The 57671-nt window shown below is 65.1% G+C and carries 43 protein-coding genes and 1 pseudogene (1 of these 44 only partly in view); 29 read left to right on the top strand and 15 right to left on the bottom strand.

The window, feature by feature from the left end; all coding sequences use genetic code 11:
• Positions 1-256 precede the first annotated feature (256 nt).
• The 7 genes from map to G9C89_RS10685 all read left to right on the top strand — a co-directional run bounded on the left by map (position 257) and on the right by G9C89_RS10685 (position 8191).
• A complete protein-coding gene (gene map / locus G9C89_RS10715) occupies positions 257-1039 on the top strand; it encodes a type I methionyl aminopeptidase (protein WP_172147858.1) in 783 nt (260 codons plus the stop codon).
• Positions 1040-1071: 32 nt separating this feature from the next.
• A complete protein-coding gene (locus G9C89_RS10710) occupies positions 1072-3774 on the top strand; it encodes a [protein-PII] uridylyltransferase (protein WP_172147857.1) in 2703 nt (900 codons plus the stop codon).
• A gap of 60 nt (positions 3775-3834) precedes the next feature.
• The gene (dapC, locus tag G9C89_RS10705) at positions 3835-5055 is read left to right on the top strand and encodes a succinyldiaminopimelate transaminase (RefSeq protein WP_172147856.1); all 1221 of its coding nucleotides are present in this window, start codon (positions 3835-3837) and stop codon (positions 5053-5055) included.
• Positions 5052-5399, top strand: a complete 348-nt coding sequence (locus G9C89_RS10700) for an ArsC family reductase (protein ID WP_172147855.1) — start codon at positions 5052-5054, stop codon at positions 5397-5399. Before dapC ends, G9C89_RS10700 begins: the two co-directional genes overlap by 4 nt.
• Before the next feature lie 36 nt (positions 5400-5435).
• The gene (dapD, locus tag G9C89_RS10695) at positions 5436-6470 is read left to right on the top strand and encodes a 2,3,4,5-tetrahydropyridine-2,6-dicarboxylate N-succinyltransferase (protein WP_172147854.1); all 1035 of its coding nucleotides are present in this window, start codon (positions 5436-5438) and stop codon (positions 6468-6470) included.
• Between the two features lie 99 nt (positions 6471-6569).
• Entirely contained in the window at positions 6570-7775 is a 1206-nt protein-coding gene (locus tag G9C89_RS10690) for an aminotransferase class V-fold PLP-dependent enzyme (protein ID WP_172147853.1), read from the top strand.
• Positions 7772-8191: a SufE family protein gene (locus G9C89_RS10685; protein WP_172147852.1), complete on the top strand. Its 420-nt coding sequence runs from the start codon at positions 7772-7774 to the stop codon at positions 8189-8191. Before G9C89_RS10690 ends, G9C89_RS10685 begins: the two co-directional genes overlap by 4 nt.
• 222 nt (positions 8192-8413) lie before the next feature.
• Here the strand turns inward: G9C89_RS10685 and tcdA are convergent, their stop codons facing one another.
• Complete coding sequence (tcdA, locus tag G9C89_RS10680; protein ID WP_172147851.1) at positions 8414-9217, bottom strand: tRNA cyclic N6-threonylcarbamoyladenosine(37) synthase TcdA; 804 nt, start codon at positions 9215-9217, stop codon at positions 8414-8416.
• 171 nt (positions 9218-9388) lie between these two features.
• Between tcdA and G9C89_RS10675 the strand changes: the two genes are divergently transcribed.
• The 4 genes from G9C89_RS10675 to G9C89_RS10660 all read left to right on the top strand — a co-directional run bounded on the left by G9C89_RS10675 (position 9389) and on the right by G9C89_RS10660 (position 12966).
• A complete protein-coding gene (locus G9C89_RS10675; RefSeq protein WP_172147850.1) occupies positions 9389-10540 on the top strand; it encodes an iron-containing alcohol dehydrogenase in 1152 nt (383 codons plus the stop codon).
• A gap of 75 nt (positions 10541-10615) precedes the next feature.
• Positions 10616-11770: a succinyl-diaminopimelate desuccinylase gene (gene dapE / locus G9C89_RS10670; RefSeq protein WP_172147849.1), complete on the top strand. Its 1155-nt coding sequence runs from the start codon at positions 10616-10618 to the stop codon at positions 11768-11770.
• A complete protein-coding gene (locus G9C89_RS10665; protein WP_172147848.1) occupies positions 11770-12573 on the top strand; it encodes a putative RNA methyltransferase in 804 nt (267 codons plus the stop codon). The genes dapE and G9C89_RS10665 overlap by 1 nt, the downstream gene beginning before the upstream one ends.
• A gap of 21 nt (positions 12574-12594) precedes the next feature.
• On the top strand, positions 12595-12966 hold the full coding sequence (locus G9C89_RS10660; RefSeq protein ID WP_172147847.1) for a hypothetical protein: 372 nt from the start codon (positions 12595-12597) through the stop codon (positions 12964-12966).
• Between the two features lie 285 nt (positions 12967-13251).
• On the opposite strand, the gene G9C89_RS10655 is transcribed toward G9C89_RS10660, so the two are convergent.
• Genes G9C89_RS10655 through G9C89_RS10645 form a run of 3 tightly spaced genes read right to left on the bottom strand, consistent with a single transcriptional unit; the run spans position 13252 to position 16750 of the window.
• A complete protein-coding gene (locus G9C89_RS10655; RefSeq protein ID WP_172147846.1) occupies positions 13252-15087 on the bottom strand; it encodes a GldG family protein in 1836 nt (611 codons plus the stop codon).
• Between the two features lie 8 nt (positions 15088-15095).
• A complete protein-coding gene (locus tag G9C89_RS10650; protein ID WP_172147845.1) occupies positions 15096-15830 on the bottom strand; it encodes an ABC transporter permease subunit in 735 nt (244 codons plus the stop codon).
• Positions 15827-16750, bottom strand: coding sequence for an ABC transporter ATP-binding protein (locus tag G9C89_RS10645; protein WP_172147844.1), 924 nt, complete (start codon positions 16748-16750; stop codon positions 15827-15829). The genes G9C89_RS10650 and G9C89_RS10645 overlap by 4 nt, the downstream gene beginning before the upstream one ends.
• Positions 16751-17014: 264 nt before the next feature.
• On the opposite strand from G9C89_RS10645, the gene plsB reads away from it, so the two are divergent.
• Positions 17015-19498 carry a glycerol-3-phosphate 1-O-acyltransferase PlsB gene (gene plsB / locus G9C89_RS10640; protein ID WP_172147843.1) on the top strand — a complete coding sequence of 828 codons (2484 nt, stop codon included), beginning with the start codon at positions 17015-17017 and terminating at the stop codon, positions 19496-19498.
• 378 nt (positions 19499-19876) lie between these two features.
• Here plsB and G9C89_RS10635 read toward each other — a convergent pair whose 3' ends face one another.
• Both G9C89_RS10635 and G9C89_RS10630 read right to left on the bottom strand, forming a co-directional pair.
• Positions 19877-22465 (bottom strand): bifunctional diguanylate cyclase/phosphodiesterase, encoded by a 2589-nt coding sequence (locus tag G9C89_RS10635; protein ID WP_172147842.1) that lies wholly within the window; start codon positions 22463-22465, stop codon positions 19877-19879.
• Between the two features lie 307 nt (positions 22466-22772).
• Positions 22773-23015 (bottom strand): hypothetical protein, encoded by a 243-nt coding sequence (locus G9C89_RS10630; RefSeq protein ID WP_172147906.1) that lies wholly within the window; start codon positions 23013-23015, stop codon positions 22773-22775.
• A 348-nt stretch (positions 23016-23363) separates the two neighbouring features.
• On the opposite strand from G9C89_RS10630, the gene stpA reads away from it, so the two are divergent.
• Positions 23364-24653, top strand: coding sequence for a glucosylglycerol 3-phosphatase (gene stpA, locus G9C89_RS10625; RefSeq protein ID WP_172147841.1), 1290 nt, complete (start codon positions 23364-23366; stop codon positions 24651-24653).
• A 16-nt stretch (positions 24654-24669) separates the two neighbouring features.
• Here the strand turns inward: stpA and G9C89_RS10620 are convergent, their stop codons facing one another.
• The 3 genes from G9C89_RS10620 to G9C89_RS10610 all read right to left on the bottom strand — a co-directional run bounded on the left by G9C89_RS10620 (position 24670) and on the right by G9C89_RS10610 (position 26732).
• A complete protein-coding gene (locus G9C89_RS10620; protein ID WP_172147840.1) occupies positions 24670-24921 on the bottom strand; it encodes a hypothetical protein in 252 nt (83 codons plus the stop codon).
• 123 nt (positions 24922-25044) lie between these two features.
• Entirely contained in the window at positions 25045-25806 is a 762-nt protein-coding gene (locus G9C89_RS10615) for an ABC transporter permease (protein WP_172147839.1), read from the bottom strand.
• Entirely contained in the window at positions 25803-26732 is a 930-nt protein-coding gene (locus G9C89_RS10610; RefSeq protein ID WP_172147838.1) for an ABC transporter ATP-binding protein, read from the bottom strand. Before G9C89_RS10610 ends, G9C89_RS10615 begins: the two co-directional genes overlap by 4 nt.
• Positions 26733-26863: 131 nt before the next feature.
• Between G9C89_RS10610 and G9C89_RS10605 the strand changes: the two genes are divergently transcribed.
• A complete protein-coding gene (locus tag G9C89_RS10605) occupies positions 26864-31573 on the top strand; it encodes a DEAD/DEAH box helicase (protein WP_256674163.1) in 4710 nt (1569 codons plus the stop codon).
• Here G9C89_RS10605 and G9C89_RS10600 read toward each other — a convergent pair.
• Both G9C89_RS10600 and G9C89_RS10595 read right to left on the bottom strand, forming a co-directional pair.
• The gene (locus G9C89_RS10600) at positions 31562-32275 is read right to left on the bottom strand and encodes a response regulator (protein ID WP_172147837.1); all 714 of its coding nucleotides are present in this window, start codon (positions 32273-32275) and stop codon (positions 31562-31564) included. The two genes, G9C89_RS10605 and G9C89_RS10600, sit on opposite strands and share 12 nt — an antisense overlap.
• Complete coding sequence (locus G9C89_RS10595; protein ID WP_172147836.1) at positions 32272-34926, bottom strand: sensor histidine kinase; 2655 nt, start codon at positions 34924-34926, stop codon at positions 32272-32274. Before G9C89_RS10595 ends, G9C89_RS10600 begins: the two co-directional genes overlap by 4 nt.
• A gap of 375 nt (positions 34927-35301) precedes the next feature.
• On the opposite strand from G9C89_RS10595, the gene G9C89_RS10590 reads away from it, so the two are divergent.
• The gene (locus tag G9C89_RS10590) at positions 35302-36630 is read left to right on the top strand and encodes a TrkH family potassium uptake protein (protein WP_172147835.1); all 1329 of its coding nucleotides are present in this window, start codon (positions 35302-35304) and stop codon (positions 36628-36630) included.
• The gene (locus G9C89_RS10585) at positions 36620-37315 is read left to right on the top strand and encodes a potassium channel family protein (protein WP_172147834.1); all 696 of its coding nucleotides are present in this window, start codon (positions 36620-36622) and stop codon (positions 37313-37315) included. The genes G9C89_RS10590 and G9C89_RS10585 overlap by 11 nt, the downstream gene beginning before the upstream one ends.
• 69 nt (positions 37316-37384) lie before the next feature.
• Here G9C89_RS10585 and G9C89_RS10580 read toward each other — a convergent pair whose 3' ends face one another.
• Complete coding sequence (locus tag G9C89_RS10580) at positions 37385-39868, bottom strand: arsenate reductase (azurin) large subunit (RefSeq protein ID WP_172147833.1); 2484 nt, start codon at positions 39866-39868, stop codon at positions 37385-37387.
• 13 nt (positions 39869-39881) lie between these two features.
• Positions 39882-40394: an arsenate reductase (azurin) small subunit gene (locus tag G9C89_RS10575; RefSeq protein ID WP_172147832.1), complete on the bottom strand. Its 513-nt coding sequence runs from the start codon at positions 40392-40394 to the stop codon at positions 39882-39884.
• 898 nt (positions 40395-41292) lie between these two features.
• Between G9C89_RS10575 and nirB the strand changes: the two genes are divergently transcribed.
• The 5 genes from nirB (at position 41293) to G9C89_RS10550 (ending at position 46649) form a co-directional block, all read left to right on the top strand.
• Positions 41293-43851 carry a nitrite reductase large subunit NirB gene (gene nirB / locus G9C89_RS10570; RefSeq protein WP_172147831.1) on the top strand — a complete coding sequence of 853 codons (2559 nt, stop codon included), beginning with the start codon at positions 41293-41295 and terminating at the stop codon, positions 43849-43851.
• Positions 43851-44243, top strand: coding sequence for a nitrite reductase small subunit NirD (nirD, locus tag G9C89_RS10565; protein ID WP_172147830.1), 393 nt, complete (start codon positions 43851-43853; stop codon positions 44241-44243). The genes nirB and nirD overlap by 1 nt, the downstream gene beginning before the upstream one ends.
• 72 nt (positions 44244-44315) lie before the next feature.
• On the top strand, positions 44316-44717 hold the full coding sequence (locus tag G9C89_RS10560) for a hypothetical protein (protein WP_172147829.1): 402 nt from the start codon (positions 44316-44318) through the stop codon (positions 44715-44717).
• Positions 44718-45084: 367 nt separating this feature from the next.
• On the top strand, positions 45085-45705 hold the full coding sequence (locus tag G9C89_RS10555) for a cell wall hydrolase (protein ID WP_172147828.1): 621 nt from the start codon (positions 45085-45087) through the stop codon (positions 45703-45705).
• A 236-nt stretch (positions 45706-45941) separates the two neighbouring features.
• Complete coding sequence (locus tag G9C89_RS10550; protein WP_172147827.1) at positions 45942-46649, top strand: succinate dehydrogenase iron-sulfur subunit; 708 nt, start codon at positions 45942-45944, stop codon at positions 46647-46649.
• Positions 46650-46701: 52 nt separating this feature from the next.
• On the opposite strand, the pseudogene G9C89_RS10545 reads toward G9C89_RS10550, so the two are convergent.
• Positions 46702-47210, bottom strand: a pseudogene (locus tag G9C89_RS10545) (IS5/IS1182 family transposase); the annotation flags it as partial.
• Positions 47211-47299: 89 nt separating this feature from the next.
• Here G9C89_RS10545 and adhP point away from each other — a divergent pair.
• From adhP to G9C89_RS10525, 4 genes are all read left to right on the top strand, one after another.
• On the top strand, positions 47300-48322 hold the full coding sequence (gene adhP, locus G9C89_RS10540) for an alcohol dehydrogenase AdhP (RefSeq protein ID WP_172147826.1): 1023 nt from the start codon (positions 47300-47302) through the stop codon (positions 48320-48322).
• A gap of 652 nt (positions 48323-48974) precedes the next feature.
• A complete protein-coding gene (locus tag G9C89_RS10535) occupies positions 48975-49442 on the top strand; it encodes a DUF2271 domain-containing protein (protein ID WP_172147825.1) in 468 nt (155 codons plus the stop codon).
• A gap of 14 nt (positions 49443-49456) precedes the next feature.
• Positions 49457-51670, top strand: a complete 2214-nt coding sequence (locus G9C89_RS10530; RefSeq protein ID WP_172147824.1) for a PepSY-associated TM helix domain-containing protein — start codon at positions 49457-49459, stop codon at positions 51668-51670.
• A complete protein-coding gene (locus tag G9C89_RS10525; protein ID WP_172147904.1) occupies positions 51660-52583 on the top strand; it encodes an FAD:protein FMN transferase in 924 nt (307 codons plus the stop codon). Before G9C89_RS10530 ends, G9C89_RS10525 begins: the two co-directional genes overlap by 11 nt.
• Before the next feature lie 273 nt (positions 52584-52856).
• Here the strand turns inward: G9C89_RS10525 and G9C89_RS10520 are convergent, their stop codons facing one another.
• Complete coding sequence (locus tag G9C89_RS10520; protein ID WP_172147823.1) at positions 52857-53261, bottom strand: RidA family protein; 405 nt, start codon at positions 53259-53261, stop codon at positions 52857-52859.
• Positions 53262-53468: 207 nt separating this feature from the next.
• On the opposite strand from G9C89_RS10520, the gene G9C89_RS10515 reads away from it, so the two are divergent.
• The 4 genes from G9C89_RS10515 to G9C89_RS10500 all read left to right on the top strand — a co-directional run.
• A complete protein-coding gene (locus G9C89_RS10515; RefSeq protein ID WP_172147822.1) occupies positions 53469-54365 on the top strand; it encodes a LysR family transcriptional regulator in 897 nt (298 codons plus the stop codon).
• A 346-nt stretch (positions 54366-54711) separates the two neighbouring features.
• Positions 54712-55461: a TIGR01458 family HAD-type hydrolase gene (locus G9C89_RS10510; protein WP_172147821.1), complete on the top strand. Its 750-nt coding sequence runs from the start codon at positions 54712-54714 to the stop codon at positions 55459-55461.
• Positions 55462-55582: 121 nt separating this feature from the next.
• On the top strand, positions 55583-56944 hold the full coding sequence (locus G9C89_RS10505; protein WP_172147820.1) for a UDP-glucose dehydrogenase family protein: 1362 nt from the start codon (positions 55583-55585) through the stop codon (positions 56942-56944).
• A 167-nt stretch (positions 56945-57111) separates the two neighbouring features.
• Positions 57112-57671 carry the beginning of a DNA polymerase II gene (locus tag G9C89_RS10500; protein WP_172147819.1) on the top strand. 1804 nt of this gene lie beyond the right edge of the window, so only the first 560 of its 2364 coding nucleotides appear in the window; it begins with the start codon at positions 57112-57114; its stop codon lies beyond the right edge, outside the window.

Below are 57671 nucleotides of genomic sequence, written 5' to 3'. Positions count from 1 at the left end.
GTCGGGTTAGGCCTCCACGCATCCCAATCTCCAACCCCTCGCACATGGCGAAAGGCACCCAGGAAATCGTGTCGATACGTGTGTGGATTAAAGCTTCCAGGCATACAGCCCGTAAAGCGGCGCGTTTTATACCATAAAAGACCGGCGCAAGCTACCAGCTTCAAAGCGCAAGCCAGGGCAGCGCGCGCGCAGCTTATGGCTTGCGGCCCGAAGCTGCTAACATAGCCCTCTTTTCAGTCTGTACCCGAGAGCCTATATGACCGTCACCATCAAGACGCCCGATGAAATCGAAAAAATGCGCGTAGCCGGCCGCCTGGCTGCCGACGTACTGGAAATGATCGGCGAACACGTCAAGCCCGGTGTCACCACTGAAGAGCTCGATCGCATCTGCCATGACTACATTGTCAATGTGCAGCAGGCCATCCCCGCGCCGCTCAACTACAAGGGCTTCCCCAAGTCGATCTGCACCTCGATCAACCACGTGGTCTGCCACGGCATCCCCAACGAGAAACCGCTGAAAGAAGGCGACGTGCTGAACATCGACATCACCGTGATCAAGGACGGCTACCACGGCGACACCAGCAAGATGTTCATGGTCGGCAAGGTCCCGGAGTGGGCCGAGCGCCTGACCAAGATCACCCAGGAGTGCATGTATAAAGGCATCCAGCTGGTGCGTCCCGGTGCCCGCCTCGGCGACATCGGTGAAGTGATCCAGAAGCACGCGGAGAAGAATGGCTTCTCGGTGGTGCGCGAGTACTGCGGCCACGGCATTGGCGCGGTGTTCCACGAGGAGCCGCAGGTGCTGCACTACGGCCGCGCCGGCACCGGCCTGGAACTCAAGGAAGGCATGACCTTCACCATCGAGCCGATGATCAACCAGGGCCGCGCGGAAACCCGCCTGCTCGGCGATGGCTGGACCGCGATCACCAAGGACCGCAAGCTCTCGGCGCAGTGGGAGCACACCATCCTGGTCACCGCCGATGGTTACGAGATCTTCACCCTGCGCAGCGACGACACCATCCCCCGCACGTCGGCCTGATGATCGCCGCCCCTATAAAGGAAGATCGCCGCATGCCGCAGGTAGACCCCGAGCTGTTCGACCGCGGGCAATTCCAGGCCGAACTGGCACTCAAGGCCAGCCCCATCGCGGCTTTCAAGAAAGCCATTCGTCGCGCCCACGAGGTGCTCGACGCGCGCTTCAGGGAGGGTCGCGAGGTACGCCGACTGGTCGAGGATCGCGCCTGGTTTACCGACCAGATCCTGCGTGAAGCCTGGGATCGCCTGGAGTGGAGCGAAGACGCCGACATCGCCCTGCTGGCGGTGGGCGGCTATGGCCGGGGCGAACTGCACCCTTACTCGGATATCGACCTGCTGATCCTGCTCGACAGCGCCGACCACGAAACCTTCCGCGAGCCGATCGAACGTTTCCTCACCCTGCTCTGGGACATCGGCCTGGAAGTCGGGCAAAGCGTACGCTCGGTCGCCGAGTGCGCCGAAGAGGCCCGTGCCGACCTGACGGTGGTCACCAACCTGATGGAAAGCCGCACCATCGCCGGCCCCGAGCGCCTGCGCCAGCGCATGCAGGATGTCACCAGCACCACGCAGATGTGGCCGAGCAAGCACTTCTACCTGGCCAAGCGCAAGGAACAGCGGGCCCGCCACGCCAAGTACAACGACACCGAATACAACCTCGAACCCAACGTCAAGGGCTCGCCGGGCGGCCTGCGCGACATCCAGACCATCCTCTGGGTCGCCCGCCGGCATTTCGGCACCTTGAATCTGCACGCCATGGTCGGCCAGGGCTTCCTGCTGGAAAGCGAATACGCCCTGCTGGTGTCCAGCCAGGAATTCCTCTGGAAGGTGCGCTACGCCCTGCACATGCTCGCCGGCCGTGCCGAAGACCGCCTGCTGTTCGATCACCAGCGCGAGATCGCCAGCCTGCTGGGCTATGAGGATGGCGACGCCAAGCTGGCGATCGAACGCTTCATGCAGAAGTACTACCGGGTGGTGATGGGCATCGCCGAGCTGAGCGACCTGATCAATCAGCACTTCGAGGAAGAAATCCTCCGCGCCGGCCAGAGCGGCCAGGCACAGCCGCTCAACAGCCGTTTCCAGCTGCGCGACGGCTATATCGAAGTCACCCACCCCAACGTCTTCAAGCGCACGCCCTTCGCCATTCTGGAAATCTTCGTGCTGATGGCCCAGCACCCCGAGATCAAAGGCGTGTGCGCCGACAGCATTCGCCTGCTGCGCGATCACCGCCACCTGATCGACGACGATTTTCGCAAGGACATCCGCAATACCAGCCTGTTCATCGAGCTGTTCAAGTCCCCGCAGGGCATCCACCGCAACCTGCGGCGGATGAACCGCTATGGCATTCTCGGGCGCTACCTGCCCGAGTTCGGCGATATCGTCGGGCAGATGCAGCACGACCTGTTCCACATCTATACGGTCGATGCGCACACCCTCAACCTGATCAAGTACCTGCGCAAATTCAAGTGGACGGAGCTGGCCGAGAAATTCCCCCTGGCCAGCAAGCTGATCGGCAAGCTGCCCAAGCCCGAGCTGATCTACCTGGCCGGGCTCTACCATGACATCGGCAAGGGCCGCGGCGGCGATCACTCCGAGCTGGGCGCGGCGGACGCCGAGGCCTTCTGCGTGCGTCATCAACTGCCCAGCTGGGACAGCAAACTGATCGTCTGGCTGGTGCAGAACCACCTGGTGATGTCGACCACCGCCCAGCGCAAGGACTTGTCCGACCCCCAGGTGATCTTCGATTTCGCCCGCCTGGTCGGCGACCAGACGCGCCTGGACTACCTCTACGTACTGACCGTAGCTGACATCAACGCCACCAACCCGAGCCTGTGGAACTCCTGGCGCGCCAGCCTGCTGCGCCAGCTCTACACCGAGACCAAGCGCGCCCTCAACCGCGGCCTGGAAAACCCGCTGGATCGTGAAGAGCAGATTCGCCTGACCCAGAGCGCCGCCCTGGACATTCTGGTGCGCGGCGGCACCGACCCGGACGAGGCCGAACAGTTGTGGTCGCAACTCGGCGACGACTACTTCCTGCGCCACACCGCCGGCGATGTGGCCTGGCATGCCGAGGCGATCCTGCAGCATGCCAACGACGGCAATCCGCTGGTGCTGATCAAGGAGACCACCCAGCGCGAATTCGAGGGCGGCACCCAGATCTTCATCTATGCCGCCGACCAGCACGACTTCTTCGCCGTGACCGTGGCCGCCATGGCCCAGCTCAACCTGAACATCCATGACGCGCGGATTCTCACCTCGACCAGCCAGTTCACCCTCGATACCTATATCGTATTGGAGGCCGAGGGCGGCTCGATTGGCGATAATCCGGCGCGGATCAAGCAGATCCGCCAGGGTCTGATCGACGCGCTGAAGAACCCCGACGAGTACCCGAACATCATCCAGCGCCGGGTACCGCGCCAGCTCAAGCATTTCGCCTTCGCCCCACGGGTGACTATCCACAACGACGCGCAGCGCCCGGTGACCATCCTCGAATTGACCGCACCCGATCGACCGGGCCTGCTGGCCAGGGTCGGACGGATCTTTCTCGACTTCGACCTGTCGCTGCAGAATGCCAAGATCGCCACCCTCGGCGAGCGGGTCGAGGACGTGTTCTTCGTCACCGACGCCAACAACCAGCCGCTGTCCGATCCCGAACTCTGTCGCCGGCTGCAGGAAACCATCATCGAGCAGCTCTCGGACGCCAACGGGCAATCCACAGAGCCAGGCCGGATAACCATTTGATCGAGACAGCGGCAAGCCAAATCCCATTCGGCTGCCGCTTGTAGTACCCAGGACAGAACAATGAACGACGCCTTGAACCAGCTGCAGCCCTACCCCTTCGAAAAGCTCCGCGCCCTGCTCGCCGGTGCCCGGCCGCCCAGCGACAAGCCGGCCATCGCCCTGTCGATCGGCGAGCCCAAGCATCGCTCGCCGGCGTTCGTCGCCGAGGCGCTCAGCGCCAACCTGGAGAAACTGGCGGTCTACCCCAGCACCCTGGGCATACCCGAACTGCGCGAGGCGATCGCCAGCTGGTGCAGCCGCCGCTTCAATCTGCCGGCCGGCATGCTCGACCCGGCGCGCCAGGTACTGCCGGTCAATGGCACGCGCGAAGCCCTGTTCGCCTTCACCCAGGCCGTGGTGCAGCGTGACGTCGGTGGCCTGGTGGTCAGCCCCAATCCGTTCTACCAGATCTACGAAGGCGCGGCCCTGCTCGCCGGTGCCCAGCCGCACTACCTGGCGTGCCTGGAGCAGCATGGCTTCAACCCGGATTTCGACGCGGTGCCAAGTGACGTCTGGCAGCGCTGCCAGATCCTCTTCCTCTGCTCGCCGGGCAACCCGACCGGCGCGCTGATTCCGCTGGCCACCCTGAAGAAGCTGATCCAGCTGGCCGACCAGTACGATTTCGTCATCGCCGCCGACGAGTGCTACAGCGAGCTGTATTTCGACGAGCTGAACCCGCCCGCCGGCCTGCTGACGGCCTGCGCCGAACTGGGCCGCAGCGACTGCAAACGCTGCGTGGTGTTCCACAGCCTGTCCAAGCGCTCCAACCTGCCGGGCCTGCGCTCGGGCTTTGTCGCCGGCGACGCCGACATTCTGCAATCTTTCCTGCTGTACCGTACCTATCACGGCTGCGCCATGCCGGTGCAAACCCAACTGGCCAGCATTGCCGCCTGGAACGACGAGCAGCACGTCAAAGCCAACCGCGCGCTGTACCGCGAGAAGTTCGACGCCGTGCTGGCGATTCTCGACGGCGTGCTCGATGTGCAGCGCCCGGATGGCGGCTTCTACCTGTGGGCAAAAACCCCGCTGGACGACGAAACCTTCACCCGTGAGCTGTTCGCCCGCGAGCACGTGACCGTGGTGCCCGGCTCCTACCTGTCGCGCAGTGTCGACGGGGTGAACCCGGGCGCCAATCGCGTGCGCATGGCCCTGGTCGCACCGCTGGCCGAGTGCGTGCAAGCCGCCGAACGTATCCGCGACTTTGTCAGCAACATGAATAGCGTGAAGAGCCTGCAAGCATGAGCACAACCCTCTACGGCATCAAAGCCTGCGACACCATGAAGAAAGCCCGTACCTGGCTCGACGAGCACGGGGTAAGCTACGTCTTTCATGATTACAAAGCCGTTGGCATCGACCGTGAGAACCTGGACAAGTGGTGCAACGAGCATGGCTGGGAAACCCTTCTCAACCGTGCCGGCACCACCTTCCGCAAGCTGGACGAGGCGCATAAAGCCGACCTCGACCAGCACAAGGCGATCGAGCTGATGCTCGCCCAGCCGTCGATGATCAAGCGCCCGGTGCTGGATCTCGGCAACAAGACCCTGGTTGGTTTCAAGCCCGAGCGCTATGCCGCTGAACTGGCTTGAACAACCCTCATTGGATTCGCGTTTAAGGAAAGCAACATGACCACGACCCTCTTCAGCCTGGCCTTCGGCGTCGGCACCCAGAACCGTCAAAGCAACTGGCTGGAAGTCTTCTATGCCCAGCCAATGCTCAAGCCAGCGGCCGAACTGGTGGCCAAGGCCGCAGAGAAACTCGGCTACAGCGGCGGCAATCAGGCGATCGGCTTCACCACCCAGCAAGCCGGCGACCTGGCCGAAGCGCTGAAGGGTATCGACGCCGTCCAGGCGGCCCTGCTCACCCGCCTGGCGGAAAGTCACCAGCCGCTGGTCGCCACCTTCATCAAAGAAGACCTGCCCCTGAGCAGCACGCCCGAGGCCTACCTCAAGCTGCACCTGCTGTCCCATCGTCTGGTCAAGCCGCACGGCCTGAACCTGACCGGCATCTTCCCGCTGCTGCCGAACGTGGCCTGGACCAGCCAGGGCGCCATCGACCTGGGCGAACTGGGCGAACGCCAACTGGAAGCACGTCTGCGCAGCGAACTGCTGGAAGTCTTCTCGGTGGACAAGTTCCCGAAAATGACCGACTACGTGGTGCCGAGCGGCGTGCGCATCGCCGACACCGCCCGCGTGCGCCTGGGCGCCTACATCGGTGAAGGCACCACGGTGATGCATGAAGGTTTCGTCAACTTCAATGCCGGCACCGAAGGCCCGGGCATGATCGAAGGCCGCGTTTCCGCCGGGGTATTCGTCGGCAAGGGCTCCGACCTGGGCGGCGGCTGCTCGACCATGGGTACCCTGTCCGGCGGCGGCAACCTGGTGATTTCCGTGGGTGAAGGCTGCCTGATCGGCGCCAACGCCGGCATCGGCATCCCCCTGGGCGACCGCAACACCGTGGAGTCCGGCCTGTACATCACCGCCGGCACCAAGGTGGCGCTGCTCGATGGCCAGAACCAGTTGGTCAAGGTGGTCAAGGCGCGCGAACTGGCCGGCCAGCCGGACCTGCTGTTCCGCCGCAACTCGCAAACCGGCAGCGTGGAATGTAAGACCCACAAGTCGGCGATCGAGCTCAACGAAGCCCTGCACGCCCACAACTGATTCGAGTAGGGTGCGCCGCGCACACCATTCGCACGTCGAGCAGCACTTGGTGCGCACGGCGCACCCTACGGACGATCCCCGCACCATCGGGTGAACCCCATGTCCCTGATTTCCCCTTGGCGCACCGACTTCCCCGGCATCCTGGCCCTCGACGCCGAGGGCCAGACCTACCTGGACAGCGCCGCCACCGCGCAAAAGCCGCAGGCCATGCTCGATGCCCTGCTCGGCTACTACGCCGGCGGCGCGGCCAATGTGCATCGTGCCCAGCATCTGCCGGGGGAGCGGGCGACCCGCGCCTTCGAAAGCAGCCGTGACAAGGTCGCGCGCTGGCTGAATGCCGCCGAGCCGAGCCAGATCGTGTTTACCCGCAGCGCCACCGAAGCCTTCAACCTGCTCGCTTATGGCCTGGAGCATGAGTTGCAGGCCGGCGAGCAGATCGTCATCAGCGCCCTGGAACACCATGCCAACCTGCTGCCCTGGCAACAGCTGGCCCAGCGCCGCCACCTCGAGCTGGTCGTTCTGCCGTTGGATGAGAGCGGCCTGATCGACCTCGAACAGGCGGCCGGCCTGATCGGCCCGCGCACCCGCGTGCTGGCGCTCAGCCAACTGTCCAATGTGCTCGGCTGCTGGCAGCCGCTGACCGAACTGCTGGCCCTGGGCAAGGCCCAGGGTGCGCTGACCGTGGTCGATGGCGCCCAGGGCGTGGTGCATGGCCGGCATGACGTCGAGACCCTGGGTTGCGACTTCTATGTCTGCTCCAGCCACAAGCTCTACGGGCCGGATGGCGTCGGCCTGCTCTATGGCCGCAAACCGGCGCTGCAGCGTCTCAGGCACTGGCAGTTCGGCGGGGAAATGGTGCGCGTGGCGGATTACCAGGGTGCCGAGTTTCGCGCTGCGCCGCTGGGTTTCGAGGCCGGTACCCCGCCGATTGCCGGGGTGATCGCCCTCGGCGCCAGCCTGGACTACCTGGCCGCCCTGGACGCCGCCGCCGTGGCCGCCCACGAAGCCGCGCTGCATGCCCAATTGCTGACCGGCCTCAGGGCGCGCACCGGCATCCGCCTGCTGGGCGCACCGACGGTGGCGCTGGCCAGCTTCGTGGTCGAGGGCGTGCATAACGCCGACCTTGCCCACCTGCTCACCGAGCAGGGCATCGCCGTGCGCGCCGGCCATCACTGCGCCATGCCGCTGCTGAAACGCCTCGGCCTGGCCGGCGCGATTCGCGTCTCCCTGGGCCTGTACAACGACGGCGCGGATCTCGAACGTTTCTTCGCCGCCCTGGATCAGGCCCTGGAGCTGCTGCGATGAACCTGCCCGCCGGCGCCGAGCAGGCCCTCGCCGCCTTCGGCCAATGCCTGGGCTGGGAACAGCGTGCGCGCCTGTTGATGCAGTGGGGCGAACGCCTGCCGGCACTGAGCGACGAGGAACGCTGCGAGGCCAACCGCGTGCACGGCTGCGAAAGCCAGGTCTGGCTGGTCGCCGAACACCGGGATCGGTGCTGGCAGTTTCGCGCCGGCAGCGATGCGCGCCTGCTGCGCGGGCTGCTGGCGCTGCTGCTGGCACGGGTTAACGGCCTGACCGGCGCGGAACTGGCCACAATCGACCTGGACGACTGGTTCGGCCAGCTCGGCCTGGCGCGCCAACTCTCGCCCTCGCGCAGCAATGGCCTGAATGCCGTGCTGCAGCGCATGCGCGAGCTGACCCGCGACGCTTGGATTCCGTAGCAGATCCCGCCTCGTCTACGACGCCGGGCTGTCGCACAACCAACTGGGCGCGCAAAGATCAAGACCGTAGATGGGTGAGGCCGCAGCAACAGCCATCTGCCTGCGGTGCGCACGGCGCACCCTACCCGAACCGGGCACGTGCCACGCCACCTGTGTTGTGGGCGGGCAATTCACCTTCTTCGCTGCCGCCGGAATTCACGGGCAAGGGATAGGGCATAGGGTCTATTTCGTCCGTTCGGCCGGCCGGCGCGCGCCGGCCACCAGCTTCTCCACGGTCTTGGCCACGGCCACCATGCCGAAGCTCGCGGTGACCATCATCGCCGCGCCGAAACCGCCGGCGCAGTCGAGCTTGACCCCTTCGCCGACGAAGCCCTTGTACTGGCACACGCTGCCATCCGGTTTCGGGTAGCGCAGCTGCTCGGTGGAAAACACGCAGGGCACGCTGTAGTTGCGCCCCGGCGTGCGCGAGAAGTTGTAGTCGCGGCGCAGGGTCGAGCGCACCTTGGAGGCCAGCGGATCGTTCCAGGTCTTGTTCAGGTCGCCGACCTGGATCTGCGTCGGGTCGATCTGCCCACCGGCGCCGCCGGTGGTGACCACCTGGATCTTGCGCCGCTTGCACCAGGAGATCAGCGCGGCCTTGGCGCTGACGCTGTCGATGCAGTCGATCACCGCGTCGAGTTGCCCGGTGATGTACTCGGCCATGCTCTCGCGGGTGACGAAGTCGGCTACCGCGTGCACCACGCAGGCAGGATTGATCGCCCGGATTCGCGCCGCCATCACCTCGACCTTGGCCTGGCCGACCGTGCTGTCCAGCGCCTGGATCTGCCGGTTGGTATTGCTGACGCAGACATCGTCGAGGTCGAACAGCGAGATCTCGCCGACTCCCGAGCGCGCCAGCGCCTCGGCCGCCCAGGAACCGACGCCGCCAATACCGACCACCGCAACATGCGCCGCGGCCAGGCGCTCGGCGCCCTCGCGACCGTACAGGCGGGCAATTCCAGCAAAGCGTTGTTGGTCGATCGTCATTTCATCACCTCAATCCCCATACCCCGGGCAGGCGCGCATTATAGGAAGCTCACCCAGCACACCCAAGTACCGATTCGACTCAAGCCGGTGAATGACCAGCTATACGGGTTTACTCGAGGCGGTGGCGCTATAGTCCGCCGACAACGAGAAGCCAGCCTGCCGGAGCCTGCCATGCGTAATTTCAGTTTTCATAATCCGACCAAGATCCATTTCGGCGAAGGCCAAATCGCCAAGCTCGGCAAGGAAATTCCCGCCGGCAGCCGCGTGCTGGTCACCCACGGTGGCGGCAGCATCTTCCAGAACGGCGTCTGGGCCCAGGTCGAGGAGGCATTGACGGGCTTCGCCATCAGCCGCTTCGCCGGCATCGAAGCCAATCCGCAGTTCGACACCCTGCTGCGCGCCGTGGCGCAGGCCAGGCGCGACCACTGCGATTTCATCCTGGCCATCGGCGGCGGCTCGGTGATCGACGGCAGCAAGTTCATCGCCGCGGCGCTGTGCCATGCCGGCGACCCGCTCGAGCTGCTCACCGGCACCCGCGCCAAAGCCGCGCTACCGCTGGGCTGCGTACTGACCTTGGGCGCCACCGGTTCGGAAAGCAACCAGCACGGCGTGGTCACCCATGCGGCGCGCCAGGAGAAGCTACCGTTCTCCAGCCCGCTGCTGTTCCCGCGCTTCGCCATCCTCGACCCCTGCACCACCTTCAGCCTGCCGCTGCGCCAGATCGGCAACGGCGTAGTCGATGCCTTCGTCCACACCATCGAGCAGTACCTGACCTACCCGGCCGACGCACCGCTGCAGGACCGCTATGCCGAAGGCCTGCTGCAGACCCTGATCGAGGAAGGTCCGAAAGCCCTGAGCAACCCCGAGGACTACAACGTCCGCGCCAACCTGATGTGGTGCGCCACCCAGGCGCTCAACGGCCTGATCGGCTGTGGCGTACCCCAGGACTGGGCCACCCACCTGATCGGCCACGAATTGACCGCGCTCTACCACATCGACCATGCGCAGACCCTCGCCGTGGTCCTGCCGGCGCTGCTCGCCGAACGCCGCGAGACCAAGCGCGCCAAGCTGCTGCAATACGCCGAACGGGTCTGGCAGCTGCACGAAGGCACCGAAGATGCGCGCATCGACGCGGCGATTACCGCCACCGAGGCCTTCTTCAAGCGCATGGGCGTGCCGACCCGCCTGTCCGAACACGGCCTGGACGCCGATGCGATCCCCCAGGTGCTGGCGCAACTGCAACGCCACCAGCTGATCGCCCTCGGCGAACACCGCGATATCGACCTGGAGGTCAGCGAGCGCATCCTGCTGCGCGCGTTGTAACTGCAGGCGCAGGCCCGGGCCGCCGTTTTGCTTTAATATGGCGGCCTTTCCGCTTGATGCCGCTCTGGAGCCGCAATGACTGCCCCCGCCCCGACCCTGACGCCCACCCTGGAACTCGCCTGCGAGCTGATTCGCCGCCCGTCCGTCACCCCGGTCGACGAAGGCTGCCAGGAGCTGATGATGCGCCGCCTGCAAGCGCTCGGCTTCCAGATCGAAGCCATGCGCATCGAGGAAGTGGAGAATTTCTGGGCCAGCCATGGCCAGCAGGACGGTCCGGTGCTGTGCTTCGCCGGGCATACCGACGTGGTGCCGACCGGCCCGCTGCAGGCCTGGCAGCACCAACCGTTCGATGCCCTGATCGACGAGCAGGGCATGCTCTGCGGGCGTGGCGCCGCCGACATGAAAGGCAGCCTGGCGTCGATGATCATCGCCGTCGAGCGCTTCGTCGCCGACCACCCGCAACATAAAGGCCGCATCGCCTTCCTGATCACCAGCGACGAGGAAGGCCCGGCCCAGCACGGCACCAAGGCCGTGGTCGAGCGCCTGGCCGCGCGCGGCGAACGCCTGGACTGGTGCATCGTCGGCGAGCCGTCGAGTACCTCGCTGGTCGGCGACGTGGTGAAGAACGGCCGCCGCGGCTCGCTCGGCGCCAAGCTGACGGTGCGCGGCATACAGGGCCACGTGGCCTACCCGCACCTGGCGAAGAACCCGATCCACCTGGCCGCCCCGGCGTTGGCAGAGCTGGCCGCCGAACACTGGGACGACGGCAACTCCTTCTTCCCGCCGACCAGCTTCCAGGTCTCCAACCTGAATGCCGGCACCGGCACCACCAACGTGATCCCCGGCGAACTGCAGGCGATCTTCAACTTCCGCTTCTCCACCGAGTCCACGGTCGAAGGCCTGCAGCACAGGGTCAACGCGATCCTCGCCAAGCACGGCCTGGACTACCACGTGGAATGGGCCCTGTCCGGCCTGCCGTTCCTCACCGAACCGGGCGCCCTGCTCGACGCCGTGGCCGCCAGCATCAAGCGCGTAACCGGCCGCGACACCCAGCCCTCGACCAGCGGCGGCACCTCCGATGGGCGCTTCATCGCCACCCTCGGCACCCAGGTGGTCGAACTCGGCCCGGTCAATGCCACCATCCACCAGATCAACGAGCGCGTGCTGGCCAGCGATCTGGAGGTGCTGACCGAGATCTACTATCAGACCCTCGTGAAATTGCTCTCGTAATGCTGACCTGCCCCCTCTGCCAAGGCGCCTTGAGCGCGCTCGACAACGGCGTGATCTGCCCCGCAGGGCATCGTTTCGACCGCGCGCGCCAGGGCTACCTGAACCTGCTGCCGGTGCAGCACAAGAACAGCCGCGACCCGGGCGACAACGCCGCCATGGTCGAGGCGCGCCGGCGCTTTCTCGACGGCGGCCACTATGCGCCGCTGGCCAGACGCCTGGCCGAACTGGCCGCGGGTTATGCGCCCGCGCGCTGGCTGGATATCGGCTGCGGCGAGGGTTATTACAGCGCACAGCTGGCCGACGCCCTGCCCGCTGCCGACGGTTATGCCCTGGATATCTCCCGCGAGGCGATCAAGCGTGGCTGCAAACGTTCGCCGCAGCTGACCTGGCTGGTGGCGAGCATGGCCCGGGTGCCGCTGGCCGACGCCAGTTGCCAACTGCTGGCCAGCGTCTTCAGCCCGCTCGACTGGCAAGAAGCCAAGCGCCTGCTCGCCCCTGGCGGCGGTCTGCTGCGCATGGGCCCGACCCGCGAACACCTGATGGAACTGCGCCAGCAGCTGTACGACGAAGTCCGCGACTACGACGACCAGAAGCACCTCGAACTGATTCCCGCGGGCATGCGCCTGGCTCACAGCGAAACCCTGAGCTTCACGCTGCACCTGACCAGCAGCGAGGCCCGCGCCGACCTGCTGGCGATGACCCCCCATGGCTGGCGCGCCAGCGCCGAACGGCGCGCCGCGGTGATCGCCGAACCCTTAGAGGTGACGGTTGCCATACGCTACGATTGGATCGAAAAAATCTAGGCTCCCCAGGAACAGATGACCATGCGCCAACCGGATATCGAGATTTACCTGAAAGATGCCGATCACCACGCCATCGCCGCCTGGTTGAGCGAAGCGCTCGGCCCCTGCACGCCCTGGCAGCAGAAAGGCCAGACCTTCAAGTGCCTGGCCGGCGAGGTGCCGGTGACCTGGCTGCCGAAAGCCGTCGGCAAATGGCACAGCCTCTACCTGGAAAGCGCCGCCACCCCCTGGGACGACGATTTGAGCTGCGCCCAGGCCGCCTTTGCCGCGCTCGGCGTCGAAGTGCGCTGCGCCCCGGGCAGCTGGCAGGAAGAGGAAAACGACGAACAGGCCGATCGCTGGATGCGCATCAGCGCCGACGGCGTCGAGGAAATCACCTGGCGCACCAGCTGAGGCTTTCCAGCCGTCAAGCGCCCGGGAATGGGCGACGTAGCAAGCAAAGGCACTTACCTAGTGTCGCGTCACAGATCAACCTGCGGTTAAACGGCCCCTCGTAGGGTGGGTTAGGCGCACGCTGCCGATAGCGATGAACCAGCAAGATCCGTTGCGCCGTAACCCACCATCGGCGCAACGCGGGAGATCGCTTGGTGGGTTACGCGGCGCGCCACGATAGCGATGCCTGATCGCTCGGAGGTTGGCGCCGCTAACCCACCCTACAATGGATCCGACATGTTGTGATCAACCGTGCTTGCGCCGCCGCCATAGCCACAACGCCAGCACGCCGAGGGTCAGCAACAGCGGCATCAGGGCGATATTGGCGAACTTCAGGGTGCGTCCCAGCGCCTCGATATCGGCGTTCAACTGGTAGCGCACCTCGCGCAGTTCCTTGCGGATCTTCAGCTTCTCCTGGAGGAACTGCTGCACCGTGGCCTGCTGCTCCGGGGTCAGTTCCAGCGCCTTGCTCGGGTCGTCGTTCTGCTGCAAGGCGGCGAGCTTCTGCTCGGTGTCCGCCAGGCGCGCCTGCAGGGCCTGTTCCTTCTCGCGAAAGCGCACTTCGGCCTCGCGCTGGATCGCCTCGACCGCCGCGAACGGACGGGTGAAGCGTCCGCGCGAACGCACACTGATCAGCGCCTCGGAGCCGGCCAGGTTATCCAGGGCGTTGATCGCGAAGCCGGCGTTGTCCGCCCACGGCTGCGGAATGCGCTGGCCGAAGAAGTCCTGCACCTGCACCCACATGCGGTCGGTGAGCAGGTCGGTATCGGCGACGACGATGACGTTGATGTTGTCCGCCTGCTGCAAGCCGTCCTTGCGCCCTTCGATGCCGTCCGGATAGGCCGACAGCGCCGGACCGTCGATGCGCGCGGCCAGGCTGTAGCGCTCGCCGGTCGGTTCGAGCTCGCGGATCAGCTCCTCCGGGTTCTGCAGCATGGCGAAGCGCTTCACGTCGAAGGGCATGGCGTACTGCGAGCTCTGGATCAGCGGGATGAAACGGGTCTTGGCGCCTTCCAGCGGCTCGAGTATGCCGGCGGCGGCCACGGTCAGGTTCTCCAGCGCGGCGGTGCTGATGTCGTCCTGATCCAGCGCCTTCTTCGGCAGGCTCAGCCAGGCGGCATGCCGCACCGGACGCCGATCCTGGCCCATGCTCACGGACATGGCGTAGGAGCCATCGCCGAGCACCTGGTCCGGCACCATGCGCAGGCCCCAGGCCTTGAACAGCGGCTCGAGATCGGAGGACTTGTCGATGGCCATCGCGCCGGGCATCTCGGCCTGGGTATCGGCCTCGCTGAACGGATCGACGAAGGCCAGCAGCTTGCCGCCGCGCAGGACGAACTGGTCGATGGCGTAGAGGGTCTGCTGCGGCAACTGTTTGGGGTGCACCAGCAGCAGCACCGAGACATGCTCGGGGATCAGGTCGACGTCGGCCTTCAGGCTCTCGATCTGGAACAGCTGGCGGATCTCCTCCATCACCATCCACGGCGGCGTCGGCTGGCGTGACGCCATGTCGAAACCGCCATTGATCTGCAACCCGGACAGCACGCCAACCACCGGCCGCTCGGGCTTGGCCAGGCTCAGCACTAGACGGCTGAGTTCGTATTCGAGGAACTCCTCCTGATCCAGGGCGAAGAACGGAATCACCTGGGTCGTACCCTCGGCATTCTTGCCGGCCAGGCCGAAGTACAGCGAATCGCCGCCCTGTTGCAGGGGAACGGCCTGCAGGCCGAACTCGGCCGCCCGGTCCTCGTCCTCGGAGAACGGCGCCGGGTCGATGACCTTCAGCTTGAGCTTGCCGCCCGCCTCGCGCTGGTAGGCCTTGAGCATTTCCTCGACGCGCTTGGCGTAGGTGCGCAGCGCCGGCAGGTTCTTGGAGGCGCTGTCGGAGTAGAAGAAGTTCAGCTCCACCGGCTGGTCCAGCTCGGCAAGAATCTGCCGGGTACCGGGGGAGATGGTGTAGAGCTTCTGCTCGGTCAGGTCCAGGCGTGCGCCGGTCAGGCTCAGACTGGAAAACAGGTTGAAGGCGAGAAACGCCAGGGCGATGAGGACGAGCCCGGCGCCGGAAACCATCAGCTTTTTCATGGGCACCCTCAGTCGGCTTTCTTAAGGTCGATGACCACCGCAGTCGCAGCCAACCAGGCGGCGATCAGGGTGAGGAAATACAGCAAATCGCGCAGGTCGATCACGCCCTTGCTGATGGCATCGAAACGGGTCAGGAAGCTCAGCGACGCCACCGCGTCGATCACCCACTGCGGCGCCCAGCCACTGAAGCCGTCGAGCACCATGGGAAAGCCGCTGACGATGAACAGGAAGCACACGCTGACCGCGAGGATAAAGGCGATTACCTGGTTCTTCGCCAGCGCCGACATGCACGAGCCGATGGCCAGGTAGGCACCGGCCAGCAGCCAACTGCCGATGTAGCCGGTAATGATCGCGCCGTTGTCCGGCTCGCCCAGGTAGTTGACGGTGATGATCATTGGAAAGGTCAGCAGCAACGCCAGGCCGGCGAAGGCCCAGGCCGCGAGGAACTTGCCGGTGACCGCCTCGAAACGGGTGACCGGCAGGGTCATCAGCAGCTCGATGGTGCCGGATTTGCGTTCCTCGGCCCACAGGCGCATGGCAATCGCCGGTACCAGAAACAGGTACAACCAGGGGTGGAAGGCGAAGAACGGCGCCAGATTGGCCTGGCCGCTCTCGAAGAAATTACCCAGATAGAAGGTGAACACCCCGGACAGGACCAGGAAGATCACGATAAATACATAGGCCAGCGGCGTGGTGAAGTAGCTCGCCAACTCGCGTTTGAACAGCACCGGCAACTGCCTCATACCATCTCCCCACGGGTCAGGCTGCGGAACACTTCGTCCAGCCGACCGCGTTCGACATTCAATTCCTTGACCCGCCAGCCGCGCTGAGCGATCAGCGCATTGACCTGCGGGAAGATCACCTGACCCGGCTTGGCCAGCACGCTCAGGCTGTGCTCGCGCTCGTTCTCTTCCACCCCGATGACGCCCGGCAAGGCCGCCAGCGCCACCACATCCAGCGGCTCTTCGGCCACCAGGGTGACGGCCTGGTGGTAGCGCGAACGGCTTTCCAGCTCCAGCGGCGTGCCATCGGCGAGCAGCTTGCCGTGGGCGATCACCACCGCACGGGTGCAGACCGCGCTGACTTCTTCGAGGATATGGGTGGAGATGATCACGATCTTGTCGTAGGACAGGCTCTGGATCAGTTTGCGCACCTGGTGCTTCTGGTTCGGATCGAGGCCATCGGTGGGCTCGTCGAGGATCAGCACCCGGGGATCATGCACGATGGCCTGGGCCAGACCGACCCGGCGCTTGAAGCCCTTGGACAGGGTCTCGATCGACTGCTCGAGGACATTTTCCAGCTCGACCTGGGCCACCGCCTTGGCCACCCGCTGCCGTTTTTCAGCCCCCCTGAAGCCGCGCACCTCGGTGATGAACTCGAGGAAACTGCGCACCGTCATGTCGCCGTAACAGGGCGCGCCTTCCGGCAAGTAGCCGATCTGCCGCTGGGCCTTGAGGCGGTCTTTCTGGATATCGAAACCGAGAATGCTCGCCGTGCCGGACGTCGGCGCCAGAAAGCCGGTGAGCATCTTCATGGTGGTGGACTTGCCGGCACCGTTCGGGCCGAGGAACCCCAATACTTCCCCCCGCTCGACGCGAAAGGACAGGTCATCCACCACTGTGTGCTGTGCGAAACGCTTGGTTAGCTTGCTTATCTCGATCATGGTCCCTCACCCGTGCGGTAACAGATCCTGCTCGCGGCCCGTAGAGCGGCGAAACGGGCTTTCAATGCCGGCAGGACTATAAGGAGTCCGGCGCCAACAGTGCAAGCCAAGAACCCGGAAGTCATAGCCCCCGCGCTAACCTGCACGCCCCACCCCCGGCGCTTCAACCAATCGGCTCATGACAAGCTTTTGCCGGCACGCCAGCGATCCGGCACACTAGCCGCCCCCGAGCAATCGCTCGTTTGCACAGCCAGCAGATTCCGTATGACCCGCTCCCCGTTACGCCGCCTCGTGTTCGGTACCCTGCGCCGCCTGCTGTACCTCTGGGTACGTTCGGAAACCATCAACCAGTCGGCCTTCAGCCTCAAGCTCGACCGCAGCAAACCGGTGTTCTATGTGCTGCAACTGCCATCCCTGAGCGATCTGGCGGTGGTCGATACGGAGTGCCGCAAGGCCGGCCTGCCGCGCCCGGTACTGCCGGTCGCGGTGGGCGAGTTGCTGGAGCCGGCGGCGTTCTTCTACCTGACCCCGGAGCCGGACTGGCTCGGCCGCCAGGACAAGCGCGGCATTTCGCCGACCCTGCAACGCCTGGTCAGCGCCCTCGCCCAGCACGCGGTGGACGATGCGCAGATCGTCCCGGTCAGCGTGTTCTGGGGCCAGTCGCCGGACCGCGAGACCAGCGCCTGGAAGCTGCTGTTCGCCGACAGCTGGGCAGTCACCGGGCGCCTGCGCCGCCTGGCCAGCATCCTGATCCTCGGGCGCAAGACCCGCGTGCAATTTTCCACCCCGATCCAGCTGCGTGAACTGGTCGCGCAGGACAAGGGCCACGAGCGCACCCTGCGCATGGTGCAGCGCATCCTGCGGGTGCACTTTCGCCAGCAGAAGGCCGCGGTCATCGGTCCCGACGTGTCGCACCGGCGCAACCTGGTCAAGGGCCTGGTACATGGCCCACAGGTACGCCAGGCGATCATCGAGCACGCCGAGCGCGAAAACATTCCCCTGAGGAAGGCCGAAGCCTTGGCCCTGCGCTACGGCAACGAGATCGCCTCGGACTACACCTACACGGTGATCCGCTTTCTCGAACTGCTGCTCAGCTGGTTCTGGAACAAGATCTACGACGGCATCAAGGTCAACCACATCGAGGGCGTGCAGGAGGTTGCCCAGGGCCACGAGGTGATCTATGTGCCCTGCCATCGCAGCCATATCGACTACCTGCTGCTGTCCTACCTGCTGTTCCGCAACGGCCTGACCCCGCCGCATATCGCCGCCGGGATCAACCTCAACATGCCGCTGATCGGTGGCCTGCTGCGGCGCGGCGGCGCCTTCTTCATGCGCCGCACCTTCAAGGGCAACCCGCTGTACAGCGCGGTGTTCAACGAATACCTGCATACCCTGTTCAGCAAGGGCTTCCCGGTCGAGTACTTCGTCGAGGGCGGGCGCTCGCGCACCGGGCGCATGCTCCAGCCGAAGACCGGCATGCTCGCCATCACCCTGCGCAGCTTCCTGCGCAGCCACCGCCTGCCGGTGGTGTTCGTGCCAGTGTATGTCGGCTACGAACGGGTGCTGGAGGGCCGCACCTACCTCGGCGAACTGCGCGGGGCGAGCAAGAAGAAGGAGTCGATCTTCGACCTGTTCAGGGTCGTCGGTGCGCTCAAGCAGCGCTTCGGCCAGGTCTGGGTCAACTTCGGCGAGCCGATCAAGCTGGCCGAATTCCTCGACCAGGAGCAACCCGGCTGGCGCCGCCAGGAACTCGCCCCGCTCTACCGTCCCAGCTGGCTGAACGAGGCCACCCACAGGCTCGGCCAGCGCGTGGCGCAACACCTCAACGAAGCGGCGGCGATCAACCCGGTCAACCTGGTGGCCCTGGCGCTGCTCTCCACCAGCAAGCTGGCCCTCGACGACCGCGCCCTGGCCCGCGTGCTCGATCTCTATCTGGCGCTGCTGCGCCGCGTGCCCTACTCGCCGCACACCACCCTGCCGGAAGGCGACGGCCAGGCGCTGATCGAATACGTGCAGGGCATGGATCTGCTCGCCGAACAGCGCGATGCGCTGGGCAAGATCCTCTATCTGGACGAACACAACGCCGTCCTGATGACCTACTACCGCAACAATGTGCTGCACATCTTCGCCCTGCCCGCGCTGCTGACCAGCTTCTTCCAGAGCAGCGCACGGATGAGCCGCGAACAGATCCTGCGCTACACCCGCGCGCTCTACCCCTACCTGCAAGCCGAGCTGTTCATCCGCTGGAACCTGGAGCAGCTGGATGCGGTGGTCGACCAGTGGCTGGCGGCCTTCGTCGAACAGGGCCTGCTCAGCTTCGAGGCCGACGTCTACGTGCGTCCGCTGCCCAGCTCGCGGCATTTCGTCCTGCTGACCCTGCTCTCGCGCACCATCGCCCAGACCCTGCAGCGCTTCTACATGGCCACCGCCCTGCTGCTCAACGCCGGCCAGCATGCGATCAGCGCCGAGGAACTTGAAGACCTGTGCAGCGTGATGGCCCAGCGCCTGTCGATCCTCCACGGCCTCAACGCCCCGGAATTCTTCGACAAGAGCCTGTTCCGCCACTTCATCCAGACCCTGCTCGACCAGGACGTGCTGCGCCGCGATGCGGCCGGCAAGCTCAGCCACCACCCGCTGCTTAGCGAACTCGCCGAAGGCGCCGCCAAGCGCGTGCTGCCGGCGGAGATCCGCCTGTCGATCCGCCAGGTGGCCATGGACAGCAGCGAGGATGTGCTGGAACCGGTTTAGCCGCCGCGCCTCACGAGAAGGCCCGCCCCAACAAGCCCTCATCAAACTAAAAATAACTCGTTGTTTTATAAATAGAAATTTAAAGTTTAACGAACTTGTGCAGGAACCAGTAATCGTAGGATGGTACGGGCCGCGTAGGATGAGCGCAGCGATACCCATCGGGCGGTTTATGCCTGTACCCGTTGGCGGGGCGGATATCGATGATGGGTTACGGCGCGCTTGTTCTGCTGGCAGCAAGTCGACTTGCGGGCGCCTAACCCATCCTACGGTCTTGGCCCTTGAGTACCCCAGCTTGCCGCGCGACAGCACGGCGCCGAAGGCGTGGCGGCCCCTCAGGCTACCAGGCTAGGCGACAACCGGGCCGCCAGACGGCCCTGCTCATGCCCCCTGCTCCTGACGCGCCAGCGCACTGCGTAGCAGGGCCGGCTGCAGCGGCCGATCGAGGAAGAAGCCCTGGGCTTCCTCACAGTCGTAGCGCTGCAGAATGTCGAGTTGCTCTTGCGACTCCACACCCTCGGCCGTCACGGTCAGGGAGAGCGCCCGGCCGAGACCGATGATCGCCTTGATGATGGCCTCGCTGCTCTCGCAACCGTCCAGGTCGGAGACGAAACTGCGATCGATCTTCAACCCATCGAAAGGGAATGTGCGCAGATAGCCGAGAGAGGAATAGCCGGTACCGAAGTCATCCATGGACAGCCTGACGCCCAGATCCTTGAGCGCCTGCATGATCACCAGCGCGCCCTCGGCATCCTCGAGCAGGACGCTCTCGGTGAGTTCCAGTTCCAATCTCGACGGCGGCAGGCCGGTTGCCTCGAGAACACGCTGTACCCGGGCCACCAAGTGCCCGCGCTGGAACTCCACCGACGAGAGATTTACCGAAACGATCAGATCCTCACTCCAGCTCATGGCTTCCGTGCAGGCGGCCTGCAACACCCAGGAACTCAGGGGCACGATCAGGCCGGTGCTCTCGGCGATTGAAATAAAGGTATCCGGGCTCAGCAGGCCGCGTTGCGGGTGCTGCCAGCGCACCAGCGCTTCGGCCGCGACCATGCGTTTGCTGCTGACGCTGTAACGGGGCTGCAGGAGCAGGCGCAGCTCGTCGTTTTTCAAGGCCTGGCGCAAGTCGCTCTCCAACTGGCGCTGTTCGACGGCCCGCTCGTTCATGTCGCTGGCATAAAAACGCCAGGTATTGCGCCCGGCCGCCTTGGCCTCGTACAGGGCGATATCCGCATAGCGGAGCAACTCGTCCGCCAAGGCGGCATCGGCGGGCGCCATGGCGATGCCGATGCTGGTGCCGATGAAAATACTGTGGTTGTCGATCTCGAATGGCTGTTCGATGCTGGCGATCAAGCGCTCGCACAGGTGCTCCACTTCCGCCTGAGCGGATATGCCGCTGATGATCAGGATGAACTCGTCACCGCCCATGCGGGCGACCAGATCGCCATCGCGCAGGCACAGGCGCAAGCGCCGGGAAACCTCGTAGAGCACCTGGTCACCGACTTCATGGCCGAAGGAATCGTTGACCTGCTTGAACCGGTCGAGATCGAGGCTCAGCATCAGCAGAGGCTTGTCCGCGCTGGGCGCCGCCTTGAGCTTGCCGTCGAGAAATTCCTGCATGCGGTTGCGGTTCGGCAAACCGGTCAGCGCGTCATGCAGCGACAGGTGCTCGATGCGCGCCCGCGCCTCGACCTCTTCGGTGATGTCGCTGACAGTACCGCGGTAACCGCCGCTGGCCTGAGCATCCGCAACGGTGCGCATGGAGAGTCGGCAGGTGCGCAGACGACCATCCCGGGCGCGGTAATGACATTGCCGGGTGCCATCGGATGCCCTGGTCTTGCGCTTGCTCAGCCAGAGGGACAGGCCACCGGGACACTCGATGAATTCATCGATCGGACGCCCCAGCCAGTCGCGCTCGGCATGCCCGGTCACCGCCTGAAAGCGCGCGGAAAGGTAGGTCAAGCGCAGCTCGGCATCGACTTCCCAGATCCAGTCCGAGGCGGCTTCGGCGACATCGCGAAAGCGCGCCTCACTGGCCGCCAGGGCCCGCTGGCTGGCGTACAGGGAGGCATAGTTGGCATCCATCTCACGCGCGGAAGCCATGGCCCGGCGCAGGGTCAACCAGGTGGCCAGCGCAAAAATGCTTCCGGCCAAGGCCAGCAGCGGCAGGATCAGGTACAGCAACTGATCGCCAGGCCGGGCCGGCTGCCAGCGCAGCAGCAGCGGCTCGCCACTGATGGTGGCCAGGCGCAACGAGGGCGCGCCGGGTGCATCGGCTGCCGCGTTGCTCACATGCAGCTTGTCGATGCCGAAATCCTCGCCAAGCGCCTGCAGCTTGTCCGGCCCGAGCAGATCGACGAAGAGCAGAACCGATGTCGGCCCCGGCACTTCGGCTACCAGTGGATCGCCTCCGGGGGTAAAGCCCGCAGCCGCAACCAGCGCCGGCTGACCGGCTATCTGCACAAAGCCCACGAGTGGCTCTTCATCCCCGGCCTGCTCGCGCGCCTGCGCGAGCAGGCCGGCTATATCCTGCCCGAGCCATTGCTCCACCGAGGTTGCCACGAGCTGGCCGTCGACCACCGCATAGGCGGTGGAGTCATTGGCCGCGACGACAAACACGCCCTCGAAGACGAAATCCTCGAACAGGCCGGGGCCCAGGTTCTGCCGCGTATAGGCCCACTCAAGATCGACCGTGGCATGCAGGTGTCGATAGGCCTCGCCCCAAAAGGCGTAGTCGCCGATAGTCGCCAGAATCGACTTCTGCCGGGCCTGGGTGGCCTTTTCCACATAGAACAGGCTCTGTTCGATCGCCCGCGTGTTCTGCTGCAGCGCAATCTGCAGCAACGCCACACTGGCCACGACGAACAGCACCAACAGCAAGGCCGAGATAAGCAGCAACGCCCGGCGTGTGGCACTCGAGTTGGCGACGCCGCTGGTCGGTTGACGGGGCAGTTCCGCTGTTGGCGACATGGCAAATCCTCGACCGGTTGGTGATACGGCGCACAGCAGGTGCAAACCAGGAAATACACAAAACTGAAGGCATTATGCCAGCAGCTCGCCATTCCCCGATAACACCAGCGCGCTCATTCAACTGCGCCATAGTGTCGCCAAAGGCATTGAGCAAATCGTGAACGAAGGTCATATCCGTTGAATAATTACGACTGCAGATCGCCCGGTCCGATCGGCCATGAACAGTCGATGGCGATTCAGGGCGCACATCCGGCCGGCTGTCGCTAGCGCTGAACGGATCGCTGCGCTGCATGACAGCGACCAGCCGCTACTCGGAAACCTGGCGGATATCCAGCAGCACCCACACCTCGTAACCCTTGGCGCGCGCGGCTTTTTCGGCCTCGAGCTGGGCGGCGAGCGTGCTGATCGAGCGGGAACGGTGTTCGAAGCGGAAAGGCGGGCCACCGTTCTTGCGCACGCTCAGTTCGACGAGCGTGTAACTGGACGGTGGCTTGGGCTGTGGCTGTGGTTGTTTCGGCGGAGCCGGGTCGAGGCCGAGGGCGCGGCGCATCTCGCCTTCTGAAAGGTTTTTTTCGGTCAAGCTAGAGCCCTAATGCATTAATTGAGTGTCATGGTTGAGCAGGACTTTGCAGGGAATTTCACGACAAAGTGCTGCGGGGCGGTGAGTCGTGTCAATGCAGCGCAAATCGAAGTGGATAGTGCCACGTCGACATAAAGAAGTGGATACGCAGCGCGTGATCCACCCCGACTTGCGGCTGGTAGCGCCAATCGAGCCGACCAACGGACTCTTGCCAGCGCATACCGCACCGCAGCCCCGGGCCATGCCCGCGAACCGTGGCAGGGCAATCTCACCGCCGCGCAGAGTTGGTCGACCCCGGCACTGTGGGTAAGATGGGGCATGACTATAAACAGCCCGCACTTTTCACTCGACCACCCCCGCCTGCTCGACGCCCTCGTCGCCACCGACAAACTGCTGATCATTCAGGACCTGGACGGCGTCTGCATGGGCCTGGTGCGCGACCCGCTGACCCGGACCATCGAGCGGCGCTATGTGCAGGCGGCCCGTCAGTTGGCGGGACACTTCTTCGTCCTGACCAACGGCGAACACATCGGCCGGCGCGGGGTGAACGGCATCGTCGACAACGCCCTCGCAGCCCCCGCCCAGGCCCGCGAGCAAGGCCTCTACCTGCCGGGGCTGGCTGCCGGCGGCGTGCAACTGCAGGACCGCCACGGCGAGGTCTGCCACCCGGGCGTGAGCGCGGCGGAGCTGGCCTTTCTGCAGACGATACCGGGCAAGGCCGAGCGCTTTCTCGGCGAACTGCTGGCCGCACCGCCCTATGCGCTCGCCGCCTCCGCGATCGCGCCCCTGGTCGGCGCCTGCGTACTGGACAACCTCGCCTCACCGACCCTCAACATCAACAGCCTCTACCAGCATTTCAGCGAGCAACCGGCGCTCTACCAGCAGTTGCAGCGGGCGCTCGAAGGCTTCATGGAGCAGCTGCTGGAGCAGGCCGCCGCCTGCCGGCTGGAAGAATCCTTCTTCGTCCACTACGCGCCCAATCTCGGCAGCGACGCCCTGGGCCGGGAAAGGCTCGGGTACAGCACGGGCGACAATGCCGGCACCACCGATTTCCAGTTCATGCTCAAGGGCGCCATCAAGGAAGTCGGCGTGCTGGTGATCCTCAATCACTACTATCACCAACACACCGGGCACTACCCGCTGGGCGCCGATTTCAACGCCCGCCAGGCCCCGCGCGAGCGCGCCGCCCTGCTGCAACTGGCGCGTGCGCACTTCGACCCAAGCCAGATGCCGCGCATCGTCGGCGTGGGCGACACGCTCACCTCGGCCAGCCGCACGCTGGATGGCCAGACCCGGCAACTGCGCGGCGGCAGCGACCGCGGCTTCCTGACCCTGGTGCAGGAACTGGGCAAAGCCTTCGACAGCGACAACTGCGTGATCTACATCGACAGCAGCGGCGGCGAAGTCGATCGCCCGGGCCTCGATGCCGCCCTCCTGCAGCGTCGGGCGACCGACCCGGGCCTGGAACCCTGGCCGGCAGCCGCGGGCATCAGCGACCCCGCCGACCCACTCGCGCTGGATGTGGTGTTCTGTGGTGGGCATGCACAATACGTGACCTTCTTCTGCACCCTGGCCGAGCGCTACGCGGGGCGCATCGACGCCGCCTAGCCGGACGCAGCAGTGGCTAGCGCGCCGCCAGCAACCGCCGCACCTCACGCTGCACCATGCTGGCGTATTCCGGCGGCGTCATCTGCGCCAGTTGCGCCCGCAGCCATTCGTCCCACTTGCCTTTGCGCTTGCTCTTTTCGCCGACCAGGCGCGCAGCATCGACCTTGGTGCGGTGCAGGTTCTGCTGCCAAAGCTCGAACAGCCGGGCCTTTTCCGCCTCCTCGACGTTGCGTTGTGCGCTGGGTTTGTTTGCCAAGTTGAAGCTCATCGAGCACTCCTGCCGCTGGAAAAAGGGCGCGAATTCTACGCATTTTCTCCATGTTGGCCAGGCTTGATTCACTGCGTTCAGGCGGCCGGGAACTCGCCCCGCGTGCGGCAGCAGGCGTCTGCCTCAACTCTTCAGCCGGTAACCGGTCTTGAAGATCCAGCCAACGGTGAGCACGCACAGCAGCAGAAAGGCGAAGATCATGCCCAGGCTGAGCGCCACGTTGACGTCGGAGACGCCGTAGAAGCTCCAGCGGAAGGCGCTGATCAGGTACACCACCGGGTTGAACAGGGTCACCGTCTGCCACGCCGGCGGCAGCATGCTGATCGAGTAGAAGCTGCCACCGAGGAAGGTCAGCGGGGTGACGATCAGCGCCGGGACTATCTGCAATTTCTCCCAGCCGTCGGCCCACACGCCGATGATGAAGCCGAACAGGCTGAAGGTCAGCGCGGTGAGCACCAGCAGGGCCAGCATCCAGAAGGGATGGAGAATCTCGAAATCGACGAACAGCCGCGCCGTGACCAGGATCACCAGGCCCAGCACGATCGACTTGGTCGCCGCCGCGCCGACATAGCCGACCAGGATCTCCAGATAGGACACCGGCGCCGAGAGCAGCTCGTAGATGCTGCCGGAATATTTGGGCATGTAGATGCCGAACGAGGCATTGGAGATGCTCTCAGTGAGCAGCGCCAGCATGATCAGTCCCGGCACGATGAAGGCGCCGTAGCTGACGCCCTGGACCTGGGTCATGCTCGAGCCGATGGCCGAGCCGAATACCACGAAGTACAGCGAGGTGCTGATCACCGGGGTGGCGATGCTCTGCAACAGGGTGCGCCAGGTGCGCGCCAGTTCGAACAGGTAGATGGCGCGGATCGCGTAGAAATTCATGCGCGTGCCTCCCTGACCAGGTTGACGAAGATGTCCTCCAGCGAACTCTGGCTGGACTGCAGGTCCTTGAAGTCGATGCCGTGCTGGGCCAGGTCCTTGAGCAGTTCGGCGATGCCGGTGTGCTCGCGCTGGGCGTCGAAGGTGAACACCAGGGCATGGCCCTGGTCCGCCAGCTCCAGGCGGTGGCCGTTCAACCCGGCGGGAATGCTCGCCAGCGGCTGCTGCAGCTGCAGGGTCAGTTGCTTCTTGCCGAGCTTGTGCATCAGCACCTGCTTGTCCTCGACCAGGATGATCCGGCCCTGGCTGATCACGCCGATGCGGTCGGCCATCTCCTCGGCCTCCTCGATGTAGTGGGTGGTGAGGATGATGGTCACCCCGCGCGCGCGCAGGCCGCGGACCATGTTCCACATGTCGCGGCGCAGTTCGACGTCGACCCCGGCGGTGGGCTCGTCGAGAAACAGGATCTGCGGCTCGTGGGACAGCGCCTTGGCGATCATCACCCGGCGCTTCATGCCGCCGGACAGTTCCATGATCTTGGCGTCGCGCTTATCCCACAGCGACAGGTCGCGCAGCAGCTGCTCCAGGTAGGCGGGATCGGCCTTCTTGCCGAACAGCCCGCGGCTGAACTTGACCGTGGCCCAAACCGTCTCGAACACGTCGCTGACCAGCTCCTGGGGCACCAGGCCGATCTGCGCCCGCGCCGCGCGATAGTCCTTGATGATGTCGTGACCGTCGACCAGCACCTTGCCACTGCCCGGGTTGACGATGCCGCAGATGATGCTGATCAGGGTGGTCTTGCCGGCGCCGTTGGGGCCGAGCAGGGCGAATATCTCGCCCTTGCGGATATCCAGGTCGATGCGTTGCAGCGCCGGATGGCCGGAGGCGTAGGTCTTGCTCAGTTGCTGGATCGAGATCACCGGTTGCACGGGAGGGCCTTGCTGGGAAAAAGAAACACAGAGTGAATGAAAACTGGCGCGGGGTGAAGCCGGTACGCCATGCCACGGCCGACGATGGGCGGCCCTTGAGGCGAAATCGCCACGCTAGCATGATGGACGGCATGAACCCTACCCCTGCCAATTCAGGTTCGGCCGACACCGCGCTGGCGGCCTTTCATCCCGCGGTCGCCGCCTGGTTCCACCAGCGCTTCGGGGCGCCGACGCCGGCCCAGGTCGCGGCCTGGCCGGCGATCGGCGCCGGCCGCTCGACCCTGGTCGCCGCGCCCACCGGCTCGGGCAAGACCCTGACCGCCTTCCTCGCCGCCATCGATGCGCTGGTGCGCGAAGGCCTGGCCGCCGGCGGCGAGCTGGAGGAGCGCTGCAGCGTGGTCTACGTCTCGCCGCTCAAGGCGCTGTCCAACGACATCCGCCTCAACCTCGAGGAACCGCTGGCCGGCATCCGCGCCGAACTGCAGCGTCAGGGCCTGGCCGATGTGCAGATCCGCAGCGCGGTGCGCACCGGCGACACCACCCCGAGCGAGCGCCTGGCGATGCGCAAGCGCCCACCGCATATCCTGGTGACCACCCCGGAATCGCTCTACGTGCTGCTCGGCTCAGAATCCGGACGGGAAATGCTGAGCGGTTGCCGCAGCCTGATCGTCGACGAGATCCACGCCATCGCCGGCAGCAAACGCGGCAGCCACCTGATGCTCAGCGTCGAACGCCTGGAGGCGCTGTGCCAGGCACCGCTGGTGCGCATCGGCCTGTCCGCCACACAGAAACCGCTGGAGGCGGTGGCGCGCTTTCTGCTCGGCAGTCAGGCGCCGTTGCCGGTAACAGACGGTCTACTGGGCGAGGGCATCGAGCAGAAGGAAGCGATGCAGCACCGACAGGCAACCGGTGAAGTTGGACGCAGCACGGTCGAAACCCCCTCTCCCCTCCGGGGAGACGACTGCATGGATGCAGGAGGTAGGGCGACGCAGGACGCCAAAGCCGAGGGTTGGGGTGAGGGGAAAGCAACGCCGTCGATAAACCTGCCTGTCGACGCCCCCGCCTGCCATATCGTCAACATCGGCTACACCCGCCCCCGCGACCTGGCCATCGAAGTCCCGCCGGTGCCGCTCGAGGCGGTGATGAGCAACGAGGTGTGGGACAGCGTCTATGCGCGCCTGGCCGAACTGGCCCAGCAGCACCGCACCACCCTGGTGTTCGTCAACACCCGGCGCCTGGCCGAGCGCGCCTGCCGGCATCTGGCCGAACGCCTGGGCAGCGCCGCGGTCGCCGCCCACCACGGCAGCCTGGCCAAGGAGCTGCGCCTGGATGCCGAACAGCGCCTCAAGCGCGGCGAACTCAGGGTGCTGGTGGCCACCGCCTCGCTGGAACTGGGCATCGACATCGGCGAGGTCGAGCTGGTCTGCCAGCTCGGTTCGCCGCGCAGCATCGCCGCCTTGCTGCAGCGGGTCGGCCGTTCCGGCCACAGCGTCGGCGGCACGCCCAAGGGCCGGCTGTTTCCGCAGTCGCGCGACGAGCTGATCGAGTGCGCCGCCCTGCTCGACTGCGTGCGCCGCGGCGAGCTGGACGCCCTGGTAATCCCCCACGCGCCGCTGGACGTGCTGGCTCAGCAGATAGTCGCCGAAGTGGCCTGCCGCGAGTGGCGCGAGGATGACCTCTATCGGATGCTGACCCGCGCCGCACCCTACATCGGCCTGCCGCGGGCGACCTTCGACGCCCTGCTGAAGATGCTCGCCGAAGGCTACAGCGGCCGCCGCGGGGTGCGCGCCGCCTACCTGCACCGCGATGCGGTCAACCAGCGCCTGCGCGGCCGTCGCGGCGCCCGCCTGACCGCGCTGACCAGTGGCGGCACCATTCCCGACAGCGGCGACTACAGCGTGCTGCTGGAACCCCAGGGCCTGCCGATCGGCACCCTCAACGAGGACTTCGCCATCGAGAGCATGGCCGGCGATATCTTCCAGCTGGGCAACCAGTCCTACCGCATCCTGCGCATCGAACCGGGCAAGGTGCGGGTCGAGGATGCCCGCGGCCAGTCGCCGAGCATCCCGTTCTGGCTCGGCGAGGCGCCGGGACGCAGCGACGAGCTGTCGGCCGCAGTGGCGCGGCTGCGCGAGCAGGTCGAACAGCTGTTGAGTAGGGTGGAAAACCGCGAAGCGTTTTCCACCGAGGCGGACTCCGCTGATGGCGGTTCTGCCCTCCCCCCCAGCCCCTCGCCTTCGGCATCCATACAGTCGTCTCCCGTAAATGGGATGGGGCAGCAGATCGATACAGCAGCCGAGTGGCTGGTGGCGACCATCGGCCTCAGCGAACCGGCGGCGCTGCAGATCGTCGACTACCTGGCCCGTGCCCGCGCCGCCCTCGGCGGCCTGCCGACCCAGCGGCGGCTGGTGATGGAGCGCTTCTTCGACGAATCCGGCGGCATGCAACTGATCATCCACTCGCCCTTCGGCAGCCGCCTCAACCGCGCCTGGGGCCTGGCCCTGCGCAAGCGTTTCTGCCGCAGCTTCAACTTCGAGCTGCAGGCCGCCGCCACCGAGGACGCGCTGATCCTCTCGCTGTCGACCAGCCACAGCTTCCCGCTGGACGAGGTGTGGCGCTATTTGCATGCCAACAGCGCCGAACAGCTGCTGGTCCAGGCGGTGCTGGATGCGCCGCTGTTCGCCGTGCGCTGGCGCTGGAGCGCCGGCGTCGCCCTGGCCCTGCCACGCTTCGCCGGCGGACGCAAGGTGGCGCCGCAGCTGCAGCGCATGCGCAGCGAAGACCTGCTGGCCACGGTGTTTCCCGACCAGCTGGCCTGCCTGGAAAATATCGTCGGCGAGCGCGAGATCCCCGACCACCCGCTGGTGGCGCAGACCCTCGACGACTGCCTGCACCAGGCCATGGACTGCGAGGCCTGGCTGGCCCTGTTGCGGCGCATGGAGGCCGGCGAGATCGAGCTGCTCGCCCGCGACCTGCCGGCGCCCTCGCCACTGGCTACGGAAATCCTCAACGCCCGACCCTATGCCTTCCTCGACGACGCGCCGCTGGAGGAACGCCGCACCCAGGCGGTGCAGAACCGGCGCTGGAGCGAGCCGCAGTCGAGCGACGAGCTCGGCGCCCTGGATGCCGAGGCCATAGCCGCGGTGCGCCAGGAGGCCTGGCCCGAGGTGCAGGGCGCCGACGAGATGCACGAGGCGCTGATGAGCCTCGGCGCCATCAGCCAGGCCGAGGCGCAGGTCAATCCCGGCTGGCCGGCCTGGCTGGCGCAACTGGCCAAGGCCAGGCGCGCCACCTGCCTGCAGCGCGATGGCGCGCCGGCGCTGTGGCTGGCGGCCGAACGCCTGCGCCAGTGGCAGGCGTTGCATCCAGACGCCACGTGCAAACCGGCGATCCAGGCGCCGACTGGCTTCGACGTGCCCTGGACGGCCGAGGCGGCCGAGGCGGCCCTGGTTGAGCTGGTCCGCGCCCGCCTGAGCGGCTTCGGCCCCCTGCCCTTGCCACGCATCGCCGCCGATCTGCAGCAGGATGAAGCGGCGGTCAACCTCGCCCTGCTCGCCCTGGAGGGCGAAGGCTATGTGCTGCGCGGGCGCTTCACCCCCGCAACCCTTGAGCAAGAGTGGTGCGAGCGCCACCTGCTGGCGCGCATCCACCGCTACACGGTGGGCCGCCTGCGCCGCGAGATCGAGCCGGTGCAGCGTGCCGACTTCATGCGTTTCCTGTTCGACTGGCAGCGCGTGGCGCCAAACAACCGGGTGCGCGGCGCCGAGGCGCTGGCCGGGGTGCTCGGCCAGCTGGAAGGTTTCCAGGCCGCGGCCGGCGCCTGGGAAAGCGAGATACTGCCGAGCCGGGTCAGCGACTACGGGATCAACTGGCTGGACGACCTGTGCCGTTCCGGGCGCCTGGTCTGGTGCCGCCTGGCCGGGCGCAGCCGCGCCGCCGGCGGCCCGCTGCGCAGCACGCCGATCGTCCTGCTGCCGCGCAAACAGCTCGGTCTGTGGCGCACCTGCCTGGGCCAGGCGCCGGCGGCCGAGCCCTCGCCGCGCGCCGAACGCCTGCGCCAGGTCCTGGCCAGCCAGGGCGCGCTGTTCTTCGACGAACTGCAGGAGCAGGCGCACCTGCTGCGCAGCGAACTGGAGGACTGCCTCGGCGAGCTGGTCGCCCTCGGCCTGGCCAACGCCGACAGCTTCGCCGGGCTGCGCTCGCTGCTGCTGCCGGCGGCCAAGCGCAGCCAGCAGCAACGCCGCGCCCATCGCGCCCTGGCCAATATGCAGGACGCCGGACGCTGGGCCCTGCTGCGCGGCCGTGGCGATGAGGTGACCGAGAGCAAGCCGAGCGCCGAGGCCCTGGAGCATGTGGCGCGCACCCTGCTGCGCCGCTACGGCGTGGTCTGCTGGCGCCTGCTCGAGCGCGAGGCCGACTGGCTGCCGTCCTGGCGCGAGCTGCTGCGGGTCTACCAGCGCCTGGAAGCACGCGGCGAGATCCGCGGCGGGCGCTTCGTCGCCGGCGTGGTGGGCGAACAGTTCGCCCTGCCGGAAGCCGTCGCCCTGCTGCGCGAAGTGCGCAAGCGCCCACCCGACGGCAGCCTGATCGGCCTGTCCGCCTGCGACCCGCTGAACCTGCTGGGCACCCTGTTGAACGGCAGCAAGGTGCCGGCGCTGGCCGGCAACCGCCTGCTGTATTGCGACGGCATACCGGTGGCGAGCCTGGTCGCCGGCAAGATCCAGCTGCTGCAGGAGGCCGACACCTTCACCGCCGGGCAATGGCAGGCCGCCCTGATCCGCCAGGCGGGCCTGCCCGCCCCCCTGAGCCATCGCCCACACCGCGCCGGCTCACGGCCCTGAGCAGGCTGCTCTTACATCCAGCAGGCGATAGCCGACACCGGCCTCGGTGACGATAAATTGCGGAGCGGTCGGGTCATCGCCGAGCTTCTGCCGCAGATGGCCGACCACGACCCGCAGGTAGTGGCTGTCATCGGCATGGCTCGGGCCCCAGATATCCTTGAGCAGTTGCTGCTGGGTCACCACCCGGCCGAGATGATGGGCGAGCATCGCCAGCACGGCATATTCCTTGGGCGTCAGCGCCACCTCGGTGCCGGCCAGGCTGACTCGCCGAAAGGCGAAGTCGACCGCGAGCGCCCCGCTGCGCACCACCACGTCCTGCCGACTGTCGCCAGTGGCCTGGCGCAGCAGTGCGCGAACCCGGGCGAGAAACTCCTGAATACCGAAGGGCTTGGTGACGTAGTCGTTGGCCCCGCCATCCAGCGCCAGCACCTTCTCGCTCTCGCTGGCGCGTACCGACAGCACCATGACCGGTACCTGCGACCAGGCCCGCAACTCGCGCAGCACTGCCTGGCCGTCCATGTCCGGCAAACCCAGGTCGAGCACCACCAGATCGGGCTTGCCCAGCGCCGCCTGCGCCAGGCCATCACGGCCATTGCCGCCTTCGAGCACCCGGTAGCCCTGGGCGCTGAGGCTGATGCGCAAGAACTTGCGGATCTGCGCTTCGTCATCGATAACCAGAACGCTTGGTTGGGTGGTTCTCATGCAGATCCTTCTTCCATCAGGGGTTGTGGATGCAGCGGCAGATGCAGGGTCAGGCTGGCGCCCTGGCCATCCAGGCCCGCGCCGACGCTGACCCGCCCGCCGTGCGCGCCCACCATGCCCTGGCAGATCGCCAGGCCCAGGCCGGTGCCTTGCCCGCCCCGATCACCGCGCGCGGCGGTATAGAACATATCGAAAATTTTCTTGCGTTCATGCTCGGGAATCCCCGGCCCCTGATCGCTGACGACAAGGCGCAACTCGGCCTCGTCCGCCTCCACGCCGATGCGTAAACGCCCCTGCGGCGGCGAAAAACGCGCGGCATTGTCCAGCACATTGACCAGGGCCTGCTCGATCAATGCGGCATGGGCATAGAGCAACGGCAACTCGGCCGGCACCTGAATCTCAACCTGCAAAGGTGCCAGCACCGGACGCAGGCGGTGCACCGCGCCGGCGACGATATCCGCCGGGGCCACCCAGTCGCGTTCCAGCTTGAGGCTGCCATGGCCCAGGCGGGTCATGTCCAGCAGGTTCTGGATATAGCGGTCCAGGCGCTCGGCCTCATCGCGCGTGCCTTCCAGCAGCTCGCGACGATCCTCCAGCGGGATTCGTTCGCCGAGTGCCAGCAGGCTGTCGATGGAACCGCGCATGGCGGTCAAGGGCGTACGCAAATCGTGGGACACCGAGGCCAGCAGGGCGCTGCGCAGCTCCTCGGTCTGGCCGTGCAGGCGCGCGGCCTCCAGGTCTGCAGCCAGTTGCGCCCGCGCCAGGGCCTGGGCCAACGGCTGGCCCAGGGCGGCGATCAGCCGGCGCTGCTCGGGTGCCAGCACGCCGCCGTCCCTGGGGCTGATGCCCAGCAGTGCCAGCGGGCCATCTTCGCCAACCAGTGGCCACCACCACCAGCGCCCGGCGGGCAAGGTTCCGGTGCCCAGGCCGGCCGGTTGCTCATGCTGCCAGGACCAGTCGGCGGCGGCGCGCTCCTGTTCGGTGAGAGGACGCTGCAGACCGGCTTCGACTTTCCATATGCCGTCATGACTGCGGCCCAGCAGGCTGATATCCACCTCACGCCAGAGTGCGAACTGTTGCATCGCCGCCGCCAGCACGGCCTGGCGGTCGGTGGCGGCGGTCAGCTTGCGCGACAGCTCCAGCAGCGCCGTGGTTTCCGCCTGGGTCTGGCGCAAGGCCTGCAGCTGGCGGCGCTGGCGGCTGGCCAGGTTACCCGTGAGGCCGGCCACCAGGAGGAAAAACAGCAGGTTCAGCACATCCTCCTGGCGCGCGATGCTCAGGGTCAGGGTCGGCGGGATAAACAGGAAGTTGTAGGCCAGAAAGGACAAGCCGGCGCAGGCCAGGGCCGGGCCCAGACTGCTGCGCACCGCCACCACCAGCACGGCGGCGAGAAAGATCAGGGAAATATTCGGCAATTCGAGAACGCGCGACAGCCCCAGCGCGACACTCGCCGCGACCAGGGTGGCCAGCGGCGCCAGCAGGTAGTCATACCAGGCCAGCGGCTGGCGGCTGCGGTGCCGCGTGGGAGCGCGATCGGCCTCGGTGTCGAGGACGCTGATTTCCAGGCCCTGGCCCTGCGCGAGCAAGCGCTCGGCCAGGCCGCGACCGAGCCAGCGACGGCGCAAGCGCTGGCGGCTGCGGCCCACCAGGATCAAGCTGGCGCGGCGTTCACCGGCATGTTCGATCAGGGTGCGCGCCACCGCCTCGCCGCGCAGGCCGACCACTTCGCCGCCGAGGCGCTCGGCCAGCTGTTGGGCGGCCTGCAGGTAGCCGAGACTCGTTTCGTCGCGCTTGCCGCCCGTATCCACATGCACCACGGACCAGGGCAGATGCCGCCGCTCGGCCACCTGGCAGGCATGCCGGACCAGGCGCTCAGCCTGCCCATCGCCGTCTATCCCGACCAGCAAACGGCCCCGCACCGCCGGGGCGGCCTGCCCCTGCTGGCGATAGCGCTGATGCAGGTCGGCATCGACTCGGGCCGCGGCAGTCTGCATCGCCAGTTCGCGCAGGGCGGTCAGGTTGGTCTGGCTGAAGAAGGCGTCGATGGCCGCGCGCGCCTGCTCCGGCACCTGGACCTTGCCTTCGCGCAGGCGCTCGAGCAATTCCCGCGGTGGCAGATCGATCAGGAGGATTTCATCGGCTTCCTGCAGCACCCAGTCCGGTACGGTTTCCTGCACCTGCACACCGGTAATGTCGCGCACCCGATCGTTAAGGCTCTCCAGGTGCTGCACGTTGACCGTGCTGTAGACGTCGATGCCGGCGTCGAGCAGCTCCTGAACATCCTGCCAGCGCTTGCTGTGGCGGCTGCCGGGGGCGTTGCTGTGAGCCAGCTCGTCGACCAGTACCAGCCTGGGCGGACTGGCCAGGATGCCGTCGAGGTCCATCTCGTCGACGGCCACGCCGCGCTGCTGCGCACGCAGCACGGGTTGCTGCGGCAAGCCGGCGAGCAGGGCCTCGGTTTCGCCACGGCTGTGGCTTGCCACCACCCCGACGCGCAGGTCGACGCCCAGGCGCAGCTGTGCCTGCGCCGCCTGCAGCATGGCGTAGGTCTTGCCGACGCCGGCGGCCGCGCCGAGAAACACCTTCAGCCGGCCGCGTCCCTCCCTGGGCAGGTCATCCGGCGGGGCGGCGGCGCGTGGGGCATCACTCATGCGACTGACTCGGTGTTCATGGATGGCGAATTGTCGGCCCGCATTCGGTTGAGCGCCAGCAGATTGCAGCGCGCAGACATTCTCCGGGCGACTGGCGTAAAGGTTCGATACGCGCAGAGCGAAGGCGCGTAAAAAAACCGTAAATTTTCGCCGCGCAGCCCTCCGGACAGCAGCGGACGGGCTGAGTCGGGGGTAGCATTCGCCATCTGCACCGGCTCCCAGGGAAAAGAGCCCCTGCCCCCAGCGAATGACCCGCAGGCCTGGTCGTCGACTGGAAAGCGGCTGCATCAGCACACTCGTGCGCCCACTTTGAGAAGCGTCCCCCATGCACGCAAGCCCTCGCTCTGACCTCCCAACTCTGCTGGCGACCGTCAGATGAAATTACTGCTTCATCCCGCCAGGGTTGTCGCCCTGGTGTTTCTGCTGGTGATACTGCTCGGCAGCGCCCTGCTGATGCTGCCGATCGCCCATGCCGAGGGTATGGCTGCACCCTGGGTGACCGCACTCTTCACCGCAGTATCGGCCGTGTGCGTGACCGGGCTGGTCGTGGTGGACACCGGCACCTACTGGTCAACCTTTGGCCAATCGGTGATTCTGCTGCTGTTCCAGCTTGGCGGCTTCGGCATGATGACGGTGGCGACCCTGCTCGGTTTGATGGTCAATAGCTCCTTTCGCCTACGCACCAAGATGATCGCCCAGTTCGAGTCGCGCTCATTGGGGCTGGGCGACATTGCCAGCGTGGCCAGGCTGGTGCTGGTGGTGACCTTCGCCCTGGAACTCATCCTGACCCTGTTTCTCACCTTCAGATTACGCCTGGCTTATGACCTGCCCTGGGCCGACGCGGCGTGGAACGGGCTGTTTCATGCCGTATCGGCATTCAATAACGCGGGCTTCTCGATTCACCCCGACAGCCTGATGCGCTATGCCACCGATGCATGGATCCTGCTGCCGGTGATGACGGCGATTGTCATCGGTGGTATCGGCTTCCCCGTCCTGCATGACTTGCGCAGCCGATTCAGGGATCCCCGTCACTGGTCACTGCATAGCAAGCTCACCCTGACTGGCACGGCCATACTGCTGCTGGGCGGCTTTTTCACCCTGTTGCTGTTCGAGTGGTCCAACGCGGCCACCCTCGGCCCCATGCCGGTAGCCGATAAAGTGCTCTCGGCGGCCTTTGCCTCAGTCTCTGCGCGTACCGCCGGGTTCAACTCGATCGACATCGGCGCCTTGACCCATGAAAGCTGGGCTCTGCACTACTTCCTCATGTTTGTCGGCGGCGGCAGCGCGGGTACCGCCGGTGGGGTCAAGGTCGGCACCGCCGCCATCCTGGCCTTGCTGGTCATCGCCGAGATCCGTGGCCACAGTGACAGCGAGGCATTCGGCCGCAGAGTCAGTGCCTCGGCCCAGCGCCAAGCCATCACCGTACTGGTGCTGGGCAGCGCCATGATCGTGCTGGGGACCCTGGTCATCCTGCGCGAAACCGACTTCCCCACCGACCAGGTCATCTTCGAAGTCATCTCGGCGTTTGGTACGGTCGGCCTGTCCACCGGTATCACCGCCGCTCTCCCCGAGTCGAGCCAGCTGATGCTGACGCTGCTGATGTATGTCGGGCGGGTCGGCACCATCACGTTTGCGGCGTCACTGGCCCTGGGCGAGCACCGCATGCCCTACCGCTACCCAGAGGAGCACCCAATTGTTGGCTAAGTTTCTGTTTACCGAGCAGTTTGCCTTTTCCAAGGGCGATAGCGTGGTGGTGATCGGCCTCGGCCGTTTCGGCAGCTCCGTGGCCAAATCACTGATGCACCTGGGCCATGATGTCATGGGCATCGACCGCGACGCCGAACCCGTGCATGAATGGGCCGATCTGTTGACGCATGCCGTCCAGGCCGACTCCACCAACCTCATGGTCTTGCGCCAACTGGGCGTTGCCGACTTTGCCCACGCCATCGTGGGGATCGGCACCGACCTGGCAGCCAGCCTGATGACCATCATGGCGTTGACCGAACTGGGGATCAAAGATATCTGGGTCAAGGCCCTGACTGCCGAACATGGGCAGTTAGCCCAGCGGATTGGCGCCCATCACGTGGTCTACCCGGAGGCGGATATGGGGGAGCGAGTCGCGCACCTGATTACCGGGCGGATGATGGACTTCATCGAGTTCGATGACGGCTTTGCCATCGCCAAGATCCACGCCCCGCTGCCGAGCCACAACAGCACGCTGGCCGACGCCAATATCCGGGAAAAATATGGCGTCACGGTGGTCGGGCTGAAGCGCGCCAATCAAGACTTCCAGCATGCCACGCCCAGCACCCTGATCCTGCCGGGCGATCTCCTTATCGTGTCCGGCTCGACCCATCTGATCCAGAAATTTGCCGGCCACGCAAAATGACCGGCGAGGTGAGCGAACTGCTCCCCCTGCCGGAAACGGTCGCGCCCGGCTGGTGCCGAACCAGCGTCCTTACGCCTTGAACCTTCGCGTCTTGAAGCTGATCGTCTCCTTGAATTCTTCCACCGTGCCAATACGCCGAAGGTCCGCCCAGGTTCCTTTGTAATAGGGCACTACGTTGCGATCGGTCCATGGCGTGGTCAGATCGCCCATCACGCCGTTGAAGTGGCCGAACTGCATGAAGGTCTGGTCCCGCTTGATATCCGCCTCCAGGTAGGCCAGCGCGTAGGACGAACCGTAGTCGTTGTACACCTCGACCACGTCCCCGGAGGCAATCGCCAGGGCTTGTGCATCCTCGGGGTTGATTTCCAGATAGGCCATCGGCACGCGCCGCCGCACGAACTCGTTGTACTGGTCGTGATAGAGCGTTTGCCACACTTCGTTGATACGCCCGCTGTTGATCCAGAAGCGGTATTTGCCCTTCTGCTCGGCCACCGGTTTCGGCAAGCCTGGCCAGGTTGCCGGCTTGAACTGCGCCTTGCCGTCCGAGGTGTCGAACTTGTAGTCGCTGTAGAGCATCTCGGTGCCGATCAGTTTGCCGTCGCGGTATTCCTTGACCGGTAACTGCACACCGTTGTTGCCCATGGCGCGCAGCCGCTGGTAGGTGACCAGGTTGCCGGTGGCGCCGCCCTGGCTGTCGATCGGGTCGGCGCCGGCCTGGCCGGCCATGCGGAAACCGTCATTGAAGGCGTCCTCCTCGCTCTTCCAGTCGAAGCCGGTGAAGCGCGCCGCCATGTCCTGCTTGCCCTCGGCGGCATACAACTGGTGAAGGGTGCTGGCGATCGCCGCGGCGATCAGGCAGTCGGGCTTCGCCGAACCGGGGGGATCGGTGAATTTCTCCGACAGCCGCAGCCGGCGCTCGCCGTTCATCGAGGTGAGGTTCATCTCGCCCGGATGGGCGGCCGGCAGCATCAGGTGCGCGGCCTCTGCCAGCTTGGTGGGATAAAGGTTGATATTGGCGAGGAACAGTCCGCCCTTGTTCTTCACCGCGTCGTAGATCGCATCCACCATCTGCGCAGTCGAACCGCCGCGGACGCTGGCCATGGCGTCCCTGACGATGTTGGCGCGGCGCAGAATGACCGTGCGATGTTGCTCGGCATTCAGGGTGGTCTGGAACGGGTTGGCGCCCCAGGCGGTATACATCATGCCCTTGCCATTGATGATCTCCTGATCCACGTAGATCTTGGAGTCGCCCGGATAAGGGGGACGGGTATAACCCTCCTGATGCCCGCCCATCCGCACCACACCGGTACCGCGGCGTCCGACGTTATGGGTCGCCAGCACCAGGTCGACCAGGGCGGACTGGATCAGGTAGTTGTCATTGCCCCAGATGATGCCTTTCTCGTAGGCGTGCATGGCATGCGGACGGTGCCCGGAAGCCTTGGGCTTGTAGGCCCACTCGGCCGCCAGCTTGAGCTTGTCCTCCGGCACGCCGGTGACGCGGCTGGTTTCCTCGAGCGACATGCGGTTGGCTCGCAGCGCCTGGTCGAAGTCCTTGGTATGAGCGGCAATGAAATCCTTGTCGTGCCATCCCTGTTCGACCACATAGGTCAGCAAGCCATTGAACAGCGCGATATCCGTGCCCGGCTCGATATCCAGGTGCAGCACGTTGTCCTTGCCGGCCGCCTGTTCGGCAATCGCGATGGTCGGCGTCCGACGCGGGTCGACGAAGATGATTTTCGCCGGGGCGATACTCTCGCCAGGAAATTGCTGCTTACGCTGCGCAAGCGTCTGCCCCTGCAGGTTGGGCAGCCAGTGCGCCAGGAAGTAGTTGGTCTGAGTTTCGTAGGAGTTGCAGCCGATGGCCAGGATCACATCGGCCAGCTCGGCGTCTGCATAGCTGTTGTTGAGCTCGCCAATGCCCATCTCGCGCGTGGCGTGGCACTCGGAGTTGTAGGCCGGGCGATTGTGAATACGCACCAGCGGCGTTTTCAGCGCGGTGAACATCAACTTGCCGGTGCCCCAGGTATTCTCGAAGCCACCGCCGGCGCCGCCGTGGTCGAAGCAGTCGAAGGCCAGTACGCTGGGCCCGTCATTATCGAGAATCTTCTTGGTCACCCCGGCATAAAGCGCCAGGGCATCCTCCCAGCTGGTGTCGACCCACTGGTCGCCGACATACACCCGTGGGCTGCGCAAGCGCTCCCGACCGACGCCCTCGGGGCTGTACATGACCTTGGCCAGCTGACCGCCGCGGGTGGACGACAACCCCTTGTTCACCGTGCACTCTTTGTCCGGCACGATCATGATGTTGTAGCGCGTGCCGTCTTTGTCGGTGATGGTGTTCTGCATCGCCGGGGTCAGGATGACGGCCAAGGGTGGCAACTGCTTGCGGAAATCGAGCCCAAGGGCATTTTCGTCGGGCGCCCGCCCGCCTTCCTGACTCTCCGGCCATTTGTACACGTGATAGCCACAACCGACGATGCAGAAGTGACAGGTGAGGTTGGTCTTCTGCGCGCCAGGAGGGGGCAGTGCCACACGATCTTTGTTGGTAGCCATGTAAATCTCCTTGTCACAGGAGGTTGGACTGACGTCCGTAGATCAACCCGTCGACGGCAACTGCGTTTACCGAATCGTCATCGGGGTTGTATACGAGCACTATGCTGGGCAGGTTCTCGGTAGCTTGGCCGGAAACCATCTGGCCAACATGCTCAGGGTCGAAGATGCTGAAGTGGCAGGGGCATTTGAACAGCCGCTGCCCCGGGTCATAGGTCACCGGGCAGCCCATGTGCGTGCACAACGTGCTGTAGGCAACAATGTCGCGCTCCGGGCCGACCCCACCAGGAACGGCACTGCCCATCTTGATCAGTACACAGGGTGATGCGGCGTCGGGGTAGGAGAACGCGACGGGCGTGTTGGCCTGCAGCTCCTGCGCCTTGCTGATTGCATTCATGGGGTACGGGAGATTGACCCGGCCCTCTGCACTCGAGGCCGCGGCCTGGGTCAGGGCGGGCACGCCGATGACCACGCTCGCGGCAACCCCACCCCCCACCTTCAGGAAACCTCTTCTGGAAATCGCTGCCATATCTGCCTCCGCATTACGCTTGCGATGCAGTCGGCCCTGTCTGTGTCGTAAGCGACTATTGATTCAACCAACTCAGCATAGGATAGAAAGTCCGGTTGCGCGGCCAACATGGCTCGGATGGCAGGTGGAACACCCGGGTTGAATGCAGCAAAACGTGCCCCTGGTTGGCTCTGCGCTTTGCAAAGCCGCGATCCGCGCCTGCCCCCCTTTCGTCCCCGTAAAACACAGCGTGCGCAACCGCCTGGAGTCTCGTCTCAAACAACCCGTATATCGTTGATTTCATGGGTTATGACGTTCTCTGTAGGAGCGGGCCATGCCCGCGAAACCCATCGCGGCCATGGGCCGCTCCTACAGGTGCCCACAAACCGACAGACGCGATTGCCCCCAGTTTGCTGCGCGACAGCGCAGCGTCGAAGACCGGGCACCCCCTCCTGCGCGACCGAAGCGCCAACCCGGGCGCCTAAAACGCCCCAAAAAAGGGATCAGGCAACCCGCCTGCACTCTTATGGTTCACCGCCCTCCGCCTGGGTGATGACCACGCAGAAGCCGATGGACGCCCGCGCGATCACGTGGCCATCGCCCGCAAAGGCCCGCACTGTCTCCGCTTGGCCAATCCGCCAGGAACACGTGGCAGGCTTCGACGACCTCGGCCTGTTTTCGGCACGGAACCTGCAAAAGCTCTCGCAACAGCTGCCAAACCTTCGGCAGCGCATCCCATATGGTCACCGACGACCATTGGCCTATAGCGGCCGGGATGGGTGAAGCGGACAGCGCAGTCCGGGCACATCACCCCACAAACCCATGAATACCAGGCAAAGACGCCTGGAGCTGCCAGCCAGCTCCAGGCGTTTTTTTTGTTGGCCGTGCCCCGGGCAACGGCTTCGACTGAGGAACGGCTATGAACTCTCTCGTCACTCCGATCAAGCGCGACACCTTGATCGTCATCGGCAACGGCATGGTCGGCCATCATTGCGTCGAGCAGCTGATCGAGCAGGGTGCACTCGAGCAGTATGAAGTGCATGTGTTCGGTGAAGAGCGCCAGCGCGCCTACGACCGCGTGCATCTCTCCGAATATTTCGGCGGTCGCGATGCCGAGTCCCTGGCCTTGGGCGAGCCCGATCTCTATGCCCGCCACGGCGTGCAGCTGCACCTCGGCGTGCAGGTGCTGGAAATCGACCGCGAGCGCAAGGAAGTGGTCACCAGCGCCGGCCGTCAGGCCTACGACCGCCTGGTGCTGGCCACCGGCTCCTACCCCTTCGTGCCGCCGATCCCCGGTGCCGAGGGCAATTCGCGCCTGGTCTATCGCACCCTCGACGACCTCGATGCGATTCGCGATGCCGCGGCCAACGCCAAGCGTGGCGTGGTGGTCGGCGGCGGCCTGCTCGGCCTGGAAGCGGCCAACGCGCTGAAATCCCTGGGCCTGGAAGCCCATGTGGTCGAGTTCGCCCCACGGCTGATGCCGGTGCAGCTCGACGGCGAAGGCGGCGCCGCGCTCAAGGCGCGCATCGAAGCCCTGGGCGTCGGTGTGCACCTGTCGCGTGCCACCCAGGAGATCGTTGCGGGCGAGGAATACGCCTACCGGATGAATTTCAACGATGGCGAATTTCTCGAAACCGACTTGATCGTGTTCTCCGCCGGCATCCGCCCGCAGGATGCCATCGGCCGCAGCGCCGGGTTGGAGATCGCCGCGCGCGGCGGCGTGGTGGTCGACAACGATTGCCGCACCAATGACCCGGACATCTTCGCCATCGGCGAATGCGCGTCCTGGAACGGCAGCATCTTCGGCCTGGTCGCGCCGGGCTACAGCATGGCGCGCAGCGTCGCCGCGCAGCTGGCCGGCGCCGTCTACGAACCCTTCACCGGCGCCGACATGTCGACCAAGCTCAAGCTGCTCGGCGTCGACGTCGGCTCGATCGGCGATGCCCACGCCGCCACCCCAGGTGCCAAGAGCTATCGCTTTATCGACGAGGCCAGCGCCAGCTACCGCCGTTTGGTCGTTTCCGCCGATGGCAAGAACGTACTCGGCGCGGTACTGGTCGGCGACAACAGCTACTACGACACCCTGCTGCAGTATGCGCAGAACGGCATCGTCCTGCCGAAAGACCCGTCCGGCCTGATCCTGCCGCAATCCGAAGGTTCGCCGACCCTGGGCGCCGACGCCCTGCCGGACAGCGCGACCATCTGTTCCTGCCACAACGTCAGCAAGGGCGCGGTGTGCTGCAAGGTCGAGGCCGGCGTCACCGACCTCGGCGAACTCAAGGCGCAGACCAAGGCGGCCACCGGCTGCGGCGGCTGCAGCGCGCTGCTCAAGCTGGTGTTCGACAACGAGCTGTCCGCCCGTGGCGTCGCCGTCGACAAGAGCCTCTGCGAGCACTTCGCCTATACCCGTCAGGAGCTGTATTCCATCGTGCGGGTGGAAGGGGTGATCAGCTTCGAGGAACTGCTGGCCAAGCATGGCCGCGGCCACACCGGTTGCGACATCTGCAAGCCGGCGGTCGGCTCGATCCTCGCCTCGTGCTGGAACCAGCCGATCACCGATCCGCTGCTGGTGCCGCTGCAGGACACCAACGATACCTTCATGGCCAACATGCAGAAGAACGGCACCTACTCGGTGGTGCCGCGCATCGCCGGCGGCGAGATCACCCCGGACAAGCTGATCGCCCTCGGCGCCGTGGCGAAGAAATACGACCTCTACACCAAGATCACCGGCGGCCAGCGCATCGACCTGTTCGGCGCCCAGCTGCATCAGCTGCCGGACATCTGGGGCGAGCTGATCGAGGCCGGCTTCGAAACCGGCCACGCCTACGGCAAGTCGCTGCGCACGGTGAAATCCTGCGTCGGCAGCACCTGGTGCCGTTACGGCGTGCAGGACAGCGTCGGCATGGCCCTGCGCCTGGAAGACCGCTACAAGGGCCTGCGTTCGCCGCACAAGATCAAGTTCGGCGTCTCCGGCTGCACCCGCGAATGCGCCGAGGCGCAGAGCAAGGACATCGGCGTGATCGCCACCGAGAATGGCTGGAACCTCTACGTCAGCGGCAACGGCGGCATGCGCCCACGACATGCCGAGCTGTTCGCCACCGACCTGGATGACGCAACCCTGATCCGCTACATCGACCGCTTCCTGATGTTCTACATCCGCACCGCCGACAAGCTGCAGCGCACCTCGGTCTGGCGCGAGAGCCTCGACGGCGGCCTGGATTACCTCAAGGAAGTGATCATCGACGACAGCCTGGGCCTTGGCGCCGAGCTGGAAGCGCAGATGCAGCTGGTCATCGACCGTTATGAATGCGAGTGGGCCAACGCCCTGAAAGACCCGGAGAAGCTCAAGCGCTTCCGCACCTTCGTCAACGACGAGCGCGGCGACCCGGATATCCATTTCGTCAAGGAACGTGGCCAGCGCCGTCCGGTGCATGCCTCTGAACTCCACCTGATCCCCGTTACCGAGGAGGTGCTCTGATGAGCCAGTCGAATGTCGTACGTGCCGAATTCCGCCAAGCCGCGCGCAATCCCGCCGCCTGGCGCGCGCTGTGCAGCCGCAGCGACCTGGTCGCCAACTCCGGCGTGGTCGCCTGGCACGAGGGCGCCCAGGTCGCGCTGTTCCACCTGCCGCATACGCTCGAGGGGGAAAAGCTCTATGCCATCGACAACCGCGACCCCAAGTCCGGGGCCAACGTCATCGGCCGCGGCATCGTCGGCCAGCTCAAGGGCGACCTGGTGATCGCCTCACCGCTGTACAAGCAGCACTTCCGCCTGGAAGACGGCAGCTGCCTGGAATACCCCGAGCAGAGCCTGCGCGTCTGGCCGGTGCGGCTGAATGGCGATGCGGTGGAGATCGGCCTGATCGATTGAGACCCTCGGGGCACACCAGTCGCCACCAACCCGATGGGCAAAACCGCTCTCGGCTCGCTATGCTTGGAGCCCATGACGCCCTCCCCCCAGATCCGCCAACCCTGCCCGCCCGGCGCCTGCGACTGCGGGCGCGAACAGCTGCTGGAAACAGCCGGCAGCGACCTGCGCATCCTGCGCCTGACCCGCCAGGAGGAAAAACGCCTGCTCGAGCGCCTGGAAAGCATCGAGAGCCTGAGCGACCTGGAAAGGCTGCAACAGCGCATGTACGAGCAACTCGGCATCCGCCTGGCCGTCGCCCCTGGCTTCAACGAAGTGCGCAGCATGCGCGGCATCGCCATCCAGATCGAGCAACTGCCGGGGCTCTGCCGCAAAACCCGCCAGGCGCTGCCCACCGCCATCCGCCGCGGCCTGGAGAAACACCCGGAAATCGCCTACCGACTGCTCGATGCCCATGACCTGTTCAGGGATGTTTGAGAGTTTGTGAAAAAACTCTCGCCTACTGCGACCGCCTCCAGACGTCCGCTGCTGACGTTGCGCTACGGCGCTCGATATTTTCACAACCTCTGAGGGCTGCATGGCTGGAAACAGCCGGACGCGCACCGCCAAGTGAATAGCACTGCGCAGGGATCGATATGGCTGATGGACAGGCGAGTAGAAACTCGCCCGCATCTACGGGCCAACCCGGTCAACGAAAACCCCGCTGATCAGTAGCGACCGAGCCCGCTGTGCGTGGCCCCGGAGTGGCCGGCTGGAATGACGCCTGGCGACTACAATCAAGTCGAGTCAGCGCTACAACGTCGCCGTTTCCTTGCTCAAGCCAGTTTCGGCAGAAGGGTCGACCATGCGATTTCAATGGGTAGCCACCTGTTTCGCAATCACCCTTCTGTGCGCTCAGGTGTTGGCGACTGAGCAGGAACAAAAAAAGGAAGCCGCCGAAGACAAGGCGCAGGTCCTGGAACAGAAAGCGGCAGAGACGGGCAGCGAGACACCTGCGCCCAAGTCCGAGGCCATCACCGCGTCCGAGGCGCAGGCGGTCGATCCCGCAGGCGTAGCGCCTCTGGACGATGCGATCACCTGCCTTGCACGCAGTATCTACTGGGAAATCAAAGGCGGCGCAGCTGTCGAGATGGAAGCCGTCGCCAGCGTGGTCATGAACCGATTGGGCCATGAAGGCTTTCCAGACACGGTGTGCGCGGTGGTCAAGCAAGGTTCTGAAAAGCCTGGCTGTCAGTTTTCGTGGTGGTGTGACGGGCGTGCGGATCAGGTAAAGGAAGACGACCAGTATGCCCTTGCCAAGGAAGTCGCACGAAAGGCCCTCAACAGGCAGCTCAAGGACCGAACCCATGGCGCTCTGTATTTTCACGACAGGAGTGTGATGCCTGCCTGGGCGAAGGAATACATCAAGACCACCGAAACCCGGAACTTTCTGTTCTATAGGCCCCATGACGGGACGGCGCGATAGGCCAACGTAAATCTCCGGTTTCGACCCAAACCAGGCATTCGTGACAGCCAGCAAGCGGCCAGTCAGCGAGGGTTCACCGTCCCAACCGTAAGCCCGCGGCGGATGCAGCCGCCCCTTAATCAACGTCTATGCTTCACGCGAGTGAGTTCTCCTGATCGACCGGATGCGGTCGCCCCGCGCTTGCCGGGTAGAGGCGCTGTCCACTCTCGCCGCAATGACCGCAGGAGCAACGAGCCATGATTGATGTACAGGTCTATCGCTATCACCCGGAACAGGAGCGGCAGCCCTGGATGCAGTCGTTGTCGTTGCCCGAGGAATTCCGCGCACGAATGGTGCTGGATGCGCTGGAGTTCTTGCATGAGGCCGATCCGACGCTGGTCTACCGGCGCTCCTGCCGGGAGGGGGTTTGCGGCTCGGATGGTATGAACATCAACGGCAAGAACAGACTGGCCTGTATCACACCGGTTTCGGAGGCGCTGGGCACGGCCAGCAGCCTGATCATCAGACCTCTGCCCGGTATGCCGGTCATCCGCGACCTGGTGGTCGACCAGAGTCTCTTCTTTCAGCAATACCAGAGCATCAAGCCATGGCTGATCAATCATGAGCCAGCGCCGGCCATCGAGCGCCTTCAGTCCCCCGAGGAGCGCGCCAGGCTCGACGGGCTGTATGAGTGCATCCTCTGCGGCTGCTGTTCCTCGCAATGTCCGTCCTGGTGGTGGAATCCGGAGAAGTACGTCGGGCCAGCCGGGCTGCTGCAGGCTTGGCGTTTCATTACCGACAGCCGCGACCAGGCCACGGCGGAACGGCTCGAGCGGCTGGAAGACCCATTCAGCCTGTTCCGTTGCCGCAGCATCGGCAACTGCTCATGGGTCTGTCCCAAGGGACTCAATCCCATGGCGGCCATCGGCAAGATTCGCCAGGAGCTGTTGCGCAAATCCACCTAGGACGCAGGATTGAGCGCGCACTCGCCACTGGGGAAACGAGCATGTGATGGGCCAGGTGACTCTGCATCGCCTCGAGCACAGCCTCATGCTCCCCGCGAGTCACCCGGCGCTGTGGGCTCGGGTGCATTGCTCTTTCAACGCACAATCTTGGCAGTGCGATCTCCAGTATCGGTGCAGCTTCAGCCCTTTCTCGATGCTTGAGAGCCGCCAGATCAGGCTTTGCCCAGCAGGGCATCGCTACTCGTTCTTTGCTGCGTCTTAGATGAAGTCACCTTTGCCGAAGCGGCCAGCCGCTGTCGCTCCCGAGGTCAGCGTCTTGGACACGAAAACAGTGATTCCAGCCTCATGGCACGCCAGGATTTCTTCGCCGTTGAAATACCCTCCGCCTGCGACCGCCGAGAGTTCCTCGACACCCATGGCCTCTCGCGCTTGCTTGGCCATCGAACTCAGCTGGTCACGATAAACTCCGTCGTTCGTGGCCTCGTGCGTCGGCTCGCCAGCGCGGACAACGCAATGGGAGACCACGCTTGATTTCGCTTCTGCTTGATCATTCCAGGCAACACCGTGGTCTGCTCCTATTGTCTGAACGCAATTTGCTCCGCGCTGATTGGGTGTAGGGTGCATGGCTCACTCATTCACGAGGAACGGTCATGCAATCGACCATGAGAGCCGCAGTGGTACACGCCTATGGCGAACCCTTGCGCATCGAAGAAGTGAAAGTAGCGCTGCCCGGCCCCGGGCAGATTCTGGTGAAAATCGAGGCCTCCGGGGTCTGCCATACCGACCTGCACGCCGCCGACGGCGACTGGCCGGTCAAACCACCGCTGCCGTTTATTCCCGGTCACGAGGGCGTCGGATATGTCGCCGCGGTCGGTGCCGGCGTGACGCGCATCAAGGAAGGCGACCGGGTCGGCGTACCGTGGTTGTACAGCGCCTGCGGCTGTTGCGAGCACTGTCTGACCGGCTGGGAAACCCTCTGCGAGAGCCAGCAAAACACCGGTTACTCGGTCAACGGCGCCTACGCCGAATACGTGCTGGCCGACCCCAACTACGTCGGGATCCTGCCGAAGAATATTGGTTTTGCCGAGATCGCCCCGCTGCTCTGCGCCGGCGTCACCGTTTATAAAGGCCTCAAGGTTACCGGCGCACGCCCTGGCCAGTGGGTGGCGATTTCCGGCATCGGCGGGCTCGGCCATGTCGCCGTGCAGTATGCCCGCGCCATGGGTTTGCATGTGGTGGCGGTGGACGTGGACGATGCCAAGCTGGCGCTGGCGAAGAAGCTCGGCGCCAGCCTGACCATCAATGCGCGCAACGAAAATCCGGCCGAGGTGGTGCAGCGCGAAATCGGCGGCGCCCATGGCGTGCTGGTGACCGCCGTCTCCAACGCGGCCTTCAGCCAGGCCATCGGCATGGCCAGGCGCGGCGGCACGGTGGCCCTGATCGGCCTGCCGCCGGGCGACTTCCCAACGCCCATCTTCGATGTGGTCCTCAAGGCCATCAGCATTACCGGCTCCATCGTCGGCACCCGCGCGGACCTGCAGGAGGCGCTGGACTTTGCCGCCGAGGGGCTGGTCAAGGCGACCATCCACACTGAAAAACTGGAGAACATCAATCAGGTGCTCGACCAGCTGCGCAAAGGCCAGATCGAAGGGCGGGTCGTGCTGCAGATGTAACGCCACCTCAGGCTGCGGCTAACGGGGTCAGGTCTTGCCTTTTGCTGATGAGGAATGGGGCCGCCCAGTAAATAGCCCCCGGCAAGGCCGGGGGATTACCCTGCTTATCAATTTCATGGCCCTTGGCCAGAATGATGGGCCGAATGGCCGTTTCTAGTCAGCCGGTACCGGCCTGTCGCAGAAGCGGCAGGCCGAGCAACCCCTTCCTTAGGCAGCCCATTTTTTCATCAAAATTCGTGCTTTAAGGGAAGGGATGCCGCGCGCGAAAAAAATCGGTTACCACGATATTGATGCTGCTGGGCGTCAGCTATGAATCGGAGCGGCCAGTCACGGATGACCTGAACCGCCCCCCAAAGCGGACGCTTACAAGCGTTTCCCAAGTATTTGCGAAACATCCAATCAAGTCTTACCTGGCGACCGCATCATTATTGATGCCTGACTCTTGGATCAAGTCGGCGACTATTGCCACTACCCGTAGAGTGATAGCCAAACGCCTGGTGTAGCCGTGTGCTGATAACACTGCCTGAATTAACGTCGGCGCATGCTGTTCCAGAGCATTCTTAAATAATCCTTAAGCCCGAATCTTCCGCCGTTCAGCTTGGCTTCAGGGTCGAGGGTTAAGGTTGAGCCATTCCTTCTGGAGAGGTTCGCCATGAACAAGACTGCCTTCACCCTCGCCCTGGCTGGCGCTGCCGCGCTTCCGGCCCTTGGCCAGGCCCGCGAGATCACGCTGCAAACCACGCTGAAAGAATACCGCGGCAACGAGGCCTACCTGGCCATCTACGTCACCGATGCTCAGGGTGACTACCAACGGACCCTGTGGGTCTCCGGCAAGAAAGCCAAGTACTACAAACATCTGCGTGACTGGGCCCATGCCGGCAACCAACCCGCCGAGTTCGATGGGCTCACCGGCGCCAGCGTCGGCAGCGGCGAAACCTTGGAAGTGTCCGTCGAGCTGGAGGATGCCCTGATCGATGCCGGCTACGAAATTCGCATCGATAGCGCCGTCGAGGACAAACGCGACAACCGTGCAGAGATCAAAGTGCCGCTGAGCCAGCAGGCGACGGAGATCAGCGGTGGCGCGCAAGGTTATGTCGACAGCTTCCGCTACCAATTCTGACCCGGTACAGGTTCATGCTGCAGCGCACTCATGTCGTACTCAGCCTGGCCCTTGGCGCCATGCTCATGGTTTCGGCCGCCACTGGCTTGCTGTTGTCCACCAGCACCCTCGTCGAGCACCTGCAATCAGCGCCCGCGCTTGGCGAGAACGTGGCGGCAGTCGCGGAACGCATCGCAGGCCACGTACAGGGCATCGAGCGCATCGAACGTGCGCCCAGCGGTGAGCTGCGCGTCACCTTCAGCAATGCCAGCGACAGCGATGCAGTGCTGGTCGATCCGAGCACTGGCGAGGTGATTGCGCCCTACCGGCCATCTGCAGCGCTTTCCTGGATCCGCGACCTCCACCGCGAGCTGCTGCTCGGTTCGGCCGGGCGCTGGCTGAGCGGTCTCGCGGCGCTGGCGCTGCTGGTACTTGTCGCGACGGGGGCCTGGCTGTTGGCGCGCCGGCTTGGTGGCTGGCGCCGACTATTGCTGCCGATCCCCCCGGGCAAGGGACTCTCTCACTGGCATACGGTGGTGGCGCGCTGGACGCTGCCAGCCCTGGCCATTCTCGCCCTGAGCGGGCTTTATCTTTCGGCCAGCAGCCAGGGCCTGATCAGCGACGGCCAGGAATCCGAGCCCTCGTACCCGCAGGCCCGCTATTCCGCCCCTGCCGCCAAGCTCGGCAGCCTGTCCGCATTGCGCACCCTCGACCTGCAGGACCTGCGCGAACTGGAGTTCCCCAGCGACAGTCAGGACGCCAATTTCTTCACGCTGCGCACCGCATCGGGTGACGGCTTTGTCAATCCCGGCAGCGGCCAGTGGATCAGCTATCAGCGGCATGGTTTCGCCCGCCGTCTTTACGAAACCGCCTACGAACTGCATACGGGCGCCCACTCGCCGCTGTGGGCACTGATCCTCGGCGGGGTCAGTCTTTGCGTGCTGTTCCTCAGCGGCTCCGGTGTGTTCGCCTGGTGGCAGCGCAAGCACCTGGCCGGCGCGCTGCCGGGCAATGCGCCGCCCGACCAGGCGGAAATCATCCTGCTGGTCGGCAGTCAGGGGGGCACTACCTGGAGCTATGCCCGTCAGCTGCACGAGCAATTGCTGGCCGGCGGCCGGCGCGTGCATTGCGCCAGCATGAATCAGCTGCAGCCGCGCTACCCGGACGCCAAATGCCTGTTGCTGCTTACCTCGACCTATGGCGATGGCCAGGCACCCGATTCGGCCAATGCGTTCCTCGGTCTCCTGAATCGGAGCCCTCTGCCCAAGGACCTTCAAGTCGCGGTGCTCGGTTTTGGCGACGCCCAGTTCCAGCATTTCTGCGGCTATGCCCGGCAAGTCGAGCAAAACCTGCAGCAACGTGGCCTGAGTTTGCTATTGCCCTTGCGTTGCATCGACCGCGGTTCGCTGAGCGAGCTGAACCTGTGGGCCCGGCAACTGGGTGAACAACTGGGCCTCGATCTGCACTTCACCCACGTGCAGCCCCGAGTGGCCATGCGGCGGTTGCAGCTGCTGAGCAGGGAAGTCTATGGCGAGCACAGCGAGTCGCCGGCCGCCATCCTGCGCTTTGCACTCACCGAGACGCCGCAGGCGAGAGGCCTCCTCTGCCGCCGGCGCCGCGCCACGCGCTTTGCTCCAGGCGACCTGTTGGCAATCAGTCCAGGCATTGGGGCGACGCCACGCTTCTACTCGATTGCCAGCAGCGATGACGACGACGCCCTGGAAATCTGTGTGCGTAAACAAGCGGGTGGGCTTTGCTCGTCGCGCCTGCATGCGCTGCAGGTGGGCGACAGTATCGAGGGCTTCATCCAGCCACACCCGGATTTTCGCCCGACGGCAGGTCGGCATCCGGTGATTCTGGTCGGCGCAGGCACCGGGCTGGCTCCGCTGATAGGCTTCGCGCGCAAGAATGCCCATCGGCGTCCGATTCACCTGTACTGGGGTGGGCGCAGTGAACAATCGGAGTTTCTCTATGAGACGGAATTGAGCGAGTACCTGGCTGACGGACGACTGACGCAGCTTGGTCTGGCCTTCTCGCAAGCGGCCATGCCGATGTATGTGCAAGATCGCCTGCGCCGGGACGCCAGTGCGCTGGCGGCACTGCTGCAAGACGGCGCGCAGGTGCTGGTGTGTGGTTCCAGGGGCATGGCGGCCGGTGTCCGGGGCGTGCTCGAGCCGCTGCTGCAACAACTGGGCTCCAGTGTCGAAAAGCTCCGGCTGCAAGGGCGGTACCGCGAAGATGTCTACTGAGCACCGGCCGCTGCAGCGCTACAACCTCAATGGCGCGACCATGGGCACGCGCTACAGCGCAGTGCTGTATGCCTCGGCGGGGCTCGATCAGGCGGCTATTGCTGCGGATCTGCAACGGACGGTAGACCGGGTCGACCAGCAAATGTCGACCTGGAAGCCCGAGTCCGACCTGATGCAACTGAACGCCGCGGCCTGCGGCAAGTGGCTTGGCGTCCCCCAAGAGCTGCTTTGGGTGCTGAGTACCGCATTGCGTATAGGCGAAGAGTCGGCAGGTGCCTTCGACATCGCTGTCGGTGCTCTGGTCAACGCATGCGGCTTTGGACCGCAACCGGCTGCCGGAGCCTTGCCTGGCCGGCAGACCAGTGCGCGTGCAGCACTGGAAATCGACCCCGGAAACCTGCGCGTACGCAAGCATGCACCGGTCACCCTGGATCTCAACGGCATCGCCAAGGGCTTTGCCGTGGATCAGCTGGCACGCTGCCTGGACCGGTACGGCACCCAGTCTTACCTGGTTGGCATCGACGGCGAAATGCGCGCCTGCGGAGTGAAAGCGGATGGCAGTGATTGGTGTGTTGCCCTGGAAAAACCCAGCAAGGGCCGGCGCGAGGTGCTCGGGACGCTGGAGTTGAGCAACACCTCCATCGCCACATCCGGTGACTACCGCCATTGGCGTGAGCGTGAGGGTACGGTCTTTTCGCACACCATGGATCCATGCATCGGCGCACCCTCGATATCAGGGCTCACGTCGGTATCGGTGCTCTGCACCAGCTGCATGTACGCCGACGCCTGGGCCACGGCATTGATGGTGCTGGGGCTGGAGCGGGGTACCCGGGTGGCAAAGGCCCATGGCTTGAGCGTCATCTTTGTCGCGCGAAAGGGTGATGAATTGCATCAGGTGACTGTCGGGCTCTAAGTCCACTGCAAGGAGCCAGTCTTCTTCGCCTATGCGCGGCAAAGCTGGCAACGAAGGCAGCGCGCTTGAGTCCGTTCAGCCAATAACCAGCGGCTGCCCCCATCGCGGACGCATCAATACGCCTGGCTTCTGGCCGGGAGTGACAGCCGTGGCGCAACAAACTATTCAGAGGGTGGGAAAATATCGAGCGCCGTGGCGAGACCGTCGCCAGGCGTTCGCAGCGCAACGTCAGCAGCGGGCGTCTGGAGGCGGTCGCAGTAGGCGGGAGTTTTTTCACAGGCTCTCAGCTCTGGCGACCGCTTCTACTTCCACGAGCGTGGCTTTCGATGCGAGTGAAGCGACACCAATGCCAGTAACTGCCGGGCGTGAGCCACCAAGGAATTTGGCCAGGATTGGCGCCAAAGACGCCATGTGGTCTTCAAGCTCTCCACGGATATACAACCGCAGATGCAGCAGGCTGTCGACGCTGGCGCCGGCCGCAACCAGTGCCGTGCGTAGATTTTCCAGTGCGGCCTCGAACTGGCCCGCGACGGAGTTGCGGGACACTTGGTAGTGGCGATCCCAATCGACCTGGCCGGAAACGAACACCAGCGCACTCTCGGTATCAAGCACTGCCTGCGACATGCCGAAAGGGCTGCCGTCATACAGCTGTTCAGGGTTTACCAGTTTCTTGGCCATTTCTTCGCCTCTGCCTATCGTGCGTTGCCGTCTTGGTTGAAGTCCATCGCCGCGACAGCGGCGAGATAGTGCTAACGATATCTGCTTAATTGACGAATGGACGTCGACACAGACGCGAACGGCCTGTCATGGGGCCATCCTTGTACGGTGCTGCAGGGAGGCCCATGTAACTATGGGCGGGTGTATGGCGCCGGTGGAGTGGAATCAATGTTGCGCACGAATCTGAACGAGATCCTGGTGTTCATGGCCGTCGTCGACGCGGGAAGCTTTATCGCCGGCGGGCAGGCGCTGGGCTTGACCCGCTCGGCGGCGGGAAAAGCCGTGGTGCGTCTGGAAGACCGACTCGGTGTGCGCCTGCTGAACCGCACGACCAGAACGCTGAACCTCACCGACGAAGGCCGTGTGTTCTACGAGCGGGGTTTGCAGATACTCGCGGCGGTCGATGACGCGGAGGCGAGCGTGGCGGGGCCTGCCGGCACGCCGCGGGGACTGCTGCGGCTTACCGTTGCCGATGCCTTCGGGCGGCTGGTGCTGCTGCCGCTGCTGAAGAAGTATCTCGAGGCCTGGTCCGAGGTCCAGGTCGAGGTGAGCTTCACCGATCGCCTGGCCGACATCGTCGAGGAGGGCTTCGATCTGGCAGTACGGATCGGCAGCGTGAACGCGGACAAGCAACTGGTCTCCCGGGTGGTCGCCAGGTACCAGGCCGTGCTGTGCGCCGCGCCGTCCTACCTCGCCGAGCACGGCGAACCGCTGAACCTCGACGCACTGGCGGGCCACGACTGCTTGTTCTTCAGCAGCCGCACGCGCAGGCAGAGCTGGCGCTTTCGTGACGACGCTGGATCCTGGGTCAAGGCCCAGGGGCGCAGCCGTTTGCGGCTAGATAGCGGCGAGGCCATCCGCGATGCCGCTGTCGCCGGGCTCGGCATTGGCTTGCTTCCGGACTTTCTGGTCGCACAGGACTTGGCTGCCGGTCGCCTGCAGCAGGTACTCCCCGCCCTCGACGCTGGCGATATAGAGATCATGGCGATCTATCCGAGCAAACGCCTGCTGGAACCCCGTGTCAGGCGCTTCATCGATCTGATGGTCGAAGAGCTGGGTAGCTGATGCACTGAATCGCCCCAGGTCTCGTAGCGACACACCTCCACGGCGGGGGGCGCGAGGCAGAGCAAGCGAGAAAACGCGGATCAAAAAAACGCAGGATCAGGTCGAGATGTCGATGAACTGCAGGCCTTCCCGCAGGAGCACGGCATGACCATCGCCGATCCGGCGGGCGCGTATTACGATAATAGCGATGCGGTGTATTGCCTCGATCCGGACGGGCTCAAGCTGGATGGCATGCGCTGTAACGGGCAATGCTCAATCGCCGGTTCGGACCGAATCGGCCAGCCTGGGCTATGGCTATGGCTGTTGCAGGCACAGGCAGCGCAACGACAGAGTGGAGGAGAAGGCCATGCCACAGGCGGTGCTGCTGGATATCGGCGGGGTGCTCTATCAGGACGCGAAACCCCTACCCGGCTCGGTATCGGCAGTTGCGGCGCTGCAGGCCAAGGGCTACCCGTTGCGCCTGGTGACCAACACCTCGCGCCTGACCTCCGCCGAGATTTACCGGCAACTGACAGGCATGGGCTATGCCTTGCAGCCCGAGCAGATCTACAGCGCCCCGCGCGCCGTGCGCCATTATCTGCAGGCCCATGACTTGCGGCCATACTGCCTGATCCACCGCAACCTCGAAGAGGAGTTCGCCGACCTGCTCGAGTTGCCCGCAGCCAATGCGGTGGTGCTCGGCGACGCCGAGGAACGCTTCGACTACGCCCACCTGGAGCGCGCGTTCCACCTGCTGCTGGACGGCGCGCCGCTGCTGGCCATGGGCGACAACCGCTACTTCTACAGTCACGGCGCCCTGCGCCTGGACGCCGGGCCCTTTGTCCGCGCGCTGGAGTATGCCGCCGGGATCCAGGCGCTGGTGCTGGGCAAACCCTCTGCAGCGTTCTTCGCCGGCGCCCTGGAGGAGCTCGGCGTGCCGGCCGGCGAGGCCTTGATGATCGGCGACGATGTCGAGAGCGATGTGCTGGGCGCGCAAAAGGCCGGTCTGCAGGCTTGCCTGGTGCAGACCGGCAAGTACCGCGCCGGCGACCAAAGCCAGGCGCCGGGAGCCTTGCTGGCCAGGGACCTGGCGGATGCGGTGCGGCGGTTCTGCTGACCCTGGGCGCCGTCGCTTGCGCGCCCTCCCCTTTGCCCGGTCACGGGATTGTCGTGACCCTGTCATACGCCTGCCACCGGCTTTAGCTGCAATCGCTGCAACTCATGGAGAGGATGCGGCGATGCGAATTTGCGTGATCGGGGCGGGTTATGTGGGGCTGGTGTCGGCGGCCTGCTTTGCCGAAATGGGTAACCGGGTGGTCTGCGTCGAGCGCGACGGCTCGCGTGTGGCGCGCCTGGCGCGCGGCGAGGCACCGATCTATGAGCCCGGCCTGGAAACCCTGCTCAAGGCCCATCTGGCCAGTGGCCAACTGAGTTTCAGCCAACACCTGGCGACGGGCATCGACCGCGCCGAGATCGTCTTTATCGCCGTGGGGACGCCAAGCGGGGAGGACGGTTCGGCCGATCTGTCGCATGTCCTGGCGGTGGCGGACGAGCTGGGCGAGCGCCTGCAACAGGCCTGCCTGGTGGTGGATAAATCCACGGTGCCGGTGGGCACGGCCGAGCGCGTGGCGCAGCGGATCAATGCGCGTCTGGGGCAACGCGGCAAGGGCTTCAAGGTGGTGGTGGCCAGCAATCCGGAGTTCCTCAAGGAAGGCTCGGCGATCGACGATTTCATGCGTCCGGATCGGGTGCTCATCGGCTGCGATGAGCCGGCCGGCAGCGAGCTGCTGCGCCGTTTGTACGCGCCTTTTTTGCGCAACCACGAGCGCGTTTTGAGCATGAGCGTGCGCGCCGCCGAGTTCAGCAAGTACGCGGCCAATGCCTTTCTCGCCACCAAGATTTCCTTTATCAACGAGATGGCGGGGCTGTGCGCGCGCCTGGGGGTGGATATCGAGGAAGTCCGCCGCGGCATCGGCAGCGACCAGCGCATCGGCACACATTTCATCTATGCGGGCTGCGGTTATGGCGGCTCCTGTTTCCCCAAGGATGTGCGCGCCTTGATCCGCGCGGCCGAGCAGGAAGGTATCGAGCCGGGCATTCTGCGTGCAGTCGAAGCCCGCAATGCGCTGCAGAAAACCTTGCTGTTTCAAGCGTTGCGCGAGCATTTTTCCGGGCACTGGCACGGCCGCGTCGTGGCGCTCTGGGGCCTGGCGTTCAAGCCCGGCACCGATGACCTGCGCGAGGCGCCGAGCCTGGTGTTGCTCGATGCCCTGCTCGCCGCCGGGGCAGTGGTGCAAGCCTGCGACCCGGTCGCCACCGCGGCAGTGGCAGCACGTTATGCCCAGGCCATTGCGAGCGGTCAGCTGAGCTTGAGCGAATCGCTCTACAGCGTGGTTGAAGGCGCCGATGCCGTGGTGCTGATCACCGAATGGAAGCAGTTTCGCCAGCCGGACTTCGTGCGGATTCGTGGTTCGATGCGCATGCCCGTGCTGTTCGACGGGCGCAATATCTATGACGCCAAACAGCTCGCGGAATTGGGTTTCCTCTACCGCGGCATAGGTCGGCCGGCGTTAGGGCATGCCAGGGAGCATGCAGCCTGATGGATTGCGCCGGTGATTTCCTCCCCTTCAGTCGGCTACTGGTCGGCAGCGCCGCCCCCTAACAGCCCCCCGCACGCCGCATAAATCCATCCCGCCGCCCTGCCCGCGCAATCGCGCCGCATGCCACGTAGAATCGCAGGTTGAAACAAGGCCTTGAGGTTGCAGCGGTGGATTTACAGCAGGGCTTCGTCCTGACCCGACATTGGCGCGATACCCCCGCCGGCACCCAGGTCGAGTTCTGGCTGGCGACCGACGCGGGGCCGCGGCATCTGCGCCTGCCCTGCCAGCCTTCGGTGGCCTTTATTCCTGCGGAGCAGCGCGCGCTGGCCGAGGCGCTGCTGCGCGGCGAGCGTGACGTCGAGTTGCGCCCGCTGGGCCTGTGCGATTTCCACCATCGGCCGGTGCTCGGCCTGTATTGCCGCCAGCATCGCCAGTTGATGACTATCGACAAGCTGCTGCGCAAGGCCGGGGTCGAGGTGTTCGAGGCCGATATCCGCCCGCCGGAACGCTACCTGATGGAGCGTTTCATCACCGCGCCGGTGTGCTTCGGCGGCACGCCGGACGCCAGCGGCATGCTGCTCGAGGCGCAGCTGAAGCCCGCGCCGGCCTATCGCCCGCGCTTGCGGCTGGTGTCCCTGGACATCGAAACCAACGCCCAGGGCGAGCTGTATTCCATCGCCCTGGAAGGCTGTGGCCAGCGCCAGGTGTATATGCTCGGGCCGGCGAA

It is taken from the genome of Pseudomonas tumuqii, from assembly GCF_013184545.1.
GTDB lineage: Bacteria > Pseudomonadota > Gammaproteobacteria > Pseudomonadales > Pseudomonadaceae > Aquipseudomonas > Aquipseudomonas tumuqii.
The sequence above is the reverse complement of the archived record's forward strand: the minus strand, read 5'-3'. Positions and strand labels throughout refer to the sequence as shown.

Coding starts and splice junctions, on each gene's coding strand:
- G9C89_RS10690 (WP_172147853.1), top strand. CDS start 6,570: ATGTCCCTGATTTCCCCTTGGCGCACCGACTTCCCCGGCATCCTGGCC.
- nirB (WP_172147831.1), top strand. CDS start 41,293: ATGAACTCTCTCGTCACTCCGATCAAGCGCGACACCTTGATCGTCATC.
- G9C89_RS10675 (WP_172147850.1), top strand. CDS start 9,389: ATGCGTAATTTCAGTTTTCATAATCCGACCAAGATCCATTTCGGCGAA.
- G9C89_RS10685 (WP_172147852.1), top strand. CDS start 7,772: ATGAACCTGCCCGCCGGCGCCGAGCAGGCCCTCGCCGCCTTCGGCCAA.
- G9C89_RS10620 (WP_172147840.1), bottom strand. CDS start 24,921: ATGAGCTTCAACTTGGCAAACAAACCCAGCGCACAACGCAACGTCGAG.
- plsB (WP_172147843.1), top strand. CDS start 17,015: ATGACCCGCTCCCCGTTACGCCGCCTCGTGTTCGGTACCCTGCGCCGC.
- G9C89_RS10530 (WP_172147824.1), top strand. CDS start 49,457: ATGCTGCAGCGCACTCATGTCGTACTCAGCCTGGCCCTTGGCGCCATG.
- G9C89_RS10590 (WP_172147835.1), top strand. CDS start 35,302: ATGAAATTACTGCTTCATCCCGCCAGGGTTGTCGCCCTGGTGTTTCTG.
- G9C89_RS10710 (WP_172147857.1), top strand. CDS start 1,072: ATGCCGCAGGTAGACCCCGAGCTGTTCGACCGCGGGCAATTCCAGGCC.
- G9C89_RS10525 (WP_172147904.1), top strand. CDS start 51,660: ATGTCTACTGAGCACCGGCCGCTGCAGCGCTACAACCTCAATGGCGCG.
- G9C89_RS10515 (WP_172147822.1), top strand. CDS start 53,469: ATGTTGCGCACGAATCTGAACGAGATCCTGGTGTTCATGGCCGTCGTC.
- G9C89_RS10535 (WP_172147825.1), top strand. CDS start 48,975: ATGAACAAGACTGCCTTCACCCTCGCCCTGGCTGGCGCTGCCGCGCTT.
- G9C89_RS10605 (WP_256674163.1), top strand. CDS start 26,864: ATGAACCCTACCCCTGCCAATTCAGGTTCGGCCGACACCGCGCTGGCG.
- dapD (WP_172147854.1), top strand. CDS start 5,436: ATGACCACGACCCTCTTCAGCCTGGCCTTCGGCGTCGGCACCCAGAAC.
- G9C89_RS10615 (WP_172147839.1), bottom strand. CDS start 25,806: ATGAATTTCTACGCGATCCGCGCCATCTACCTGTTCGAACTGGCGCGC.
- G9C89_RS10595 (WP_172147836.1), bottom strand. CDS start 34,926: ATGAGTGATGCCCCACGCGCCGCCGCCCCGCCGGATGACCTGCCCAGG.
- stpA (WP_172147841.1), top strand. CDS start 23,364: ATGACTATAAACAGCCCGCACTTTTCACTCGACCACCCCCGCCTGCTC.
- G9C89_RS10650 (WP_172147845.1), bottom strand. CDS start 15,830: ATGAGGCAGTTGCCGGTGCTGTTCAAACGCGAGTTGGCGAGCTACTTC.
- G9C89_RS10560 (WP_172147829.1), top strand. CDS start 44,316: ATGACGCCCTCCCCCCAGATCCGCCAACCCTGCCCGCCCGGCGCCTGC.
- G9C89_RS10655 (WP_172147846.1), bottom strand. CDS start 15,087: ATGAAAAAGCTGATGGTTTCCGGCGCCGGGCTCGTCCTCATCGCCCTG.
- G9C89_RS10550 (WP_172147827.1), top strand. CDS start 45,942: ATGATTGATGTACAGGTCTATCGCTATCACCCGGAACAGGAGCGGCAG.
- G9C89_RS10510 (WP_172147821.1), top strand. CDS start 54,712: ATGCCACAGGCGGTGCTGCTGGATATCGGCGGGGTGCTCTATCAGGAC.
- G9C89_RS10505 (WP_172147820.1), top strand. CDS start 55,583: ATGCGAATTTGCGTGATCGGGGCGGGTTATGTGGGGCTGGTGTCGGCG.
- G9C89_RS10600 (WP_172147837.1), bottom strand. CDS start 32,275: ATGAGAACCACCCAACCAAGCGTTCTGGTTATCGATGACGAAGCGCAG.
- G9C89_RS10700 (WP_172147855.1), top strand. CDS start 5,052: ATGAGCACAACCCTCTACGGCATCAAAGCCTGCGACACCATGAAGAAA.
- G9C89_RS10520 (WP_172147823.1), bottom strand. CDS start 53,261: ATGGCCAAGAAACTGGTAAACCCTGAACAGCTGTATGACGGCAGCCCT.
- G9C89_RS10575 (WP_172147832.1), bottom strand. CDS start 40,394: ATGGCAGCGATTTCCAGAAGAGGTTTCCTGAAGGTGGGGGGTGGGGTT.
- G9C89_RS10635 (WP_172147842.1), bottom strand. CDS start 22,465: ATGTCGCCAACAGCGGAACTGCCCCGTCAACCGACCAGCGGCGTCGCC.
- G9C89_RS10660 (WP_172147847.1), top strand. CDS start 12,595: ATGCGCCAACCGGATATCGAGATTTACCTGAAAGATGCCGATCACCAC.
- dapC (WP_172147856.1), top strand. CDS start 3,835: ATGAACGACGCCTTGAACCAGCTGCAGCCCTACCCCTTCGAAAAGCTC.
- G9C89_RS10630 (WP_172147906.1), bottom strand. CDS start 23,015: ATGCGCCGCGCCCTCGGCCTCGACCCGGCTCCGCCGAAACAACCACAG.
- adhP (WP_172147826.1), top strand. CDS start 47,300: ATGCAATCGACCATGAGAGCCGCAGTGGTACACGCCTATGGCGAACCC.
- map (WP_172147858.1), top strand. CDS start 257: ATGACCGTCACCATCAAGACGCCCGATGAAATCGAAAAAATGCGCGTA.
- dapE (WP_172147849.1), top strand. CDS start 10,616: ATGACTGCCCCCGCCCCGACCCTGACGCCCACCCTGGAACTCGCCTGC.
- G9C89_RS10555 (WP_172147828.1), top strand. CDS start 45,085: ATGCGATTTCAATGGGTAGCCACCTGTTTCGCAATCACCCTTCTGTGC.
- G9C89_RS10580 (WP_172147833.1), bottom strand. CDS start 39,868: ATGGCTACCAACAAAGATCGTGTGGCACTGCCCCCTCCTGGCGCGCAG.
- nirD (WP_172147830.1), top strand. CDS start 43,851: ATGAGCCAGTCGAATGTCGTACGTGCCGAATTCCGCCAAGCCGCGCGC.
- tcdA (WP_172147851.1), bottom strand. CDS start 9,217: ATGACGATCGACCAACAACGCTTTGCTGGAATTGCCCGCCTGTACGGT.
- G9C89_RS10665 (WP_172147848.1), top strand. CDS start 11,770: ATGCTGACCTGCCCCCTCTGCCAAGGCGCCTTGAGCGCGCTCGACAAC.
- G9C89_RS10645 (WP_172147844.1), bottom strand. CDS start 16,750: ATGATCGAGATAAGCAAGCTAACCAAGCGTTTCGCACAGCACACAGTG.